Raw genomic sequence first — 55,573 nt, forward strand, 5'->3', positions numbered from 1 at the left:
TACCGGCCTGTCACGCCGGGGGTCGCGGGTTCGAGTCCCGTCCGCTGCGCCATATCTGTTTCAAGGACCACTGAACGCCTTGAAACACCGAAAGCAACCGCTGGTTGTTTCGGAATCGATAGCAAAGACCCTGGTCGAAAGACCGGGGTTTTTTGTGTCTGAAATTTGGCTGTCCCTCTCTTTTTCTCCCGCCCAATCCTGAAGCCAACACAATTCCCCTGTGGGAGCGAGTCTGCTCGCGCAAGCGGTGCTTGAGTCGAGATTGGTTTGGCTGACACAACGCCTAGCGAGCAGGCTCGCTCCCACAAGAGGTTATCGGGTTGCCCGGTTATCTGCTGCGGTGCCGCGTCGCATTGATTTTTTGATTCTTTGGTCAAATTTTTGTAACTGGTTGTTTGCTGCGAGCGCAGAAACCTATAAAGTTAACCTTTCGGTCAGCTTTGCACTGTCATCACAGCCCTTTGCTTCGCCAGAAAGGGCTTCTGCACGACTCGAGATTCCCAGTAGATAACCAAAAGGGTGGATCCATAACCACCCAGAGGATGATCCATGTCCAACCGTGAAATATCCCGGCGCTCGTTCCTTCAGGGCGGGCTGGTGGCGGGGGTGAGCGTCACGCTCACGCCGCTCAGCAGCCAGGCGCTGGCTGCCTTGATGGAAAACAGCGTGACCGTGCCGTCCGAGCAGTGGCTCGGCAACAACGGCAAGGCACGCCAGCGTAACGACGCCTTGTCCAAGGTCTGCGGCAGCAAAGTGTTCGCCCGCGACATCCGTTCCAAGGACATGCCGGGCTGGCCCCAGCAGCAAGGCCACGCCATGCTGCTCAAGACCATCAAGGCCGACCGCATCTACGACGGCTACGACCTGTCGTGGCTCGGTGCCGATTTGCAGCCTGACCGCATCGTCACCGCTGCCGACCTGGACAAGGACGGTATCGTATTCCCGGAAGAGCACGCTCCCGATCCGCTGCTGCCGCCAGGCAAGGTGCCGATGTTCATCGGTCACCCGGTGGCGATCCTGATCTGGAACGACTTCGAGCGTTTCCGCCAGGCCAAGAACAAACTCAAATTCAATGACAAAGCGATTCGTTACGGCGCCCAGGTGCCGTTCTACGAAGGCGATCCCTACGGCAGTTTCCGCTACGTGCGCGTTGGCGGTCCGACTTCGGCGGACGAAGACGAGTTCGCCAGCCTGAAGGATTCGATCCTGTTCCCGATGCTGAAAAACCGTCGCCCGGTGTGGAATTCCCAGCCGAACCTGCACGGCAATCTGACCGAGCGCGGGCTGTTCTACGCCGAGCGCATGAAGCAGCAGATCGACGCTCCGGCGGACAACTGGCTGGTCTTCGACGAGCGCTACAAGACTCCGTCGATCGAGCCGGCTGCCATGGAGCCGGACAACGGCAACGGCTGGTACGATCCGGCGACCAAGACCCTGCACTTCGTCGTGGCCACCCAGTGTCCACTGGAAGCCGCGACCGAAACCGCGAAGATGATCGGCCCGTCGCGCTTTGGCCTGGCCAACCTGAATATGCACCCGGGCTACACCGTGGGTTACGGCTCCAAGGACCACAACATTTTCGTCTACTACGCCGCGTTGGCCGCGTTGTACGGCGCCGGTGTGCCGGTGCGCCTGGCCAACGATCGCTACGAGCAGTTCCAGAGCGGCATCAAGCGTCACCCGTTCGATATTCGCTATCAATTGGCAGTGGACAAGACCGATCACAGCTTCAAGATTTTCCGCGCCGAAATGAGCGTCGACGGTGGCGGTCGCATCAACTACAGCCCCTCGGTGGCGGCGGTGGGTGCCACGGCGGCACAGTCGATCTATTACATGCCGCAGAACGACCTGCAGGTCACTGCCTATCATTCCCGTGCGGTCGAGGCGGGTTCGATGCGTGGCTACGGCACTCTGCAGAGCATGGCGGCCACGGAAATGATGGTCGATGAAGTCGCCAATCGCCTCGGTGTCGATGCGATCGATCTGCGCCGCAAGAACGCGCTGCGCTCGGGGATGAAAAACACCCAGGGTGCGATTCCGGCGGGTGCCCTGCGCCTGCACGAGATTCTCGACAAGGCCTCGCTGCACGAAGTCTGGAAAAACCGCGACGCGATCAAGCAGCAGCGCGAAGCGGCGGATCCGGACAACTGGTACGGCGTGGGTTTTGCCATCTGCCAGAAAGACTTCGGCACCGGTTCCGAAGCGCCGATGGCCAGCATCGAATTCACCGCCGAAGGGCGCATTTCCCTGCGGCATATCGGGATCGAGATCGGTACCGGCATGTCCACATCGCAAGCACTGGTGGTCGCCGACTTCCTCGGCAGCCCGGCGCACGATGTGAAAACCGGCGAAACCGAATGGCAGGAAATGCAACTGGTCACCGCCGGCAACCCGTACATCATGAGTCAGGCCGAGCAGGACAACTTCCTGCGCAACCCGCGCTGGGTCGGCAAACTGGCTTCGGCCTCGTCGGCGACCAACTCCGCCTATTACTTCAGTCACGCCACCCGGGAAGCAGCGCGCGTGCTGTTCAACCACGGTCTGTGGCCGGCGGCGCTGGAGATCTGGCGCCAGGGCCCGTACGGCGGCCAGGCCAACCCGTACGTGGTGCGTCGCGAAGATGCGCATTGGGTCGACGGCAAACTGACGGCCAACGGCATGCAGCCGCTGAGTTTCGAAGAGCTGGCCAAGCGTGCGCACGAGCGCGGCCTGGTCACCGGCGCCACCGTGCACGGCTTCAATCGCTGGAGCTGGGCCGAGGCTGAGTACAGCATCGACGGCGTGCGTGAGCGTCTGCCGCTCGATGGCCTGGCGGTGAAGTACGGCGACGGCGCGCCGAAGGCGAAAAAAGCCCAGATGAGCAGCGCCGGGTTCCATCTGCTCGATCGGCAGAACGTTGCCTATCCGGTGGTGCAGCTCAACAACGCCGCCGTGACCTACTACAGCCCGGTCGCGACGCTGGTGGAGTTGAAGGTCAACAAGGGTTCGGCAGAAGTCGAAGTGCTCAACCACCACTCGTGGCTCGAGTGCGGTCGGGTGCTGGTCGAGGAACTGGTGCGCGGTCAGCTCGAAGGCGGGATCGCCATGGGCATCGGCCATGCGCTGATGGAAGAGATGCCGCTGTACGAGGGTGGGCCGGGGGAGGGTGACTGGAACTTCAACCGTTACCGCCTGCCGATGGCGCGCCACGTCGCGGTGTGGAAGCAGACGGCGGAGATCCTGCCGCCGTTGTCGCCAAGCGATCCGTCCAAGGGCATCGCCGAAGTGGTGATGATCCCGGTGGTCGGTGCCATCGGTAACGCCGTGGCACACGCCATCGGTAAACGTGTTCGCGACCTGCCAATCACTGCTGCGCGCATCAAGGAGGCCCTCAATGGCTAACCGTCCGCTTCAACTGACCCTCAACGGTCAATCCGTCGGCCCGGTGGACATCCCTGATGACCTGCCGATGATCGACTACCTGCACGAATACAAGAACCTCACCGGTTCGCGCCTGGGTTGCGGCCAGGGCATCTGCCACGCCTGCGTGGTGATCGTCGACAACCCGGACGGCACCAGCGAAGAAGTGCGCACCTGCATCACCGGCGCGCATTACTTCGAAGGTAAAAAGGTCCGCACCATCGAAGGCCATGCCCAGCGTGACGAGCAGGGTCAGGTCACCGAGCTGAACCCGATCCAGCAACGCTTCGTCGACGAATTCGCCTTCCAGTGCAGCTACTGCGCGCCGGGCTTCGTCAACGCGGCGACCGTACTGGTCGAGAAGCTGCAACGCCAGCCCATCGTCAAAAGCCAGCTGGAGCGGGTCATCGAGGACAGCCTTGGCCATCACATCTGCCGGTGCACCGGGTACGTGCGTTACTACAACGCCACCCGCAACGTGTTGACCGATCTCGGCCTGGTCAAGGAGGGCTGAACATGAAGTTTTTTCTGACCCGCCTGACCCTGGCGGCCGGCCTTGCTGCGCCGCTGTTGATGGCGCACGCGGACGATCAGGTCAAGCGCGGCGAATACCTCGCTCGCGCCGCTGACTGCATGGCCTGTCATACCGCACCGGGTGGCGCGCCGTATGCCGGCGGGCTGCCGATTGTGTCGCCGTTCGGCACGATCTACGGCACCAACATCACCCCGAGCAAAGAGCACGGTATCGGCTTGTACAGCGATGACGAGTTCTTCGCCGCGCTGACCCAGGGCAAGCGTCGAGATGGCGCCAACCTGTATCCGGCGATGCCGTACACCTCGTATCACCTGGCGCCGCGGGAAGATTCGGATGCCATCCACGCCTATCTGAAGACCGTCGAGCCCATCGAGCGCGCCGCGCCGGTCACCAGCCTGAGCTTCCCGTTCAACGTGCGTCTGGGCCTGACGGGCTGGAACATGCTCTACGGCAGGGACGTCAAGCTGGACGCTGGTGACGGCAAAAGCGAGGCCTGGAAGCGCGGCCAGTACATGGTCGAGGTGCTCGGCCATTGCGGTGAGTGCCACACGCCACGTGGTCTGCCGGGCGCCATGCAGATGGACAAGCGTCTGACGGGCGGGGTGCTCAACGGTTACCTGGCGCCGAGCCTGCTCGCCACCGATCTGGCGGCGCGAGGCTGGAACCAGCAGGACCTGAGCACGTTCCTCAAGCACGGCATGAGCGCCCAGGGCACCATGTTCAACGAGATGTTCCCGGTGTTCCACAACAGCACTCAGGGCCTGAACGATCAGGATCTGGCGGCGATGGCGACGTACCTGCTGGGCGACAAGCCGCCAGCGGCGAAAGAGCTGGCTGAAGTGGCGGTGGACACACTCGGCGCGAGCGCCCAACGCGGCCGTCAGGAATATTTGAACGTCTGCGCCGGTTGCCATGCTGCCGGTGGCGAAGGCAAGCCGCACATCGCCGTGGCCATGCGCGGCAATACCACGCTGCGCCTGGAGGATCCGCGCAATCTGGTGCGGGTGATCGAAGACGGCATCGGCGAACAGAAATTCGCCGGGTTCGAGCACATGCAGCCCATGCCGGGTTTCGCCGACAAACTCAGCGCTGAGCAGCTGACCGATCTGCTGAACTACCTGCGCCAGGGCTGGGGCGGTCAGTCCGCCGAGCTGGCGGTCAGCGACGTGCAGAAACTGCAGGCCGACGCACCGTCCATCGAGCACAAGGCGCACTGACCATGCAGCATCTCGATCTGCAAGTGGTGCGCCGGGCACTGGCGTGGTCGGTGGCGGGGCAGCGCATCTGGCTCTGCACCGTGCTGACCACCTATGGCTCGGCGCCGCGCGCGCCGGGTTCGTTGCTGGCGGTGAACGACGATGGGCAGTGGATCGGGTCGTTGTCCGGCGGTTGTGTCGAGGAAGACTTCCTCGAGCGGGTAGCCGAAGGGGCGTTTTTCGATGCGGTCAACGTGGTGCGCTACGGCGAGGGCGACGATCCGCGTTCGCGGGTCAGCCTGCCCTGTGGCGGCATTCTCGATGTGCTGGTAGAGAAACTTGACGCTGGCTGCGACGTGCAGGCGCATTTGCGTGAACTCGAATCGGCGCTGCTGGGGCAGCGTCGGTTGATTCGTGAGGTGGCACTGGCGACCGGTGTGCGCAGCCTGTTTGCCGATCGTGAGCAGGGTGCGCGCATCGAGCGCGAGATCGATCGTGTGCGAATCCGTGTCGGTGCCGCCCAGCGTTTGTTGCTCGCAGGTTATTCCAGCGTGGCGCAGGCGTGCGCCGAGTTCGCGGTCGGTCTCGGCTTCGAAGTGATTCTCTGCGACCCGCGTGATGAAGTGCTCGAAGGTGTGGTGCTCGATGGCGTAGAGATTCGCCGGCAATTGCCCTCGGTGTTTATCGCCGACGGCGGTTGTCACCGCGATACCGCGGTAGTGGCGTTGACCCACGATCCTCGGATCGACGACCTGGCGATGATGGAAGCGGTGCGCACCGAGGCGTTTTACATCGGCGTCATGGGTTCGCAGCAAACCTCGCAAAAACGCTTCGAGCGTTTGCGTCGGATCGGCGGCCTGGGGGAGGCTGAACTGGCGCGTATTCATGCGCCGATCGGCTTGAATCTGGGCAGCAAGACACCTGCGGAAATCGCCTTGGCGGTGCTGGCGGATATCCTGCGGATACGTAGCGGAATTGCTCGCGATCAGCTCTGAGCAGGTTCGTGGTACAAGAAAAAGGGCCGCTGTGCGCCGGCCCTTTTTTTACATCCCGAATTTGTCGCGCAAGCCGTAATACCAGGCGCCCAGTGCGGCAAACGGTGTGCGCAGCAACTGCCCGCCGGGGAACGGGTAGTGCGGCAGGTCGGCAAACGCATCGAAACGTTCGGCCTGACCGCGCAGCGCCTCGGCCAGCACCTTGCCGGCCAGGTGCGTGTACGTCACGCCGTGACCGCTGCAGCCTTGGGAGTAATAGATGTTGTCGCCGAGGCGGCCCACCTGCGGCAGGCGCGACAGGGTCAGCAGGAAATTGCCGGTCCAGGCGTAATCAATCTTAACGTCCTTGAGCTGCGGGAACGCCTTGAGCATTTTCGGCCGGATGATCGCTTCGATGTTGGCCGGATCCCGTGCGCCGTAGACCACGCCGCCGCCGAAAATCAGACGTTTGTCGGCGGTCAGGCGGTAGTAGTCGAGCAGGTAGTTACAGTCTTCGACGCAGTAATCCTGGGGCAACAAGTTGTGCGCCAGCTCATCGCCGAGAGGCTCGGTGGTGATCACCTGGGTGCCGCAGGGCATCGATTTGGCGGCCAGTTCCGGCACCAGATTGCCCAGATAAGCGTTGCCGGCGACGATGATGAACTTGGCCCTGACCTTGCCCTGCGGCGTATGCACGACCGGATTGGCGCCGCGTTCGATACGCACGGCTGGCGACTGCTCATAAATGGTGCCGCCCAGGGATTCCACGGCAGCGGCTTCGCCCAGCGCCAGGTTCAGCGGGTGGATGTGGCCGCCGCTCATGTCGAGCATGCCGCCGACGTATTGATCGCAGGCCACCACCTCGCGGATGCGGCGCTGGTCGAGCAGTTCCAGCTGGGTGTGGCCGAAGCGCTCCCACAGGCGCTTCTGCGACTCCAGGTGGCCCATCTGCTTGGCCGAGAGGGCCGCGAAAACGCCGCCGTCCTTGAGGTCGCACTGGATGTTGTAGCGGCTGACACGCTCGCGGATGATCCGCCCGCCCTCGAAGGCCATCTGCCCGAGCAGTTGGGCCTGTTTCGGGCCGACAGTGCGTTCGATCACATCAATGTCGCGGCTATAGCTGTTGACGATCTGCCCGCCATTGCGCCCGGAAGCGCCGAAACCGACCTTGGCCGCTTCCAGCACGGTCACGCGAAAACCGTTCTCCAGCAGGAACAGGGCCGAGGAGAGTCCCGTGTAACCCGCGCCAATCACACAGACATCCGTCTCCACATCATCCTGCAAGGCCGGACGTGGCGGTGCGGCATTGGCCGACGCAGCGTAATAGGATTCTGGGTAAAGGGTGTTCGCCATCCTGCAGCCTCTGTTTAATATATTTTACGAGTGCGTCGATCCTACCCGAGTTGAAAATCCTCCGCCAGCCGCCGGAAAATCTTCTTTGTCGGGGCGAAATTAAATATTTTGCATATTCATAGGGTTAGGTGAAAAAAAGGTGTTGACACCCCTCCGGAATTCCGTAGAATGCCGCCTCACAGCAGGCACGTAGCTCAGTTGGTTAGAGCACCACCTTGACATGGTGGGGGTCGTTGGTTCGAGTCCAATCGCGCCTACCAAACAAAATCCGCTCTGCTGGGCGGTCTGGAAGGGCTCACCGAAAGGTGGGCCCTTTTTTGTTGTCTACGATTTGCAAAGAGCTTGCAGACCCCCGTTTTGTAATCTGGACCTCTCTCGATCCGGTTCACTCGTCGGCCCGCCACGAAAACGTTTGCGAGCTAACCCTTTGATTTTTCGCGATGGAATGCCGCATTCATCAGCAGCCATGAAAAATGTGTGGATAATGAACGGGTTACGATTTTTTTTAACCAACCGGTTATCGAAAATACGTTGTTACGCAGGCAATAGTTGAGTATTATCCGCCCCGCGTTCACCACCACGGTTTATGCATTTTTAAATCCCAAGCTTCCATCAGCTGCTTGGGATTTTTTTTGCCTGCGATTTGGCTCTTCCCGGGCCGCTGTCCGTCCATTCCTTTCTCGACTCCCCGCGTGCACAGGCGTGTGCAGGCGAATCCGGGCTTTTTCGACTACTACTGTCTGGCCGATTCCAACTCTGCCTGACGGGAGTTCATCAATGCTGGTTCATTGGTTTCTTGCAGCGATTCATCTATTGGCATTCGCCCTCGGCTTCTGGGCTGTGCTGACCCGTGGGAGCGCCTTCAGCCACTTGGCGAGCGGTACGGGGGAGATCAAGCGAATACTGCTTGCCGATAATCTGTGGGGTATTTCTGCACTGGTGTTGCTCATCACCGGCGGCATGCGAGCCTTTGGTGGCTATGAAAAGGGCTCCGACTATTACCTGCAGCAACCGCTGTTCCATCTGAAGATGACGTTGCTGGTGCTGATCCTGCTGCTGGAGTTGGCGCCGATGGTGACGCTGATCAAATGGCGTGTGGCCCAGGCGCGTGGTAACGCGCTCGACACAAGGCGCGCAAAGGTGTTCGCACGCATCAGTCACGCCGAGGCGCTGCTGTTGATGCTGATGGTCGTAGCGGCCACCGGCATGGCGCGTGGCGTGACGTTCGCTTAAGACGGCGCGATTCCCAGCTGCTTATCGGAAACGTCCGACAGTCAGGCCCTGGAATCATGGTTAGTATCGCTGGCGATTGAAGGTTGTGGCAGGAGGGAGAAGGTATGTCGTGCGCCGTGACCAGGGGGAGGGGAGGTGGCAATACGGCGCTGGAATCTTTAGCCAGTCATTACACGGGGGTGAACGAACTGGCTACTGACTGCGATAGAGCTCAGGGGGTTTGTGGCTTGTCCGGAGCGGTCAGGCCAGCCTGAATGCGCTGGTAGATTTCTTCGCGGTGGACGGCAACGTTCTTTGGCGCGTTGATACCGATGCGCACTTGTTGGCCGCTGACGCCGAGAATGGTGATCGTAATGTCGTCACCAATGTTTATGCTTTCACCGACTTTGCGGGTGAGTATCAGCATGGTCTTCTCCTTGATTGCTTTGTAGGGCACCTGATTCAGACAGTGCAGAGGTCGGTGGTACGTATAGATTAGTGCGAAGTCTCACTATTTGGGTGCCTCTTTCTGACGCACAGAAGCGGCATTAATTCCCAGGGCGTAACTATACAGAGGCTGCAATCATCAATCTCGTTGTTTTGTGCCCATTTTGTTGGGTTCCGAAGGTATGGGTGAATGTTAAGATCGCCGCTTTCGAAATTCAGAGGGAAGCGTTGTGCGCAAATTGGTCTGGATAGTCGCGGCACTGGTCTTGGCAGGATGTGGTGAGAGCAAGAACGTGGATCCACAAAAGTCGAAACCGCAAGCGGTTACGGCCCCGGCTGTAGCCTCTGCTGCACAGTGGGATCTTGAAGTGCGCGGCGAAACCACTCAGGCGGTCAGCGACCTGAGCGGCTGGTTGATCGAGCATGCGTTCATCCCCAATGTCGTCAAGGACGGCAGTGGCAATACCCGCATCCTGATCGGTCCTTTCAACTCGAAGGCTGATGTAGAAGCGCGGCAGGTTGAGTTGCAGGCGGCGCTGGTCAAGGCGAAGAAACAGAACATCGAATCATTGGTGATCGAGCGTCCCGCCGGCCAGTAAGCGATCCATTCGGCGGAGCTGACTAAAGGGGAGTGGAGGTCACTCGTTTCCAGGGAGTTACCGACTTTCCACAAGGAGCTCCGCATGGCCTCCGCCAATCCCTACAAATTGTTCGACGTTGTCCTGCGCCACAAGCGGCAACTGAGCCCGCATTTGATGCGGGTAACGCTCGCTGCTCCCGCGGTGGCCGAAATGGCCACCTGGGCGCCGGATCAACGGGTCAAACTGTTTTTCCCTGGTGAAAATGGCTCACCGTCACGGCTTGCTCAAAGTGAGGGCTGGTACAGCCGTTTTCGCGCCATGCTGGCAGATCGGCGCCCGGCAATGCGCACCTACACGATTCGCCATCTGCGCGCGGCTCAGGGTGAGGTGGACATCGATTTTGTCCTGCATGGCGAAACCGGTCCGGCGTCGCGCTGGGCCCTGCGTGCGCAGCCGGGCGAGTCGATGCAGATTCTGGCACCCGACAGCCGCTTTTCAGCCATAGAGGCCGGTGGCTTCGAATGGAAGCCGCCGCAACATCTCACCGAGGTTCTGCTCGTCGCGGATTCGACGGCGTTGCCGGCGGCAATGGGAATTCTCGATGAGCTCGCGGCACGGGCCGAGCCGCCACGGGTGCAGGCCTTTTTTGAAGTCGACAGCGCGCAGGACATGCTGGCATTGCCGGACTGGCCAGGGTTGAGCGTGCGGTGGCTGATTCGCCAGGAGGCGGGCGCTACAGTTGCCGGCACGCTGATGGTGGAGGCGGTTCGCCAAGCGATTCTTCCGATCGATGTTTCCGCCGTCGGGCCAGCGGCCGAGCTGGCCGATGTCGATATCGACAAGGATATTCTCTGGGAAATAGCGGGCGGCGCTACGCAGGGATTCTATGGTTGGATCGCGGGTGAGTCCGCGGCGGTGATGAGCTTGCGCAAATACCTGATCAAGGAGCGCGGCATCCCGCGGGAATCGCTGAATCTGATGGGTTACTGGCGCTACAACAAGTCTGGCAGCTAGGTACAAAAAAGGCCTCGAGCGTGATGCTCGAGGCCTTTTTTGTACGCGGGCAATCAGCCGCAGGCTTTCAGGTTCACCGGGCCGACAAACTCGTTGCCGCGTCCCATTACGCACGCCACGCTTTGATTGCGCTGGCGCTCCCAGTCCTGAACCGGGTAGGTCTTGTCCCAGGCTTCATACAGCTGTCGATCCTGTTTCGACAGGCGCAGGCCGTATTGCTTGCTCATGTAAAAGTAGGTGCGGGCGATCATGCCGCGAATCGAAGGGCGGGGCATGACCTTCTTTGCCTTGAAGTCGACCTGGGTCAGGCACGAGCCGTATTGGCCCTTTTCCACCGGCAACCAGCCGTAGCTGAAGTTGCTACGGTCGCCATTGACCTCACCGATGCTCGGGACCAGGTTGTGCAGGTCGGCTTCGGCTTTCTGGTAGGAAGGGTCGTAGCGCGTGCAATTCTTGCGACCACCGTTCTGCCAGCACTGACGTTGATGGCCGAACTCCCACGCCGGAACAATGTGCTCCCATTCGATGCGGGAAGCACGCTTGGCGTTCTTGCGCGGTACATAGCCGCAGGCAGCCAGGTCAACCCGGTTGCCGGTGTATTTGCAGCCGCAGTAAAACTCGGTGGATTGCGGGGCGTATAACTTCCAGGCGACCTTCTTGGCTTCGCTGAACGTGCGGGGCGCGCCTGCCTGGGCACCGATGGAAATGAACAGCAACAGCAAAGCAAAACAGCGGACACTCATTGAATCAATCTTCCTTTGGTACAACCCAGAAAATCTGCACGCCACCATCGTCGCGGTAAGCGAGCGTGACGTTGTCGTTCTCGTCGATTTCTTCCAGCAAACGCTCCCACTCATCCACCGGCTCGTCGGCCAGACGGAAGATCAGTGCGGCTTTGGCTTTTTGTGCGGTGGGGGAATTGATGATTTTCTGAACGCGCATACCCATGCGTTCGTAGGTGTCAGGAGCATCAGCAGAAGTGGCCACGAGGTTATCCTTATTAAGCTGTACGTGCATACAGTATTTAACTGTAGGCATTTTCGCAACTGCTTAAAATTCAAGAAGATCCTCTGACAGCGGTTTTCCGTTTTTAATAGGCCGCGCGTCAAATTTTTCTGCGGGGGAAAGGGGAAAAGTCTTTAGGTGGCTGCACCACCCGCAGTGCCGGCGAGTGGTGAGCAAAGGCCCGATCCGGAGAGGATCGGGCGAGGGCGAATCAGTATTCCCAGAACATCCGCTGCAACTCTTTGCTGTCGTTGGTTTTGGTCAGGGCGACCATGGCCAGGATGCGCGCTTTCTGTGGGTTCAGATCGTGGGCAACGACCCAGTCGTATTTGTCGTCAGGCTGCTCGGCGTTGCGCAGCACGAAGCCGCCGGCATTCACGTGCGACGAACGAATGATCTGCACGCCGTCCTTGCGCAGGGCTTGCAGGGCGGGCACCACGCGGGAAGACACCGAGCCGTTGCCCGTGCCCGCATGAATGATCGCCTTGGCGCCGGACTGTGCCAGGGCCTTGTAGGCTGTGTCGCTGACGTTGCCGTAGGAATAGGCGATTTCTACATCAGGAAGACTCTTGATGTTCTTGATGTCGAATTCCGAATCCATGGTGTGGCGCTTGGCTGGCAGGCGGAACCAGTAGGATTTGCCTTCGACCACCATGCCCAGTGGGCCCCAGGCACTCTTGAAGGCCTCGGTCTTGATGTTGATCATCTTGCTGACATCGCGACCGGACTGGATTTCATCGTTCATGGTGACCAGTACGCCTTTGCCGCGCGCTTCTTTGCTGCTGGCGACGGCAACCGCGTTGTACAGGTTGAGCATGCCATCCGCCGACATGGCGGTGCCTGGACGCATGGAGCCGACGACGATGATCGGCTTGTCGGTTTTCTCGACCAGGTTCAGGAAGTAGGCGGTCTCTTCCAGAGTGTCGGTGCCGTGGGTGATGACGATACCGTCGACGTCCTGGCTGTCGGCCAGTTCGGAAACCCGGCGGCCCAGTTGCAGCAGGTTGTCGTTGGTGATGCTTTCCGAGGCGATCTGCATGACTTGTTCGCCACGCACATTGGCCAGTTTGCTCAATTCGGGAATGCCGGCGATCAATTGCTCGACGCCCACTTTGGCGGCTTGATAGGTGGCGCTGTTGGCGGCGCTGGCACCGGCGCCGGCAATGGTGCCGCCCGTGGCAAGTACCACGACATTGGCCAGCTTGGCCTGGGTTTCGACTTCTTTCGCCTGCAGGGCAGAGGGCAGGAGCAGCAGGAGGGCCAGAGCGCCCGGAACCAAAGTATTAAAAGCAGATTTCATTATTTTTCTCTTCTAGTAGTGAGACGGTGCTGATGCAGGTTCATCTAGATGCGCCCCTGGCCGATCTGAATGCCGGGGGTGCGGAGGAGGGAGCAGGATCTGTACCAGCCATACTCTGCGCTACGGAAATGTTTAACCTCATGATTTACATCAAGATTTATTTGGTCGCAGCGATTTGCTCGGCGACGTGTATCCGGGTTTCCGAACAGCGGCGGTTTTCTCGTTCGGCTCTCCGAAAAGGACTACGAGGTTTGTCTGGCATGCAGGCTTGCCGGTTTGCGCATCTCTGCTAAAGAAACCGTCGTTTTGGCCGATGCGCATTGACTAGGGATCTAATTTTCAGGAGTTCATATGTCGTTGACTGTCGGTTTCCCAAATCCCGGCGCTGTCACCATCGGTGGCAAATCCACGGCGACTGTCGATGCGCTGAGCGAGGCGGGCGCTGAAGCCTCCAGCAAGGCGCTGGGCAAGGATGGCGATAGCAATCAGGTCAGAACCGGCGGTGCGGCGCCGGAAGAAAGCAAGACCGAGAGCGAAAGCGGCGGCAATCAGAGCCTCACGGTCAAGCTGCTGCTAAAACGCATGCAGGAACTGCAGAAGCAGTTGAAGGAGCAGCAGCAACAACTCGCCGCCGCCCAGGCGGCAAGCTACTCGACCCCGGAAGCCAAGGCCACCGCGGTCATGGCCATTCAGGGGCAGATTGCCGATACCAATGCCGCGCTGGCCACGGTGGCGGGCGCTTTGGTCAAGGAGTTGGCCAAGGGCACCGGGAGCGGCGGCGTGATCAATACCACCGCGTGAAGGGCAGGGCGATCAGTGAATCGCCCTACAACACGAGGCGATTTTCAGACGTTGACAAATGTCGGCAGGATTCGCATAGTTCGATCTACGCAAACGTTTGCGCGGCTTTCTCGGCGGATCGTTCTTCCGTGGAAAGCAACGCAGCTTATGCCAGTGCAAGCGTTGCTCACAATAATCATAAGATCGGAGTGAACCCATGAAGCTGCCATTCGCTGGACGTCTTCTCGCTGTCGCCATGCTGGCTGCCGCATCCGCCGCACTGCCCGTTTCTTCGGCCTTCGCCGAATCTCCTGAAAAACCCAAAGTCGCCCTGGTCATGAAATCCCTGGCCAACGAATTCTTCCTGACCATGGAAGATGGCGCCAAGGCCTACCAGAAAGAACACGCCGCTGACTTCGACCTTATTTCCAACGGGATCAAGGACGAAACCGATACTGCCGGGCAAACGCGCATCGTCGAGCAAATGATTCTGGCGAAGGTCAATGCGCTGGTCATCGCACCGTCGGACTCCAAGGCCATGGTGCCGGTGATCAAGAAAGCCGTCGATGCCGGTATCACCGTAATCAACATCGATAACCAGCTCGATCCTGCCGTGATCAAAAGCAAGAACATCAGCGTGCCATTCGTAGGTCCGGACAACCGCAAGGGTGCCCGCCTGGTCGGCGAGTACCTGGCCAAGCAACTGAAGGCCGGTGACGAAGTCGGCATCATTGAAGGCGTCTCGACGACGACCAACGCCCAACAGCGTACCGCTGGTTTCAAGGATGCGATGGAAGCGGCGCAGATCAAAGTGGTGTCCCTGCAGTCCGGTGACTGGGAAATCGACAAGGGCAACAAGGTTGCCGCGTCGATCCTCAGCGAATACCCGGATGTCAAAGCGCTGCTGGCCGGCAACGACAGCATGGCGGTGGGCGCTGTTTCCGCCGTCCGTGCCGCTGGCAAGGCCGGCCAGGTGAAAGTGGTCGGCTACGACAATATCAACGCCATCAAGCCGATGCTCAAGGACGGACGTGTCCTGGCAACCGCAGACCAGTTCGCCGCCAAGCAGGCGGTGTTCGGTATCGAGACCGCGCTGAAAATCATCAAGGGCGAGAAAGTCGACAGCGGTGCCAACGGCGTCATCGAAACGCCGGTCGAGCTGGTCACCCAATAGTCTTCTGGCAACACAACGGCGCTCGCCCGTCCGGGCGGGCGCATGGAGAGTTTTTATGTCAGTTTCCGCCCCGAACGCTGTCCTCTCGGTCAGCGGTATCGGCAAGACGTATGCGCAGCCCGTGCTTACCGGCATCGATCTGACGCTGATGCGCGGTGAAGTGCTGGCGCTGACCGGCGAGAATGGCGCCGGTAAAAGCACGTTGTCGAAGATCATTGGCGGGCTGGTCACGCCTACTACCGGCCAGATGCAATTCCACGGCAAGGAATATCGCCCAGGCAGCCGGACCCAGGCCGAAGAGCTTGGCGTGCGCATGGTCATGCAGGAACTCAATCTGTTGCCGACGCTGTCGGTGGCGGAAAACCTGTTTCTCGACAACCTGCCGAGCAATGGCGGCTGGATCAGCCGCAAACAATTACGCAAAGCGGCCATCGAGGCCATGGCCCAGGTCGGGCTCGACGCCATCGATCCGGATACCCTGGTCGGTGAGCTGGGCATCGGTCATCAACAGATGGTCGAGATCGCCCGTAACCTGATCGGCGATTGTCATGTGCTCATTCTCGACGAACCGACGGCGATGCTCACGGCTCGCGAGGTGGAAATGCTCTTCGAGCAGATCACTCGCCTGCAGGCTCGCGGTGTTTCGATCATCTACATCTCCCATCGCCTCGAAGAACTGGCGCGTGTCGCCCAGCGCATTGCCGTGCTGCGTGACGGCAACTTGGTCTGCGTCGAGCCGATGGCCAATTACAACAGCGAGCAACTGGTGACCTTGATGGTCGGCCGCGAGCTGGGTGAACACATTGACATGGGGCCGCGCAAGATCGGTGCGCCAGCGTTAACGGTCAAGGGGCTGAGCCGTTCCGACAAGGTGCGCGACGTCTCGTTCGAAGTGCGTGCCGGTGAGATCTTCGGTATATCCGGACTGATCGGGGCAGGGCGAACGGAGTTGCTGCGCCTGATTTTCGGTGCCGATACTGCCGACAGCGGCACCGTGGCGCTGGGCTCGCCCGCACAAGTCGTGAGCATCCGCTCGCCGGTCGATGCCGTGCGCAACGGCATTGCCTTGATTACCGAGGACCGCAAGGGCGAAGGCTTGCTGCTCAGCCAGTCGATCAGCGCCAATATCGCCTTGGGCAACATGCCGGAAATATCCAGTGGCGGTTTCGTCAACAATGGCCACGAGATGTCGCTGGCGCAACGGCAGATCGACGCCATGCGCATCCGCAGTTCCAGCCCGACCCAACTGGTGTCCGAGCTTTCCGGCGGCAACCAGCAGAAGGTGGTAATCGGTCGCTGGCTCGAACGCGACTGCTCGGTGCTGCTGTTCGATGAGCCGACCCGGGGCATCGATGTCGGCGCCAAGTTCGATATCTATGCCTTGCTGGGCGAACTCACTCGTCAGGGCAAGGCGCTGGTGGTGGTGTCCAGCGATCTGCGTGAGCTGATGCTGATTTGCGACCGCATCGGCGTGCTGTCGGCCGGGCGGCTGATCGATACGTTCGAGCGCGACAGCTGGACCCAGGATGATTTGCTTGCCGCCGCGTTCGCCGGCTACCAAAAACGTGATGCGCTGCTCAACGAAGCAGCGCCTAGGGATCTCCCATGAAAACTGCAACTTCCGCCGGCAAACGTAGTGGCAACTTTTTCGGCATGGGCACCTATCTGGGCCTGGCCGGGGCCTTGCTGGCGATGGTCGCGCTGTTCTCGGTGATGAGCAGCCACTTTCTGTCCTATAACACCTTCAGCACACTGGCCAACCAGATCCCCGATCTGATGGTGCTCGCCGTGGGCATGACCTTCGTGCTGATTATCGGCGGCATCGACCTGTCGGTGGGCTCGGTCCTGGCGCTCGCCGCCTCGACCGTCAGCGTGGCCATTCTCGGCTGGGGCTGGAGCGTCCTGCCGGCCGCGCTGCTGGGCATGGCCGTGGCAGCACTGGCGGGCACGGTGACAGGTTCGATCACGGTCGCCTGGCGCATTCCGTCGTTTATCGTTTCGCTTGGCGTGCTGGAGATGGCGCGCGGTCTGGCCTATCAGATGACCGGTTCGCGCACGGCCTATATCGGCGATTCATTCGCCTGGTTGTCCAATCCGATCGCGTTCGGCATTTCGCCGTCGTTCATCATCGCCCTGCTGGTGATCATCATTGCTCAGGCAGTACTGACCCGCACGGTATTTGGCCGCTACCTGATCGGTATCGGTACCAACGAAGAAGCGGTACGGCTGGCGGGCATCAACCCCAAACCCTACAAGATTCTGGTGTTCAGCCTGATGGGGCTGCTGGCGGGGATTGCTGCGCTGTTCCAGATTTCCCGGCTGGAGGCGGCTGATCCGAACGCGGGTTCCGGGCTTGAACTGCAAGTCATCGCTGCCGTGGTGATTGGTGGCACCAGCCTGATGGGCGGCCGTGGTTCGGTCATCAGTACGTTCTTCGGGGTGTTGATCATTTCCGTGCTGGCCGCTGGCCTGGCGCAGATCGGCGCGACCGAACCGACCAAGCGCATCATCACCGGTGCGGTGATTGTCATCGCCGTGGTGCTGGATACCTATCGCAGCCAGCGCGCAAGTCGGCGGGGCTAACAGATGGCAACGATCAAGGATGTGGCAGCGCTCGCGGGGATTTCCTACACGACCGTCTCGCATGTGGTGAACAAGACTCGCCCGGTCAGCCAGGAAGTGCGACTGAAGGTCGAGGCCGCCATCAAAAGCCTCGACTATGTGCCAAGTGCGGTGGCGCGTTCGCTGAAAGCCAAGACCACTGCGACCATTGGCTTATTGGTGCCGAACAGCCTCAACCCGTATTTTGCCGAGTTGGCACGTGGCATCGAGGATTACTGCGAGCGTAACGGCTACTGCGTGATCCTCTGTAACTCTGACGACAATCCGGATAAACAGCGCAGCTATTTGCGTGTGCTGCTGGAGAAACGCATCGACGGCCTGATCGTCGCCTCCGCCGGTGGCGATATCGGACTCGCGCAAGGGCTGGCCGGGGTGAAAACGCCGATGGTCATTGTCGACCGCGGGCTGGATGGCGTGGATGCCGATCTGGTGCGCATCGATCATGAATATGGCGCCTACCTGGCGACCAGGCATCTGCTGGAACTGGGGCATCGCGACATCGCCACCATCGGTGGTCCGTCGAGTACCAGTGTGGCGCAAATGCGTCAGGCCGGTTTTTGCCGGGCGTTGAAAGAGGCGGGCATCACGGTGCGCCCCGAGCGCATGCTGGAAAGCGATTTCACCAGCACCGGTGGTTACAACGCGGCAGCCATTCTGCTTGAAAGCGATCCGCCCAGTGCGATCTTTGCCGGTAACGACATGATCGGTATCGGTGTGCTGCGCGCGGCGGCCGAGCGCAATATGCGCGTGCCGAGCGAGCTGTCGGTGATCGGCTTCGACGATATCCAGATGAGTCGCTACGTGTACCCGGCGCTGACCACCGTTGGCCAGTCGATCCTGCAGTTGGGAGAAATGGCTGCCGAAGTGTTGCTGCGAAGGATTGCTACCCCGAGTCTGGTCACCGATCAACGGATCGTGACCCCGAGTATTGTCTTGCGCGAATCGACTGCGCCGCTGTCCGGCGTATTCACCGAGTACCGCTGAAACCGAATTGACGAGTAGTGATGTATGCCAGCAAATGTAGTGGTAATAGGCAGCCTGAACATGGATCTGGTCACCCGGGCGCCACGGCTGCCCAAGGGCGGTGAAACGCTGATCGGTCATTCCTTTGCCACCGTGTCCGGCGGCAAGGGCGCCAATCAGGCAGTCGCTGCTGCGCGCCTGGGTGCGCAGGTGGCAATGGTCGGCTGTGTTGGCAACGATGACTACGGTGTGCAATTGCGCGACGCATTGCTGGCCGAGCAGATCGATTGTCAGGCGGTGAGCACGGTCGAAGATTCCAGTGGTGTGGCGCTGATCGTGGTCGATGACAACAGCCAGAATGCCATTGTGATCGTCGCCGGCGCCAACGGTGCAATGACCCCGGCAGTGATCGACCGCTTTGATGCGGTGCTGCAAGCGGCCGACGTGATTATCTGCCAGCTCGAGATTCCCGATGCGACGGTGGGGCATGCGCTCAAGCGTGCGCGTGCGCTGGGCAAGACGGTGATCCTCAATCCGGCGCCGGCCAGTCGTCCGCTGCCGGCGGACTGGTACGCGGCCATCGACTACCTGATTCCCAACGAGAGCGAAGCGGCCGCATTGACTGGCCTGTCGGTGGATTCGCTGGACAGCGCGGAAGCTGCGGCCAGCCGTCTGATGGCAATGGGCGCCGGTAAAGTGATCGTTACCTTGGGCGCCCAAGGCTCGTTGTTCGCCGACGGCAGCCGTTTCGAACATTTTCCAGCGCCTACCGTCAAGGCTGTCGATACCACGGCTGCCGGCGACACCTTCGTCGGCGGTTTTGCGGCAGCATTGGCCTCGGGGAAAACCGAGGCCGAGGCGATCCGCTTCGGCCAGGTTGCCGCGGCGCTGTCCGTTACCCGTGCCGGTGCCCAGCCGTCCATTCCCACCCTGTCCGATGTAGAAGGTTTCAAGACCCCATGAAAAAGACGCCTTTGCTCAACGTCGCGCTTTCGCGACTCATTGCCTCTCTCGGCCACGGCGACATGGTGGTGATCGGCGACGCCGGCCTGCCGGTGCCGCCGGGCGTTGAATTGATCGATCTGGCGCTGACCCAAGGGATTCCGGATTTCGCCAGCACACTGAAGGTCGTGCTCAGCGAAATGCAAGTGGAAAGCCATGCGCTCGCCAAGGAAATCTTCGACAAGCAACCAACCGCACTGACGGCCCTTGAAGCGTTGAACGAAGAGGGTGCGCTCGGGCGGCGAGATCTGCTCAGTCACGAGCAATTCAAGGTTCTCAGCCGCCAGGCGCGGGCAGTTGTCCGCACGGGCGAATGTCAACCGTACTGCAATATCGTTCTGGTGGCCGGGGTCACGTTTTAAACGGGGCCTGGGCCCTGACATCCACAAAGCACAAGGAATGCGCCATGCACCGCTATGCTCAGAAACTGCACCAATTGATCCGGAGTCTGCTGCTTTTGTCACTGATTACTGCCAGCGGCGCTCAGGCTGCTGAAAAGATCGACCTGATTATCGACACCGATCCGGGCGCCGACGATGTGGTTGCCTTGCTGTTTGCTCTGGCGTCACCGGACGAATTGAACATTCGCGCGCTGACCACCGTGGCGGGCAACGTGCGCCTCGACAAGACCTCGCGTAACGCGCGTCTGGCGCGCGAGTGGGCAGGGCGCGAGGAGGTGCCGGTCTACGCCGGTGCACCGAAACCACTGATGCGCACGCCGATCTACGCCGAGAACATCCATGGCAAGGAAGGCCTGTCGGGTGTCGCTGTGCATGAGCCGAAAAAGGGCCTGGCCGAAGGTAATGCGGTCAACTACCTGATCGACACCCTGAAAAAAGCCAAGCCGCACAGCGTCACCATCGCCATGCTCGGCCCGCAGACCAATCTGGCGCTGGCGCTGATCCAGGAGCCGGAGATCGTCCAGGGCATCAAGGAAGTGGTGGTCATGGGGGGCGCGCACTTCAATGGCGGCAATATCACCCCGGTGGCGGAGTTCAACCTGTATGCCGATCCGCAAGCGGCGGAGGTGGTGCTCAAGAGTGGCGTCAAGCTGACCTACCTGCCGCTGGACGTGACCCACAAGATCCTCACCAGTGATGCGCGCCTGAAGCAGATTGCGGCACTCAACAACAATGCCAGCAAGATTGTCGGCGACATTCTCAATGAGTACATCAAGGGCGACATGGAGCACTACGGCATCCCAGGCGGGCCAGTGCACGACGCCACCGTGGTGGCCTACCTGCTCAAGCCCGAGCTGTTTAGCGGGCGTGCGGTGAACGTGGTGGTGGACAGCCGCGAAGGTCCTACATTCGGCCAGACCATCGTCGACTGGTATGACGGCCTCAAGGCGCCGAAGAATGCTTTCTGGGTGGAAAATGGCGACGCCCAGGGCTTCTTCGATCTGCTGACCGAACGCCTGAAGCGCCTGAAGTAAGTCTCAAGCCCGCAGGCGCCAGCTTGCGGGCTCGCTATTCCCTCTCGGTGTCCGACGCGCCCTTGTAGTCGCCAGGATACTTCTCCAACACCTGGGCAATGAACGACTGTGCGCCTTGGGTGCCGAGTGTCTTGACCAGCAGGTCGATGCTGATCAGCGCCAGTTCCTCCGGGCTGCCCGGGCTGTAGGAGCTATGACCTTGCGGCCAGAGTGCCTTGATATCGGCGGTGATGCTAACGGTAGTCATGATGGCGCTCGAGAGCCGGGAATCGAAGTCTTGAGTTAACCATTTTGCCGGGCGTTTGGCACTGCGACTTAGGCATGAATGCAAGGCTATGCGACACTTGGTCTTTTCCGGCTGAACCCAGGATTGTGTTGTGCAGATCGATTTGAATGCTCCCGACGGCCTTACCCTTGAAAATGTACGCAAGCTGCTGGCTTCGGCCAGTGATGACGTGCATACCCAGCTGCGGGTGACCAAAGGCGGGATCGCTTACATTTCTTCCGGCGTCACCGGCGGCCAGGACATCGACGGCCTGCTGTTTCGCCTGGAAACCTGGGCGAAAGGCTCGGGCTATGTGGGCAATGTCGCGGCCAGCGATGAAGTCTGGGTCATGCAGATATTCAACGCGCTCAAAGAGAACTGGCCGAATCCGCCATACGATTACATCGACGTCTACTGAGCATTCATATTCAGTGACGATTCTCTGGTGAGGCTTGGGCCGCGGCTCAGGCAAACTCGCCGTTTTTCTGATCGTGGGGCAGGGGGCGCACGCCAAGCGTGAAACCAAACGCCGGATTGGCGGTCGCACGATCTCAGCTCAACTATTCAAAGAAGGAGGCTTCATGTCTTGGAAGCTCGCGTCACTGGGTACTCTCATGGCTATGGCCATGCTGGCCGGTTGCAACTCGACCGCCAGCAAAACGGCAAGCGATCCCGTGGCGACCGAAGCCGCTCATGGCCGCTGCGAGGCACAGGCGGCGGAATTCGCCATCGGCAAAAAGGCTTCTCCAGAGCTGCTGGATCAAGCGCGAGTCAAGGCGGGGGCGCAGAATGCCCGGTTCCTCAAGCCTGATGACATGATCACCCTGGAATATCGCTCCGACCGGCTCAACCTGAACACCGATAACAATCTGGTGGTCACGCGCGTCAACTGTGGCTGAGCCCAGGCTGCTTTTGCTGCAGGCATAAAAAACCCCGTCACATGGACGGGGTTTTTTTAGCGCGCCGAGAAATTACTCTGGGCGAACTTGTGCAGCTTGCATACCCTTTTGGCCTTTCTCAGCCACGAAAGAGACGGTCTGGCCTTCTTTCAGGCTTTTGAAACCGTCGGATTCGATAGCTTTGAAGTGTACGAACAGGTCGTCACCGCCACCTTGAGGAGTGATGAAGCCGAAGCCTTTTTCATCGTTGAACCATTTAACGGTGCCGGTTTGGCGATTAGACATGGTGTATCTCCAAGAAACATATATTTTCAGTAGTACTGTGCTGCTCAGGCCAACTGGGCACACCGGGGTATCATAGTCGAAATGTTCGATTTGGTAGCCCCCCGGACGTGCTGTTTGCTTTCATATTGCCGATATTTCAGTTGCTGATATGGCTGCAAGCCCCGGATTCAGCGGCTTTTAGCCGAAAAAACAGGGCGTAAAAAAAGCTATAAAAGCTGCGTAAATTATCGGATTCAAGGGCATTTTGGCGGTTTTTTACCGGTCCCGTGCTCTGGAATTCGTTGATTGGACTTTACTTCTGCACCCGGCAAACGGAGATTTCCTTCAGTGCGCGCTGGCCCAGTTCACCGCTCGGTGGAGTGTTCTTGTCCATCAGTTGCGCGATCTCCTGGGTGGTGAACTTCTTCTCCAGAACGTCGGCACCGCACGCGCAGTGTTTTTTTGCTTCGGCCGGGTTGACGCTCTGGCTGGCAGCCTTGGTGCAGTCACCCATGTACTGTTCCTTGACGCCCGCAGGCCATGCCGCCTGGGCGCTCAATGGCAGCAGCATTACCAGTGGGGCAGCGAGAGCAAAAAGTCGAAAAAGGCGCATGTCTGAAACTCCTGGGGTTGATTGTCGGCGGCGATTCTCAGCCTATTTGAGGTGGATCGTACATCTCAAGTTCATCGAGCTGGGTGAAAATGCGCAAATGACGGCTGGCGCAATTCCTTGGCATGGATGACCGTTCATCTGTGCTAGCATGCCTGGCTCGTATTCCTGCAGGCGTCGGATGACCTTCAGTCCCGACCGCGGCAGCGTATGAAAACCTTTTGATTTGAATCCCAGTCACTCTGGTTCGGTTTTCCGGTTGGCCGCAAGGCTCCTGCCGCTGTAAGGCAGGCGTTCGTCATTGAATGGCCTGGATCGGATCTTGTACTGGCTCATCCCAACCCACGTGACCTTTGGTAGGGGTCACCACTAGGAGAGGAGGCGCCATGCCAACTATTACTCTTCCCGACGGCAGTCAACGTTCATTCGATCACCCGGTTTCCGTAGCCGAGGTCGCCGCCTCCATTGGTGCCGGTCTGGCCAAGGCCACCGTGGCCGGCAAGGTCAACGGCAAGCTGGTCGACGCCTGCGACATCATCGACAGCGACGCGACGCTGCAAATCATCACGCCAAAGGATGAAGAGGGGCTGGAGATCATTCGCCACTCTTGCGCGCACCTGGTTGGCCACGCGGTCAAACAGCTGTACCCGAGCGCCAAGATGGTCATCGGTCCGGTCATCGACGAAGGTTTCTACTACGACATCGCCTTTGAGCGTCCTTTCACTCCGGACGACATGGCGGCCATCGAACAGCGCATGCATCAGCTGATCGACAAAGATTACGACGTCATCAAGAAAGTCACTCCGCGCGCCGAAGTGATCGAAGTGTTCAAGGCCCGTGGCGAAGACTACAAGCTGCGCCTGGTCGAGGACATGCCGAACGAACAGGCCATGGGCCTGTACTACCACGAAGAATACGTCGACATGTGCCGCGGTCCGCACGTGCCGAACACGCGCTTCCTGAAATCCTTCAAGCTGACCAAGCTGTCCGGCGCCTACTGGCGCGGTGACGCCAAGAACGAGCAACTGCAGCGCGTCTACGGCACAGCCTGGGCTGACAAGAAACAACTGGCAGCGTACATCCAGCGCATCGAAGAAGCGGAAAAGCGCGATCACCGCAAGATCGGCAAGCGCCTGGGCCTGTTCCACACCCAGGAAGAAGCGCCGGGCATGGTGTTCTGGCACCCGAACGGCTGGACCCTGTATCAGGTGCTTGAGCAGTACATGCGCAAGGTGCAGCGTGACAACGGCTACCTCGAGATCAAGACCCCGCAAGTGGTTGATCGCAGTCTGTGGGAGAAATCCGGGCACTGGGCCAACTACGCCGACAACATGTTCACTACCGAGTCGGAAAGCCGCGATTACGCCATCAAGCCGATGAACTGCCCGTGCCACGTGCAGGTGTTCAACCAGGGCCTGAAGAGCTACCGCGAGCTGCCGATGCGCCTGGCCGAGTTCGGTGCCTGCCACCGTAACGAGCCGTCGGGTGCGTTGCACGGCATCATGCGTGTGCGTGCGTTCACTCAGGACGACGCCCACATTTTCTGCACCGAAGAGCAGATGCAGGCCGAATCCGCTGCGTTCATCAAGCTGACCATGGACGTTTACCGCGACTTCGGCTTCACCGATGTCGAGATGAAACTGTCCACTCGTCCGGAAAAACGCGTGGGTTCCGACGAGCTGTGGGATCGCGCCGAAGCGGCATTGGCCGCAGCCCTTGACAGTGCGGGCCTGCCGTACGATCTGCAGCCGGGCGAGGGTGCGTTCTACGGTCCGAAAATCGAGTTCTCGCTGAAAGATTGCCTCGGTCGCGTCTGGCAGTGTGGTACCTTGCAGCTCGATTTCAACCTGCCTGTGCGTCTCGGCGCCGAATATGTCTCCGAAGACAACAGCCGCAAGCACCCTGTGATGTTGCACCGGGCGATCCTCGGTTCCTTCGAGCGTTTCGTCGGGATTCTGATTGAGCACTACGAAGGGGCATTCCCTGCGTGGCTGGCGCCGACCCAGGCGGTGATCATGAATATCACTGATAAACAGGCGGATTTCGTCGCCCAGGTCGAAAAAACTCTCAACGAAAGCGGATTTCGTGCCAAGTCCGACTTGAGAAATGAAAAGATCGGCTTTAAAATCCGCGAGCATACTTTGCTCAAGGTTCCCTATCTTTTGGTTATCGGAGATAAGGAAGTCGAGATGCAGACTGTCGCTGTGCGTACTCGTGAAGGTGCTGACCTGGGCTCGATGCCCGTCGCCCAGTTCGCTGAGTTTCTCGCGCAAGCGGTTTCCCGGCGTGGTCGCCCAGATTCGGAGTAATTATTATTAAGCGTGAAATGAGACAAGATAAACGAGCTGCACCGAAAGCCCCGATCAACGAGAATATCTCGGCACGCGAGGTTCGGTTAATTGGCGCTGATGGCGAGCAGATTGGCATCGTCTCGATTGATGAAGCGCTTCGTATTGCTGAAGAAGCAAAGCTTGATCTGGTAGAAATCTCTGCTGACGCAGTCCCACCGGTTTGCCGGGTGATGGACTACGGCAAATCGATCTTCGAGAAGAAGAAGCAGATTGCAGCAGCGAAGAAAAACCAGAAGCAGATTCAGGTAAAAGAAATCAAGTTTCGTCCAGGGACGGAGGAAGGGGATTACCAGGTAAAACTGCGCAACCTGGTACGTTTCCTGAGTGACGGGGACAGGGCCAAGGTATCCTTGCGATTCCGCGGCCGTGAGATGGCCCACCAGGAGCTGGGGATGGAACTCCTCAAGCGGGTTGAAGCTGACCTGCTCGAGTACGGTTCGGTCGAACAGCATCCTAAGATGGAAGGACGCCAGCTGATCATGGTCATCGCCCCGAAAAAGAAGAAGTAATCAACAGGGCACGGCAGGCCTTCTGATTATGTTTATCAACTGAATGCGGAGTATCCGAACATGCCAAAGATGAAAACCAAAAGTGGTGCTGCTAAGCGGTTTCTGAAAACTGCTAACGGTATCAAGCACAAGCACGCTTTCAAGAGCCACATCCTGACCAAAATGTCGACCAAGCGTAAGCGTCAACTGCGCGGTAGCAGCTTGCTGCATCCGTCTGACGTGGCAAAAGTCGAGCGCATGCTGCGCCTTCGTTAATTTTTGGATCAAGAATAGAGGAAGTAACTCATGGCTCGTGTAAAGCGTGGCGTCATTGCCCGTAAACGTCACAAAAAAATTCTGAAACTTGCTAAAGGCTACTACGGCGCACGCTCCCGCGTATTCCGTGTTGCCAAGCAAGCGGTAATCAAGGCAGGCCAATACGCCTACCGTGACCGTCGTCAGAAAAAACGTCAGTTCCGCGCTCTGTGGATCGCTCGTATCAACGCTGGTGCTCGTGTTAACGGTCTGTCCTACAGCCGTTTCATCGCTGGCCTGAAGAAAGCGTCCATCGAGATCGACCGTAAGGTTCTGGCTGATCTGGCAGTGAACGAAAAAGCGGCGTTTGCTGCGATTGTCGAGAAAGCTAAAGCCACCTTGGCTTAAGTACCCCCGACAGTCACCCGGCCTCACCTCTGTGGGGCCAGGTGTTAAACGTCATAAATAGGGGAAGAGCCTTCAAGCTCTTCCCCTATTTTGTATCTGGAGTCTGTACATGGAAAACCTGGATGCGCTGGTCTCTCAAGCTCTAGAGGCTGTGCAAAGCGCTGAAGACATCAATGCCCTGGAGCAAATCCGGGTTCAATACCTTGGCAAGAAGGGTGAGTTGACTCAGGTGATGAAGACCCTGGGGAATTTGCCGGCAGAAGAGCGTCCGCAAGTCGGCGCCCTGATCAACGTTGCCAAGGAACGTGTAACAGGCGTTCTCAATGCGCGCATGGCTCTGTTTGAAGAAGCCGAACTGGCTGCCAAACTGTCTGCCGAATCCATTGATGTGACCCTGCCTGGCCGTGGCCAGGTGTCTGGCGGCCTGCATCCGGTCACCCGCACTCTGGAGCGTGTCGAACAGTTCTTCACCCGCATCGGCTACGGCATCGCCGAAGGTCCGGAGGTCGAAGACGACTATCACAACTTCGAGGCGCTCAACATCCCAGGCCACCACCCGGCCCGGTCGATGCACGACACCTTCTATTTCAATGCGAACATGCTGCTGCGCACCCATACCTCGCCGGTACAGGTTCGCACCATGGAGTCCAAGCAGCCACCGATCCGCATCGTCTGCCCAGGCCGTGTGTATCGCAGCGACTCCGATATCACCCACTCGCCGATGTTCCACCAGGTCGAAGGCCTGCTGGTCGATCGCGACATCAATTTCGCCGACCTCAAAGGCACCATCGAAGAATTCCTGCGGGTGTTCTTCGAAAAAGAACTGGCCGTGCGTTTCCGTCCTTCGTATTTCCCGTTCACCGAGCCTTCTGCTGAAGTCGACATGGAATGCGTGATGTGCAGCGGTAAAGGCTGCCGCGTCTGCAAGCAGACCGGCTGGCTGGAAGTGATGGGCTGCGGCATGGTTCACCCGAACGTGTTGCGTATGTCCGGGATCGATCCGGAAGAGTTCTCGGGCTTTGCCTTCGGCATGGGCGTTGAGCGTCTGGCCATGCTGCGTTACGGCGTGAACGACTTGCGTCTGTTCTTCGACAACGACTTGCGGTTCCTCGCGCAATTTCGCTAGTCGTAACGAATTCTTAGGAGAGCAGGATGAAATTCAGTGAACAATGGCTGCGTGGCTGGGTTAGCCCGCAGGTAGATCGCGATGAGCTGGTTGCTCGTCTGTCGATGGCCGGTCTTGAGGTCGATAGCGTCACGCCGGCCGCCGGTGTATTCAGCGGCGTGGTGGTGGGCGAGGTGCTGAGCACCGAGCAGCATCCAGACGCCGACAAGCTGCGTGTGTGCCAGGTCAGCAATGGTGCGGAAACCTTCCAGGTCGTGTGCGGAGCGCCTAACGTGCGTCCGGGCCTGAAGATCCCGTTCGCCATGATCGGCGCCGAGCTGCCGGGCGACTTCAAAATCAAGAAGGCCAAGCTGCGCGGCGTCGAGTCCAACGGCATGCTGTGCTCGCAGGCCGAACTGCAGGTCGGTGAAGGCAACGACGGTTTGATGGAGCTGCCGGCCGACGCGCCGGTGGGCAAGGATTTCCGCGCTTATCTGCAGCTGGACGACGTCAGCATCGAAGTCGACCTGACGCCGAACCGTGGCGACTGCCTGTCGCTGGCCGGTCTGGCGCGTGAAGTCGGCGCGCTGTACGACACTCCGGTTACACGTCCGGTCGTGGCTGCAGTTCCGGCCGTTCACGACGAAGTGCGTTCGGTTGAAGTCGTGGCCGCCGCCGCGTGCCCGCGCTACCTCGGTCGGGTGATCCGCAATGTCGACCTGTCCAGGCCTACGCCGTTGTGGATGGTCGAGCGTCTGCGTCGCGCCGACGTGCGCAGCATCGATGCCGCCGTCGACATCACCAACTACGTGATGCTCGAACTGGGTCAGCCGTTGCACGCCTTCGATCTCGCCGAAATCAATGGCGGCATCCGTGTGCGCATGGCGGAAGAGGGCGAGAAGCTGGTCTTGCTCGACGGTCAGGAAGTCAGCCTGCGTAGCGATACGCTGGTCATTGCCGACCACACCCGCGCTCTGGCCATTGCCGGGGTAATGGGTGGCGAGCACAGCGGTGTATCCGCGACCACGCGCGACGTGTTCCTGGAAAGCGCGTTCTTCGATCAGATCGCTGTGGCAGGCAAGGCTCGCTCCTATGGCCTGCACACCGACGCTTCGCACCGTTACGAGCGTGGCGTGGACTGGCAACTGGCCCGTGAAGCCATGGAGCGCGCCACTGGCCTGCTGCTGGAAATCACCGGTGGTGAAGCGGGTCCGATCATCGAAACGGTCAGCGAGCAGCATCTGCCGTCGATCGCGCCGATCACCCTGCGTGCGCAACGCATCACCCAGATGCTGGGCATGGAAATGGACGCGGCCGAAGTCGAGCGTCTGCTCGGCGCCCTGGGTCTGAACATTTCCGCCGATGGCGCAGGGCAATGGCGTGTTGAAGTGCCAAGCCATCGCTTCGATATCAGCCTGGAAGTCGACCTGATCGAAGAGCTGGCCCGTCTGTACGGCTACAACCGTCTGCCGGTCCGCTACCCGCAAGCCCGCCTGGCCCCGCAGGCCAAGGCTGAGGCGCGCAGCGATCTGCCGGAACTGCGGCGTCTGCTGGTGGCCCGTGGTTACCAGGAAGCGATCACTTACAGCTTCATCGATCCGAAGCAGTTCGAACTGTTCAATCCGGGCGTCGAACCGTTGCTGCTGGCCAACCCGATCTCCAACGATATGGCGGCCATGCGCTCGTCGCTGTGGCCAGGCCTGGTCAAGGCGCTGCAGCACAACCTGAACCGTCAGCAGGATCGCGTTCGCTTGTTCGAAAGCGGTCTGCGTTTTATCGGCCAGCTGGAGGGCTTGAAGCAGGAGCCGATGCTCGCTGGTGTGGTATGCGGTAGCCGTCTGCCCGAAGGCTGGGCACAAGGTCGCGATACCGTCGACTTCTTCGACGTCAAGGCTGATGTGGAAGCGGTGCTGGGCTTTGCTGGTGCGCTGGATCAGTTCACTTTCGCACCGGGCAAGCACCCGGCGCTGCACCCGGGGCAAACCGCGCGCATCGAGCGAGAAGGGCGTGAAGTCGGCTTCATCGGCGCGATCCACCCTGAGCTGTCGAAAGCCTTGGGCCTCGACCGTCCGGTCTTCGTGTTCGAGCTGGTTCTGGCCGAAGTCGCGTTGGGTAAAATGCCTGAATTCCGCGAGTTGTCGCGCTTTCCTGAAGTGCGTCGTGACCTTGCCCTGATTGCGCATAAAGAGGTCGCCGCCTCGGCTGTGTTGGACGTAATTCGTGAAAATGCAGGCGAATGGCTCACGGATCTCAGGCTGTTTGACGTGTATCAGGGTAAAGGTATTGATCCTGATAGAAAAAGCCTCGCAGTTGGCTTGACCTGGCAGCATCCATCGCGCACTCTTAATGACGATGAGGTGAATTCGACGACGCAAAATATCCTCACCTCGCTCGAACAAAGGTTGAACGCCACGTTAAGGAAGTGACGTATGGGGGCTTTGACGAAAGCTGAGATGGCGGAACGTCTGTATGAAGAGCTGGGCCTGAACAAGCGGGAAGCCAAGGAATTGGTTGAACTGTTTTTCGAGGAAATCAGGCACGCTCTTGAAGACAACGAGCAGGTCAAGTTGTCCGGTTTCGGCAATTTCGACCTTCGGGACAAACGCCAGCGGCCTGGCCGCAACCCGAAAACGGGGGAAGAAATCCCGATCACGGCTCGCCGTGTGGTCACCTTTCGTCCAGGGCAGAAGTTGAAAGCCCGAGTTGAGGCTTATGCTGGAACCAAGTCATAACGACGAACTACCCGTCATCCCGGGCAAACGCTACTTCACCATCGGTGAAGTCAGCGAGCTGTGTGCGGTAAAGCCACACGTGCTGCGCTACTGGGAGCAGGAGTTTCCTCAGCTCAACCCCGTCAAACGCCGCGGAAACCGCCGGTATTATCAGCGCCAGGATGTGCTGATGATCCGGCAGATCCGCGCGCTCCTTTACGATCAAGGATTCACCATCGGCGGTGCGCGTCTGCGCCTGTCCGGTGATGAAGCCAAAGACGACACCACCCAATACAAACAGATGATCCGCCAGATGATTGCTGAACTGGAGGATGTGCTGGTGGTACTCAAGAAATAAAAAGCTGCGTTTGAATACTTCCAGTTTTCAAACGCTTGCGATATATTCTTGAGCGTTCTTCGAGATGAAGAACCGGTTTCAAACCAGTCGGGGCGTAGCGCAGTCCGGTAGCGCACTAGCATGGGGTGCTAGGGGTCGAGTGTTCGAATCACTCCGTCCCGACCATATAATTCAATGACTTAGGCCAATGTTCAACGCATTGGCCTTTTTCATGCCTGTTACTTTTGCACGGTTAGGTCATGCCCTTGATCCGAGCCAACCTCCCAACGAACAGCCGTCATGCCGCTCGCCTGCGAAATGCCAACAAGGCGGCAAACTGCTGGCCCCCAAGTCTGCCCAACCTCGGCAAACTCGCCTTTTTTCAAAAGGTTAGGCTGGCTATATGCGGACGATTGTCATAACCGTAGCAACCCTGTCCCTGGCTGTTTTTGCGTTGGATGCCCAGGCTCGCGAACTGACCCAGCGTCATCGTTTTGCCTGTACGTGGGGGGCTGATATCGCGGCGGGAGCGCAGCAGTCGAAGCTCTCGGGGATTTCCCTGTACGGCGCGCGCAAGCGTCTGCAGGCGCGCAAGTTCCAGCAACCGTGGATGCGCATGACGGCCATGGGCATCACCGAACAGACTTACAACAGCGCTTCACGGCTTAAACCCGCGGCGGTCAAGCAGACCTATTACGAACAATGTGTGCGTCACGAGTTGGCGCAACGTTGAACGCCAAAAGCCCAACCTGAGCAAGGTTGGGCTTTTTCATTGCGCTCGGCAAAAAGGCGTTACTTGTCGCTTTCGCAATTGACCATCCACGCCACGCCGAACCGATCCACCAGCATGCCAAAGCGCGCGGCCCAGAAGGTCGCTTCCAGCGGCATGTCGATGCGCCCGTCTGTGGCCAGGGCGTTGAACACGCGTTCGGCCTCGGCAATGCTGTCGACGTTGAGGGAAATCGAGCAGCCGCTCATGCCTTGGGTTGGCCGGTCGGGCGTGGTGTCGGAGGCCATGAGCATCTGATCGCCCACCTTCAGGCACGTGTGCATGATCAGGTGATGGTGTTCTTTCGGTACGTGTTCGGCGGCGGGGGACTCGCCGAAGGTCATCATTGCCTCAAGTTTGCCTTGCAGGCATTGCTGATAAAAAGTGAAGGCGGCGCGGCACTCGCCGTTGAAGATCAGGTACGGGTTGATTTTCATGATGTGGCTCCCGACTAGGCAGTGAGACGTCGCGCGGCCGGGTGTGCCGAAGCGCCGTCATGGATTGACTCCATCAGCAAAGCGTTGGAGCACGGGATTGCCAGCCGAGACTGCAAATAATTTGCTCGGGATGACCGGTGGTCAGGTAGGTGAACGCGTTGCCTCAGGATTCGCGCGCGCTGTGCGATGCCGCAGAACCCGCGACCCGAGCGGCAGGTTTGCTTTGCATCAGCGCGTCGATCGCCTTGCGATAGTTTTGCCCGCCGAGCGCCATGCTGTTGTTGTGCGTGCCGCCGGGGACCAGCAACAGGCGTTTCGGTTGTTGCGCGGCGGCAAACAGCTGCTCGCTGAAACGTGGCGGGACAAATGCGTCGGCCAGACCATGCACCACCAGCAGCGGCATGTGAATGTCGGCGATCTTGTCGATGGAATCGAATTTCTGCGACAACAGCCATTGCACCGGCAATGACGTGTTGGCGACGGCGGCGGCAACGTCCGCCAGTGACGTGAACGTTGACTCGATCACCAAGCCACGAACCGGCAGCGGCGTGTGATGGTTCACCGCGTTCTGCCCGAGTTCGGCAGCCAGATCGATGGCGACCGCACCCCCGAGAGAGTGGCCGTAGATCAGGCGCTTGGCCGGGTCGGGTTGCAGCTGCTTGAAGCGTTCCCAGGCCACCCGCGCATCCTCGTACACCGTACGCTCCGAAGGCAGGTCGCCGTGGCTCTGGCCGAAGCCACGATAGTCGATGGCCAATACCGAATAACCGGCAGCGCGCAGTTGCTCGATGCGAAACAGCTGCCCGGTGAGGTTCCAGCGCACACCGTGCAGGTAAAGGATCGCCGGCGCGTTGGCGCGCTCCGCCGGCCACCACCAGGCGTGGATGTTCTGCCCGGCCTTGAAGCTCTTGGGTTGCAGCTCAAGCTCCTGCACGCTGTCGGGCAGGCCGTGATACCAGCCCGCCGTGCCCGGTTCGATGCGAAACAGCAATTTGCGCTCGGTATGTTCCAGCACCGCGCAACTGGCCGGCAGACCGATGATCAGCGCGGCCATGCAGGCAAACGCCAGGCGGCGGCGCCGAAGACGGGTCATCAAAGCGAGGAACATTAAACGTTTCACCCATGCGCGGACAAAGAACGCTTTTTACCAGATGCGCCGGCTCACGAGGGACAAATTCGACCATCGCCAGCCGGCAACGATTACAAAATGCTGCAACGCCTCAAGCGATGGTCAGCACGATCTTGCCGATATGGTCACCGGCTTCCATATGGGCGTGGGCCTTGGCTGCCTCGGCCAGCGGGTAAACCTTGTCGATGAGCGGCAGGCAGCGACCGCCGGCCAGCGCTGGCCAGACCTGCTCACGCAGTTGCGCGGCGATGGCGGCTTTCTCCGGGCCGGTGCGTGCGCGCAGCAGCGAGCCGGTCACCACCGCGCGTTTGCCGAGGATCGCCAGCAGATCGACGTCGTTGGCGCGCGCACCGCCGAGAAACCCGAGCATCACCAGCCGACCGTCCATGGCCAGGGCACTGACGTTGCCGTTGAGGTACGAGCCACCCATGATGTCGAGAATCACATTCACACCCTGGCCGGCAGTTTTTTCGCCGATCACGGAGGCAAAGTCTTGCTCGCGATAGTTGATCGGCTGGCCACCGAGCTTTTCGATCGCCGCGCATTTGTCGGCGCTGCCGGCGGTGGCGAAGGCTTCGATGCCGAATTCGCGGCACAACATCAACGCGGTGGTGCCGATGCCGCTGGTACCGCCGTGGATCAGCACCCGCTGGCCACGCTGGGCGCCACCCAGGCCGAACAGATTGGCCCAGACCGTGAAGAAGGTTTCCGGGATCGCTGCCGCCTGAATCCAGTCCAGCCCTTCGGGGATTGGCAGGGTCTGGCCGGCCGGCACTGCGCAATACCCGGCATAACCGCCACCATTGGTCAGCGCACACACCCGATCGCCGACGGCAAACGTGCTGACACCGGCGCCAACGGCGACCACTTCGCCTGCGATTTCCAGGCCCGGTATCGGGTTCATCCCGGGTTTCATCGGGTACTTGCCGGCACGTTGCAGAGCGTCCGGGCGATTGATCCCGGCGGCGTGCACGCGCACCAGCACTTCGCCTTCGGCCGCCACTGGCAGCGCTACGCGCTTGGGCTGCAGGACCTCCGGGCCACCGGGTTCAGTGATTTCGATACGGGTCATTTCAGTGGGCAGATTCATGTCGACTCCTGTTAGGCAAAAGGTCTGTAGATGGGAGCGCGGGCGAGGCGCAATGATTCCCCTCAATTCGCGCAGCAGCGCCGCTCGCGAGCAGAGGGCAGCAGGCGCATGGCCGGCTCCAGCAGCAGCGCCACGACAATCGCGCCGCCGGCAATCAGGAACAGCACGGCGTGTTGTCCGCCACTGGCATTGAACAGCGCCGAATAAGCGAAGCCGGCCAGTGCCTGAAACGAGGCGAACGACACGGTGGCGCGGCTCCAGGCCACCTGCTGGCGATGGTGTTGTGGCACCAGTTCGTGCACTCGGGCCAATGCCAGGGGCACGATGCCCGGCGGGAAGGAGCCGAGGATCAGCGCCAGCAGCGCCAGCGCGATGAATGAATGGGACAGTGCCAGCAAGCCGAGGGTAATGGCTTGCACCACCAGCACCAGGCGTATGCCCTTGCGGGCACCGAGATGATCGGCAAGAAAACCATAGCTCACCGGGCCGACAATCGCCCCCAGGCCATACATGATCCAGATCAGTGCCCCGACATGCGCCCCGGCACCGAGCCCGCGGGCCACGTAATCCACCAGGAACACCATGGCCGGCACCAGCCCTGCAGCCATGAACGCGTACTGCGCAAACAGCAGGTAGACGCCGGGCGGCGTAGGTTCGGCAGGCGCCGAATCCGTGCCGTTGGCCGCCACATGCGCCAGATCCGCCGGCCAGCCGAACCAGCTCAACCCGGTCAACAACAAGGACAACGCTCCCAGGCCAAGCCAGGTGGCCTGCAATCCCAGGCTCAGCAGCGGCGGCACAATCGTGCCCGAGCCGGCGATGCCCAGGCCGATGCCAAGGAAAATCGCACCACTGGCCAGGCCTCGGCGTGCGACTGGCACATGCGGCAGCACGGTTGCGGCGACCAGCACCATGATGGCGCCGCCGGCGATCCCCGACAGCAGTCGCCAGCCGAAGTACCAGCTCACCGACACCGGGAAGGCGCAGGCGAAAAACGCCACGGTGACCGCCAGCATCATCAGGCGCAGCGCATTTTTGTTGCTCAGCCGCCGCGCCAGCGGCCGGCCGAGCAGGGCACCGATCAGGTAGCCGACCAGATTGGCGGCGCCGAGGTAGACCACGTCATGGGTGGAAAACCATTGCGCTTGAATCAATGCCGGGATCAACGGCGTATAGGCAAAACGCGCCAGGCCGATGCTGACCAGGCTGGCACACAGCCCGGCGAAGATCGGCATCCAGATGCCGGGGCTCCTGGCGTCGAGCGGGGGAGACGAAGAACGCATAGCGGCGATTCCTGAGGAAGGTTTATGGCGTCCAGCATATCGGCTATCGTTGCTGCACTTGTGCAGCGATTTCACTCGTCAGCGCTGCGAATTTGCATCAATGGAGGCACCATGAACTGGGATGATGCGCGGGTCTTTCTGGCTGTCTGCCGTGAGTCGACGCTGCGCGGCGCCGCGCGAGTGCTGGGGGTGGATCAGGCCACGGTCGGGCGGCGCCTCACGGCGTTGGAAAAGTCGCTGAGTGCCACGCTGTTCCTGCGCACCTCCGAGGGCTATGCGCTGACGGCGGTGGGTGAGGCGGCGCTGAAGGCGGTGGAAAAAATGGAGCACTCGGCGCTGGAACTGCAACGGCAGATTCAAGGCCTGGATGATCGCCTGACCGGCAATGTGCGGGTCAGCACCACCGATTCGCTGGCCATCGACTTCTTGATCCCGGCGATGGCGCGGCTGCACGAGCGGCACCCGGACGTCAGGGTGCAACTGGACGCCTCCACGCAAATCCTCAGTCTGGCCAAGCGCGAGGCCGACATCGCCGTGCGCAATGCCCGTCCGGACAATCCCGACCTGATCGCCCGGCGTATCGCACGTTGGCCGGTCGGCCTGTTCGCCGCGCAGGCGTATGTCGACAGCCACGGTGTGCCGGCGCCGGGGAGCGCGTTCGAAGGGCACGACCTGGTGGTCTACCAGCCGTACTTGCAGAGCAACAAAGACCTGACGCTGGTCTGCGAGCCGCTGAATCGCGGGCGCATCGTCGCCAGCCTGAGTTCCAGCCTGCTGGTGCGGCGCTCGATTGCCGCCGGCCTCGGTGTCGGCGAAATCCCGGTGTACATGGGCGAGCGCGACGGTCTGGTCAGGCTCTGGCCAGAGCGCACGCGACCGCTGCCATATGAAGTCTGGCTGGTGACCCATGCGGATCTGCGCCACACGGCACGCGTCAGGGCCGTGATCGAGCAAATTGTTGAAGCATTCGCTCTGCAAAACGAATAGCCCGCCAGTGGCGGCTTCTGCTCCAGCGCCAGAATGAAAAACGGCCTTCAATGAAGGCCGTTTTTTGTGGGCGATAAACACCGTGCCTCACGGCATTTGCGGCAGCTCCTGCGGCCGCAGGTCGAACACCAGCACCTCGGCGTCGACGCCGTTGCTCAAGGTCAGGGCCTGTTCCTCGCGAACCCGTACGCCGTCACCTTCCTGCAATTGCACGCCGTTGAGTTCGACGCTGCCGCGAGCCACGTGCACGTAGGCATAACGGTCGGTGGCAAGCGTCAGCGTGGCGCTTTCCTTGCCGTCGAACAACCCGGCATAGACGCGGGCATCCTGGCGGACGGTCAGCGAACCGTCACTGCCGTCCGGGGAAATGATCAGTTGCAGGCGACCGCGTTTGGCCTGCGCACTGAAGTGCTCCTGCTGGTAGCGCGGCTTGGCGCCACTGACGTCCGGCACGATCCAGATCTGCAGGAAGTGCACCGGTTTGCTCGACGAGTGATTGAACTCGCTGTGAGCCACGCCGCTGCCGGCACTCATCAGTTGCACGTCGCCGGGACGGATCACCGAGCCGGTACCCAGGGTGTCTTTATGCTCCAGCGCACCTTCGAGCACGTAAGAGAAAATCTCCATGTCCCGATGCGGGTGCTGGCCGAAGCCTTTGCCGGCGGCGACGCGGTCATCGTTGATCACCAGCAGGTCGGAAAAACCCTGCTCCCGCGGGTCGCGATAGCTGGCAAAGGAAAAGGTGTGGAACGACTTCAACCAGCCATGATTGGCGAGGCCACGATCGGAGGCTTTGCGAAGGGTCAGCATGATGAAATCTCCTTTCAGGACGTGAATTCGTCCGAGTGAGGAGAAGGTTACTGGTTACCCTGCGGTGCAATAAGTAGATGGAAATTGAAATACTGTCTCTTTTAAGTTGACAGTTGTGTGTGGTGGTTCACGCATTCTGTTTCGCACCAGACGTTTTCCCCGGCCATAATGCGGCCACGAATAAACGTTCATCGATCTCAGTGATGTCTCCCCATGAAAACCGTGGCTATGGTGTTGTTTCCCGAGTTCCTCCTGCTCGACATGGCGGGGCCGCTCGAAGTGTTTTCGGTGGCCAACCGCTACCTGAAACCACAGGATCACTATCAGTTGTCGACCCTCGGCACCGAGCGTGGCCCCTTGCGCGCGTCCAACGGCGTGGTGGTGCAGACCGACCGCCACATCGAGGATGTCGCGGAGCGTTTTGACCTGTTGCTGGTGCCAGGAGGCCCCGGGGCCTATAACGAAAGACACCCGTCGTTGCTCGCCTGGCTGCCGGGGGCGGTCGAGCGCGCCGAGCGCTATGGCTCGATCTGCACCGGTGCGTTCGTGCTCGGGCACGCCGGGTTACTCGACGGCTTTCGCGTGACCACCCACTGGAACTACACAGAACGCCTGATCAAGGGCTTTCCCAAGGCGCAGGTCGCGACCGATCAGATCTATGTCGAAGATCGCAATCTGATCACTTCCGGCGGCGTCACCGCCGGTATAGACCTGGCGCTTGCCGTGGTGGCGCGCGACTACGGCAAGAAACTCGCCCAGGATGTGGCCAAAGTGTTGCTGGTGGTGATGAAGCGCCAGGGTGGGCAGGCGCAGTTCAGCCCGCTGATGGCGGCGGTGTCGACGCAGGAAACCGCCATCACTCGCGTGCAGAACCACGTGCTGGAGCACCTCGACGAAGCCTTCAGCGTCGAGCGCATGGCCGGTCTGGCGAACATGAGTGCGCGGCACTTTGCGCGGTTGTTCGCCCGCGAGGTCAACATGACGCCCATGGAGTTTCTGCAGAACGCCCGTATCGACCGCGCACGCAACCTGCTGGAAACCACTGACCTGCCGTTGAAAACCGTGGCCTATAAAAGCGGCTTCGGCAGCGTGCGGCACATGCGCTTTCTGTTCGGCGAAAAACTCGGGCTGACCCCGGCGCAGTACCGCGAACAGTTCAGCTAGAGCGCTTCTGTCCGTCATGGGCACCCCGATGTCCGTGCTGCACCCCGTGTGAGGCTTGTACCGTCATCGAGGGCTGCCAAGATAACGGTCATGAACAGCCTCAACAATTCGCATGCAGCGTCGGTCCTGCGTTTCGGCCCGTACGCGTTCCATTTGCGCCAGCGGCTGATCCTCGACGGGGATCGCCAACTGCGTATGGGCGGCCGCGCGCTGGACATTCTCCAGGTGCTGGTCGAACGTGCCGGTCGAGTGGTCAGCAAGGAGCAATTGATCGCGCTGGTATGGCCGACGTCGGTGGTCGAAGAAATCAACCTGCGCGTGCATATCGCTGCACTGCGGCGTGCCCTGGGCGATGGCGAGAACGGCCAGCGCTACATCGTCAACGTGCCGCAGCGCGGCTACAGCTTCGTCGCCCCGGTGCACTGCGACAGCGCGGCGCAAGTGGTGTTCGAGAGCCTGCAGGCGCCACAGCACAACCTGCCGGCGCGGCTGACGCCGGTGACCGGTCGTGATTCGCTGGTCGGTGGCCTGGTGCGGCAATTGCCGCTGAGCCGGCTGATGACGATCACCGGCCCGGCCGGTGTCGGCAAGTCCACCGTGGCCCTGCGCGCCGCCGAACTGCTGCTGCAGCATTTCACCGATGGCGTGTGGCTGCTCGATCTGTCGCTGCTCGACGCCGATACCGCATTGCTGGCGCAGGTGCTGCACACCCTCGACAGCGATCTGCCCGGATTGCGCACTCGCCATGCCTTGCTGGTGCTCGACAACTGCGAACACCTGGGCGAGGCCTGCCGGTCGCTGCTCGAACAGCTGTTCCAGGCCGCGCCGCGCCTGTCGATCCTCGCCACCAGCCGCGAAGCGTTGCAGGTCAGCCTGGAAACCGTGCAGCCATTGCCGCCCCTGACGACTCCCGGAGCCGCGGCGTTGAACAGCGTCGAGGAAGCCATGGGCTATTCGGCGGTGCAGCTGTTCGTCAGCCGCGCCCGTGCCCGGCAGCACGGTTTCAGCCTGCGCCAGCAGGATCTCAAAGCGCTACGCGATATCTGCCGACGATTGGACGGCCTGCCCCTGGCGATCGAACTGGCCGCCGCGCAAATCGATGCGCTGGCAATCGTCGGGGTGCAGGCGCAACTGGATAACTGCCTGCAACTGCTGAGTCACGGGCGCCGCACGGCGGTTTCCCGGCACCAGTCGATGAAAGCCGCGCTGGACTGGAGTTACCAACGACTGAGCGACAGCGAGCAGCAAGTGCTGCAACGGCTGTCGGTGTTCAAGATGGCGTTCACTCTGGACGCGGCGATTGGCGTGATCAGTTGCGCGCAGTTGCCGGCATCGACCTTGGTGGCAGTCATCGAACGGCTGGCGCACAAATCGTTGCTGATGGTGGAGCGGGGCGGTTCGCGGGTGCGTTACCGCATGCTCAACACCACGCGGCGCTATGCCCGCGAGCAATTGGAGCAGAGTGGCGAACTGAGCGACTTCGAACGCCGCCATGCGCGTTACATCGGCCGCGCCCAGCGCACCTCAGGCCTGCAATTGGCGGTGTAACTCGTCGAGCAGCGTCTGCACCTTGCGCAGATCCGGAGTGGCATAGCCTTCGCTGAAGCGCTGGTAGATCGGCGACAGTAGTTGCAGCGCTTCGCGGTAGCGCGACTGGCGTTGCCACAGTTGCGCCAGTGACGTGGCGCTGCGCAGCTCCCAGGCGAGCGCGCCCTGGCGGCGGGCGATGTCCAGGGCCTGCTGCAAGACGCACTCGGCCTCGGCACTGCCGCCGTCAACCCTCAACAAACCTTCGGCCCGCGCGCGCAGGATTTCCGCGGTACTCCAGCCTGCCGCGCCGCTGTTCGCCCGCTCGAGCAGATCGGCGTCGATGTAAGCGCTGTCGAGCGTCACCATGATTTCCCTGACCAGCCCGCTGTTGTCCGAGGGCACCGACGTCGCGGCCCCGGCATCGATGACCTGCGCATAGTGCCGGCCCCAGGTATAGAACAGCAGCACCGAATGTTTTTGCGCCTGTTCCAGCAACAGTCGCAGCAGCGCGCGGGCGTTGGCGTGGTCGCCGTTGTAATGGGCGATCAGGCAACTGGCCAGCGCCAGGGTGTAGCAGATCGACGTGCCGTGGTTGATCTGCACCGCGATGTCCAGTGCCTGCCGCGCGGTGCGCCACGCTTGCTCGGGCAGGCCTTGCAGCCACAGCACCCGGGCGAGAACCGTCAGTGCAGCGACACTCTGATCGTACTGCACGCCGAAACCGTGGGTGAACCGGTTGAGGTGGCCGCTGTGGGCCATGCGCTGGATCACCTGCTCGGCATGGACTCGCGCCTGCTGCTGATCGCCGGCGTAGTGCAGCGCCAGGACGCGCAGACGATGGGTGCTCAGTGACAACTGCGGGTCGCCGTGCAGGCCGAGGCGATCGAACTGCTCGCTCTGCTCCAGCGCCATGCGGTAATCGCCGCGGCTGAGATTGACCGCCATGTGTCCGGACACCGCCCGCAGTTGCCCGGCCATATCGTCATGCTGTTGCGCCAGCAACCGGGCGCTGGTGAAGGCTTCGATGGTTTCCGGGGTGCCGCCCCAGGTGTGGTAGCAGGCGCTGCCCAGTGCCAGTTTCAGGGCGATTGCCAGACGTGGGCAGGGCTCGGCGCAGGCCTGCAGCAGGTCCAGCGCCTGACGCACGTAGCCGCCGTATTCCTTGAGCAGCGACAACTCTTGCCATAACGGCGCGGAAGTGGCGGCCAGACGCACGCCCAGATCCCGCGAGCCGTCGCCGTGCAGCGACCAGTCCAGCGCTGCGCGCAAGTCTTCCAGGCCGCGGCTGTAGCGCTCGATCCACAGCCCGGTGGCGGTGGTTTCCCAATCGCTCTGCGCCTGGTGCATCAGCGCCAGGCATCGCTCGGCGTGGCGTTCCCGGGTCGCGTCGAGCTCGGCGGCGTGGTCGAGTTTTTCCAGCGCATAACGGCGGGTGGTGTCGAGCAGGCGATAGAACACTTCTTCATCGCCGACTTCGACGTTGAGCAGCGACTTGGCCACCAGTTGGGTCATCGAGGCGAACACTTCGCCGGGCTCGATGTGCTGGCCGACGATCACGGCCGCGGCTGACTCCAGGGTGAAGCCGCCGCGAAACACGCCGAGGCGACGCAGGCAGGTCTGTTCGCAGCTGTTGAGCAGGTTGAAGCTCCAGTCCAGCGTGGCGCGCAGGGTTTCATGGCGGCCGAGGCTGCTTGGGTTGCCCGCCGGCAAGCGACCTTGCAACTGCGTGAGCAAACCCTCCAGGCCCAGCCCACCGACCTGGGCAGCGGCCAGTTCCAGGGCCAGCGGAATACCGTCGAGGCGCCGGCAGATCTCCACGGCCAGCGGCAGTCCGGCGTCGCTCAATTCGAAGTTTTCCTGCGCGGCCATCGCCCGTTCGACGAACAGCTGCAAGGCCGAGAAGCCCATCGCCTGTTCACGGTCGAGCACGGCAATCGGCGGCGGGCAGTCGAGGGATTCCAGGCGCTGCACGAACTCGCCTTCGGCACGCAGGCTCTCGCGGCTGGTGGCGAGGATGTGCACCTGCGGCGCGCCGCGCAGAATGCTTTCGCCGAGCAGCGCCACGGCGTCGATCAGGTGTTCGCAGTTGTCGATCACCAGCAGCATTTGCCGCTCGCGCAGACTGTTGACCAGGCACGCCAGCGGTTCGCCGTCGTGCAGGGACAGGTCGAGCAGGCTGGCCAGGTGCGAGCAGATCAGTCGCGAGTCGTTGAGCGGCGCCAGGTCGAGCAGGCGGATGCCGTCGCGGTAGCGGCCGATCAGTTGTTCGGCGACGCGCAGGGCGACGGTGGTCTTGCCGATGCCGCCGGGGCCGACCAGGGTGATGCAGCGCTGGCGCGGCAGTTGCGTCATCAGGCTGTCGACCAGCGGCTGGCGGCCGATCATCCGCGTGCGCCGCAGCGGCAGGTTGTGCCGCCCGGCGTGGGCGGCCGGAGGATGCTCCAGCGCGTGTAACACGATCGGCGCGACAAAACTGTAGCCGCGTTGCGCCACGGTGACGATGTAGCGCTGCCCGGCCTGGCCATCGCCCAGCGCCTTGCGCAGCGCCGCCATGTGCACGCGCAGGTTGATGTCTTCGACGACGCTGTCCGGCCAGACGCCGGCGATCAATTGCTGCTTGCTGACTACTTCGCCGGCGTGGGCCAGCAGGATCAGCAGAATATCCATGGCGCGCCGGCCCAGGCGCAACGGCTGCTCGCCTTCGAGCACCAGACGCTGTCCGGGGTGGATCCGATAGGGGCCGAAACCGATGGCCTGATCCGGGGAAAGACTCAACCGCTCACTCCTGCACTGCTGTTCATATGATCCTGCCCGTGTCACGCGAAGCCTGTGTGACGGGCAGGGCGGATCAGCTCTCCAGAGGCACGCAAGCCGTCTAATCCGCAGTATCGCCACATATTCCCGATGATCGGCCAGCAGCGCAATGCGCGCGGCTTCGCTTGTTTGTAGCGCAGATTGCCGGGTAATGCCGCAAGTCCTGCATTTACAGGATGAAAGTCACTTCGCAGACGGCGCAGGCGAAGAAAAATTAACAACGATTAACTCGTCCCGCATCGGCTCTACGCCCAAAACTCCGGGTAATGGAATGCATACGTCCGGAGGACGCTGCGATGAGCAAGGTAGTGGTGGTCTATCACAGTGGCTACGGGCACACCCGGGTCATGGCCGAGGCCGTGGCCCAAGGCGTGGAGCGCCACTTGGGCAGCGCCTGCCGGCTGATCGCGGTGGAGGATGTGGCAGCGCACTGGGACGAATTGCACCGCGCCGACGCGATCATTTTTGGCGCCCCGACCTACATGGGCAGCGCTTCGGCGGCGTTCAAGCAATTCATGGAGGCCACGGCGGCGTTCTACCTGGCCAAACCGTGGCGCGACAAACTCGCCGCGGGCTTCACCAACTCCGGCAGCCTGTGTGGCGACAAACTCAATACGCTGCTGCAGATGGCAGTGTTCGCCGCGCAGCATTCGATGATCTGGGTGGGGCTCGACCTGCTGCCGGCGCGTTCGACCGGTGGCTCTTTCGAGGGGCAGATGAACCGCCTCGGCAGTTCAATGGGGGCCATGGCGCAATCTTCGCTCGAGCAGCCACCGCAGTTTGCCCCGCCCCTGGAGGATCGCTGCACAGCCGCGCATCTGGGCGAGCGCGTGGCGCGTCTGGCGCAGCGCATGGCGCGCGACTGAACACAGCGTCTATACGGCTTTGCGCACCATCCGGCAGCGCCAGGCGAACGGATTGATCCCCTCGCTGCGGGTAAAGATGTGGCAGAAGTGCGCCTGGTCGCAGAAGCCACACTCCAGGCTGATCTGCGTCAGGCTCAGGTCGGTGTGCTGGATCAGCAGCTTGGCCCGGGCAATTCGCTGGGTACGAATCCAGTCCTGCGGCGATTGCCCGGTGCTGCACTTGAATGCGCGGGAGAAGTGACTGCGCGACAGCGCGCAGGCGCGGGCCAGTTCAGTGACTTCCAGGCTCTCGCCGAGGCGTTCGAGAATCAGTTGTTTCGCCAGCCGTTCGCGCTGCGGGCTGAGGCCGCCGGTGCTGGTCTTGAGCGGTTCGCTGACGACGGTTTGCTGTAAGTGAGCCATGGCCAAAATCCGTGTCGGGGGGAACGCACGGTCAGCGCCTTCCCTCAGGTCAATAAAACAACACTGCGCAGAGCATTCATTGTTGGACGGGCACCCTGGGCTGACGAGTTAAACGTTGTTAATTCCGGCGCCGGGCGCTGAACTCAGCACATCGCTGCAAGTCCGCGGCGGGTGGATCGGGCAGGATGGCGAGGCTGAGGGCGGACCATTGGGGGCCGCAGGATTCGGCTAGAACGAGGGAACAGGCATGAAGGCTTGGTGTAACGGCGTCATCGGGCTGGCGCTCATGGCCGCCATCAGCGGTGCGATGGCGCAGGCCCCGCAGGTCGGCACACAGGCGCCGGGCTACTTCCGCCTGGCGCTGGGCGATTACGAGGTGACGGCGTTGTTCGATGGCTACAACGACCTGTCGCCGAAACTGTTGCAGGGCATGAGCCAGAGTCAGATCCGCGCGCTGCTGGCGCGGCGCTCGATTGAAACCCCTGGCGTGCAGACCGCGTTCAACGCGTTTCTGGTCAACACCGGCAAGCAACTGATTCTGGTCGACACCGGCGCCGGGCAATGCATCGGTGCCACCGCCGGCCAGCTCGTGGCGAACATGCAGGCGGCCGGTTACCAGCCGGAGCAGGTCGACAGCATTTTGCTCACCCACCTGCACCTGGATCACGTCTGCGGGTTGGTCGATGCGCAGCACCAGCCGTTGTTCAACAACGCCACGGTGTATGCGGCGCAGGCCGAAGCGGCCTATTGGCTCGATCCGCAGGCGCTGGCCAAGGCACCGGCCGCGGGCAAAGCATTCTTCAAGATCGCCCAGGACTCGACCGCACCTTACGTCGCGGCCGGACGCTTCAAGACGTTCGCCCCCGGCCAGTCGCCGCTGCCTGGCGTGGTCGAGGCCACCCTCGAAGCCGGGCATACACCGGGCAGCACCACGTACCGCTTCACCTCGCAGAACCAGAGCATCGTGTTCATGGGCGACCTGGTGCACAACCTGGCGGTGCAGTTCGAGCACCCGCAGGTGTCGATCAGTTTCGACGTCAACAGCCAGCAGGCGATCCGCAGCCGCGCCGCCGTCTTCAGCGCGACGGCGGCGAGCAAGACCTGGGTCACGGCCGCGCACCTGCCGTTCCCCGGCATCGGCCACATCACTGCAGTCGACAAGCACTTCCAGTGGGTGCCGGTGGAATACGGTCCGTACAAACGCGCGGCCAAAGTACCGTTGATCGAGTAAAGTGCCTAACGCCCGCCACAGGCAAACCGGCTGACTCAAACAAGGAATGCATGCCCATGAACCGTAACGATCTGCGCCGCGTCGACATGAACCTGCTGGTGATTTTCGAAGCGCTGATGTTCGAAAAGAACCTGACCCGCGTCGCTGAAAAACTGTTCATGGGCCAGCCGGCGGTCAGTGCCGCGCTGGGGCGTTTGCGCGATCTGTTCGATGACCCGTTGCTGCTGCGCAACGGTCGCGGCATGGAGCCGACCGCCCGCGCGCTGGCGATCCTGCAGGAGCTGCAACCGGCCATGGACGTGATTTCCGGAGCGGTCAGCCGCGCCAAGGAATTCGACCCGGCCACCAGTTGCGACGTGTTCCGTATCGGCCTGTCGGACGATGCCGAGTTCGGTCTGTTCCCGCCGTTGCTGCGCCAGTTGCAGGAGGAGGCGCCGGGCATCGTCGTGGTGGTGCGCCGCGCCAACTACCTGTTGATGCCGACGTTGCTGGCCTCCGGGGAGATCTCCGTCGGCGTCAGCTACACCACTGACCTGCCGGCCAACGCCAAGCGTAAAAAACTGCGCGACATCCCTTGCAAGGTCCTGCGTGGCGACGACCGTCCGGGGCCGCTGACCCTCGACGAATACTGCGCGCGACCGCATGCGATGGTGTCGTTCTCCGGCGACCTGAGCGGCAACATCGACGTCGACCTGGCCAAGGTCGGCCGCTCGCGCCGCGTGGTGCTCGGCGTGCCGCAATTCAGCGGTTTGCGCGCGTTGCTGGCCGGCACCGAAATGATCGCCACCGTGCCGGACTACGCCGCTTGCGCGCTGGTCGAAGGTTGCGCGCTGCGCGCCGAAGACCCGCCGTTCCCCATCGATGCCGCGCAACTGTCGATGGCATGGAGCGGAGTGCACGACAACGACCCGGCGGAGAAGTGGCTGCGCTCGCGGATCAGCCAGTTCATGTCGGTTTCGCTGGATATTCCGCCGGCGTAAGGCGACAGGCGCGGTCAGGCGCGTGATGGCGTCTGGTCCGTTGATGGCCGTGGTGCGTGGGCGAGCATTACTACGCGCAAGCTCGCGCCTACAGGTGATCTGTGGTGCTTTCGCGCTGATGTTTAAAGCTGTTTAGAGTTATTTCCAGAAAGCCACACGACCTTGCGCCATTGCCTACGCGTACGCCAGAATCCGCCGGCTTGTGTGCCTGGGGGGCGGGTTTTATCGTTTGCCGGTCGCTGACGAATCAGCGATCGGGTCTCGCAGCCCGTGAATCTCTAGACGCACAACATCCTCCATGCCTGTCATGGCGGCTGTACGTGGGAGACCTTCGGGTCTGCCGGTTCTAGAGTCCCGGTCTGCGACCCGCGTATAGCTGCCACCCCTTCGTATCGCAGCGAGAGTGGCGGCTCAATGACTCTGGAGCCTCACCATGATCAAACCCACACCCAATCCGCCAGAAGACGACGCGACGTCACCCTACGAATCCGCCAACTCGCGAAAATTCCACGAAGCCGCCGAGCGCGCCCTCGATCACTACCTCAAGCCGTCCACCCCCACCGATCCGCCACGCGACCCCGGCACGATGTACCTCATCGATCCGAACACCGGCAGCGAAGAAGTGCTGGCCAACGTCTGCGAAACCCTGGCCTCGGCCAAGGCCATCGCCCATGAATTCGCCGGCCTGCTGCCCACCCCGGAGCGCACTGCGCTGCTGGGTATTGCACAGCTGATCATGCTCAGTGAACTGGGCGTGAATCGGGTGCTGGATAACTTTGAGGTGGCGGCGTACTCGACTCCCTGAAGCCTGCCATTGCACCGCTGCCACTCGTCGCTACTGTCAGAGTTGACAGTAGCGACCCCGCCGCCAATTGGCGTTCGATAGCGCAAACCCGCCGTGTCTTCCGACAGATTCGGGTGACCTTGTGAAGGAGCGCTTGCATGAAATCCCAAGACCCCCAGTTCAGTTTTTTCTCCACGTTGCGCGGCGTTGCAATTACCAACCCGGGCGTTGCACCCGCCGAGGGGATCGAGTTCGGCGTCGACGGGCCGGCCGGGGATTCGCTGGAGGTCACCGACAATGGCAGCGTCATCAGTCCGGCCAACAGCAAATTCAACAGCAGCGGCCGGTATCTGCAAAGCAGGGAGAACCTGACGCTCGGCGGGCATACCTACGGCGTGCGCCGCAATGCCAGCCTGCCGCTGACCGATCACTGGAGGCTGACCGTAAATGCGAGCGGCCCGCTGAGCATTGATCAGCGGCCCATGCGTCTGGATGGGGTGATGGTCAGGAGTTACCTCTGCATCTACCCCAATGGAATCGACGCTGTCGGAAATACCGAAGTACGAACAGCCTCCGGCGGCCAGCCTCCCTATACCTACAGTTCCAACAGCGGTATTGCCGTCGTGGATGCCAACGGCAAGGTCACGGGGATGGGCAACGGCTCGGCCACGATCACGGTCACCGACGCTCTGGGCGTCCAGGTCGAATACATTGTGTTGATTACCAACGTTTACGGCATGTGGGCGTATCACACGGGCTACCCGTTTACTTATGCCAATTACCAGACTCATCAAAATAAGGTGGGCTACATCGGCCTGACGCCTGCCCTTCGCGCGGTCCTGCAGCGTTGCTATCGGCAGCCGTGGTTTGAGTTGAGCTCTGTATACCCCACTGCCTGGACGGGTGCCGTGGCGGGGGAGGTCTTCAACTATCCCTCCGGCAGCTTCTCCACGGCTGACCTGAATTCAAGTCAAAGTTACGGCCTGGGCTTTTACCTGTATCCCGCCGTCATCAATGGCGCTTCGCTTCTATCCGATGGCAAGGACGACGCAATGGTCATCGCGCCACCGCCGAGCCAGGCCGGGTTGGGATTCGATGTCACCCGTCCAGTGCTCCTCCCGGTGATTGCCGACCAGTCCGGCAGTGGCGCGCTGGCCATGACCACCCAGAACCCGCAGATCGAGATCGTCACCAGTCACCCCGGGGGGACCGAGATTAAATCCGGCGACAGCACGACCTCCAAGGCAATCGAAATGGTCGGCAGCGGCACGCCGTACGCGCTCTACGTGATCACCGACAACGGCGATATGGTGGCCAGTGGCGAATACAACGGCAGCGGCCGGTTCATCAATCGTTTCGACAATCTGCAAATCCGCGAGCACCTTTATGAGCTGCGCGCGAACGCCAGCCTGCCGCCGACGTCCGTGTGGAAAGTGATTGTGCTGTCGGCTGATGGGCTGAGCATCGACTCGCTCAAGGGGCTGGTCAGTGGTGTGGAGATAGGCGAGGGCAGCAGCACCAGCGAATTGCTGTTTGCGCTGACCGGGCATGCTCGCGCGAATGCGACCGTTGACCTCTACGACAATGGAACTCGGGTGGCAGGGCCTATTGCAGTAGGGCCAACCGGCGAGTGGAGCTATAACACCGGACAACAGGCACAGGGGGCTCACAGTTATACGGTACGAGGCAATTATGATTCAGGCCCTGAGTCCACGCCGCCACGGACGCTGACGATCGCCTCGTTTTTGACCATCGACACCTCATTGCTTGTGCTCAATGGCGTGATGCTTCGCACCGGTTACTCTCCGAATCTCAATGGCGTCGATGCGCCGGGTAACACCGCTGTACGAAGACCTACCGGGGGTGTTGAACCGTATATCTTCAGGTCATCTGCTGCGCAGATTGCCAGTGTGGACAACATGGGAAAGGTGACGGGCATGAATAATGGTACAGCCACCATTACGGTCTCCGATCAAACGGGGGCCAATGTCAGCTATGACGTCATTGTGTCGAATGTTTATGACCTAACGATCTTTCACTTCGTCGATATGCCCTACCCCAGATATGCGCAATTTCTGCTTCAAAATAATTGGATCGGAATGACGCCGCAGATTCGTGAAGTATTGGGGCGTTGTTTTAACCATCCGTATTTCACATGGACTGTACAACCGAATCCACGCGGCAACATCGCCTGGACAGGACCGACTAGCGGGAACTATGGCGAGGCGTACAGCATCACTACGCATTCTTTTTCCTGGACGGATCAGATCGTCAATCATCCTCTGAATGGATTGGGCTTTTTCTTGAAAAAATAACGTGCACTGCCACTCGTCGCTACTGTCAGAGTTGACAGTAGCGACCCCTCCGCCAATTGGCGTTCGATAGCGCAAATCCGCTGTGTCTTCCGGCAGAACCGGGTGACCTTGTGAAGGAGCGCTCACCATGAACCCCAAGTCCTCAGCCATTCGTTTCTGCACAAGCCATCCGGGCGGAACGCCCATTGAGTATGGCGGTGTCACGACAGCCACTGCTGTCGAGCTTGGCGCTTTCGGTGCCGACGGTGCGCCCTACGCGCTGTTCCATAATGGCATTTTCAAGCGCAAGGACACCTTCAACAGCAGTGGCGCATTCGTTGAGCGTTTCCCCAACCTGGCGCCCGGACCGCACCAGTTCGAGCTGCGCGAGGATGAGAACGGGCCGACGATTTCCGATTGGCGGCTGACGGTGCAAGCCATGCTCAACCCGCCGCAGATCGACGAGGCCGAGGCCAACAACAGCGTCCTCGACGTCGCCGCGCTGGGCAGCCGTGACGCCAACCTGCGCGCGTTGACCTGGCCGGGCATCGACGTCGGGCAACAGGTCTGGCTGACGCTGACCGGGCAGAAGGCCGATGGCAGTGTGCACAGCCTCAAGTTCTGGATCGGTGGCACGCACAAGGTCAACGCCACGTGGATCAGCCAGGGCTACTGGATCAAACCGCTGAGCAACGCCTTTCTGGCAGAGCTGGGCCCGGGCACCACGCTGACGCTGCTGTTCAAGGTGTCGATGGACAAAAGCGGCGAGGAGAGCACGGCCACGGTGTTCCCGGAGCAGGTCTACACCATCAGGGCGGCGGGCCCGGCGCTGGTTATCGACACGTCGACGATGCAGCTCGATGGTTTGGCAGTGTTTTCGCCCTATGGCTGGGCCGACAGCGGTGTGGATTTTGTCGGCAATACCCAGGTTCGGCGCCCCTCCACCGGCACCGAGCCGTACACCTTCGCATCGGAAAACACTGCGATTGCGGCGGTCGACTCAACAGGCAAGGTCTCCGGCAGAGCCAACGGCAGTACGCGCATCAACGTCACGGATGCGACCGGGGCCACGGCCAGCTATCCGGTCACCGTCAGCCAGGTGTTCGAGCTGGTGCACAACGGTGCGACGGTTTCGGTCGGCGCCGCCGTCACCTGGGCCGCCTCCATCGGCGGGGCGCCGCTGACGGCGGCGATCTGGAACGTCATGGTGCGCAAGTATCCCAATTACCCGAGTTACTGCCCGCTGTTCTACAGCGTCAGCAACATCATCAGTTGGGCGAAGGGATGGGGCTGGTGGTCCTGTCAGCCGCAGGGCAGCGGCCAGGAAATCGCCGGTTATGCGCAGAGCAGCCACGGCGGCAGTCAGGGCCCCGGGCTCTATGCCCAGGTGGGAGCCAGCGCCGCGACCGCGATGTGTGTGCGGCCGCTGAATGGATGAGCGTTGCCTGGCAATAAATGACGCACTGAACGCGGTTTGCCTGATCCTCGAATCCGAGCCTGCCACTCGTCGCTACTGTCAGAGTTGACAGTAGCGACGCCTCACGCGGTTGATGTTCGATAGCACTTATACCCGCTGCACCTTCAGGCAGAACCGGGTGACCCTTCCGAAGGAGCGCTTGCCATGACCACCCAGAACCCGCAAATCGAGATCGTCACCAGTCACCCCGGGGGGACCGTGATTAAATCCGGCGACACCACGACCTCCAAGGCAATCGAAATGGTCGGCAGCGGCACGCCGCACGCGCTCTACGTGATCACCGACAACGGCGAGGAGGTGGCCAGTGGCGAATACAACGGCAGTGGCCGGTTCATCAATCGTTTCGACAATCTGGAAATCCGTGAGCACCTCTATGAGCTGCGTGAGAATGCCAGCCTGCCGCCGACGTCAGTGTGGAAAGTTTACGTAGCAGCGGCCGGCGGACCGCTCGGGCCAATTCCGGTGAGCCCTACGCCCTATGGAATCTGCTTGAGTCCTGATGGAAATCGAGCCTTTGTCTGCGGATTCAACTCGGTGCAGGTGATCGATACGACATCCTCCACATTGATTGATCAAATCCCGGTTCCGCTGAAGGAAGTTTCCTGGGAAATGGCCATCAGTCCGGATGGTGCGCGAGGCTATGTCTGCAGTGCTGCGGGTGCACTCACGGTGATCGATCTAGTGAATTCCAGATACATCACCGATATACCTTTGCAGTCCCTCTTGATCGGCATCGTGTTGAGTGCGGATGGTGCGAAAGCGTTTGTCACGACTTGGGGCGGCAATACTGTAGTGGTCGTTGATACGGCAAGTCTGCAAGCGATCAAAACCATTGCGGTGGGTCGAAATCCCCGGGGGATCGATATCAGTCCGGATGGCACACAGATTTACGTTGCCAATTGGAATAACGGAGGTTTTGACGGCTCGATCTCGGTCATCGATATCCGCACACTTGCAGTTACCAAAACATTCGCCCTGCGAATCCCGGCCTATGGTGTTGCGGTCACTCCGGATGGCCGTAGCCTCTACGTCTGCGGTGCCGATGGTACGCAAGGAGCGGTCGTGCAGATCGATGCGAACAGCGGTCAGTTGCTCAGGGATATTCCTGTACTGGGTAACCCAAGAGGAGTAATCGTCAATCATGGCGGTACCCAGGTCTTGTGCTGCAACGAGTCACCGCAGATGGTATCGGTGATCGACACCGCGTCGGGAACCGTCAGCAAACTGATACCGGTAGGTAAATCCCCTTTGGAGATCAAAATCAGCGCGGATGACTCTCGCGCCTTTGTCGTCTGCGCCAATGATCCTTCAGTCTTCGTCATCTCACTACTTCCAGGTGCGTCCGGTATCGACGCAAGTGACCTACAAGCTTCGGGCATTTTGAATGCCAGCCCCCAACCCAGGACGCCGCTGCCGGGCGATGCTTATTGATTGTCTGAGACACCGTGGGGGATCGCTCACGATCCTGTGGGGAGCGGCATGCCGGTTGTATCTGTTTAAGGGTGTTTAAGGTTGCTTCCGGTAACCCACGCGTCCTTGCGCCATTGCCTACGCGTACGCCAGAATCCGCCGGCTTGTGTGCCTTGGGGCCGGGTTTTATCGTTGCCGGGTCGCTGACGAATCAGCGATCGGGTTTCGCAGCCCGGCTCAATCAAGGCGTCCAACGTGCCGTTTGCTTTCAGCTCTGCTTGCTGATCGCGTTATGGCGGTTGTGCGCGGGACACCTTCGGGTGTGCCGGGTTCCTTGATTCCCGGTCTGCGAACCTGCGTACAGCTGCCACCTGATTTCGTTTCGCAGCGAACCGTGGCAGCTCCGCCAATCAAGGAGCCTCACCATGATCAAACCCACACCCAACCCGCCAGTAGACGACGCGACGTCCCCGTACGAATCCGCCAACTCGCGAAAATTCCACGAGGCCGCCGAGCGCGCCCTCGATCATTACCTCAAGCCGTCCACCCCCGCCGATTCGCCACGCAAACCCGGCACGATGTACCTCATCGATCCGAACACCGGCAGCGAAGAAGTGCTGGCCAACGTCTGCGAAACCCTGGCCTCGGCCAAGGCCATCGCCCATGAATTCGCCGGCCTGCTGCCCACCCCCGGAGCGCACCGCGCTGCTGGGCATTGCACAGCTGATCATGCTCAGTGAATTGGGCGTCAACCGGGTGCTGGATAATTTTGAAGTGGCGGCGTACTCGACGCCCTGAAGCCTGCCATTGCAGGCGCTCCTGCGCCATCAAGAGAGCACACCCATCCAATTTCCCCTTGCTCAATCGTTGCACCATGCCTGCAACGATTGATCAAGGGTGAGGCCATGCACGCGGCACAACGCAATGAATGGGCGCAAGACCTCGGCTTGCTGTTCCTGCGGGTTAGCGGCGGGCTGTTTCTGCTGGGCGTTCACGGCTTGCCCAAGCTGCTGGATTTCAGCGCGCAGCTGCAATTGATCGAAGACCCGTTTCATCTCGGCGCGCGCCTGACCCTGAGCCTGGCGATCTTCGCCGAAGTCCTCTGTCCACTGCTGATCGTCGCCGGCGTACTGGTGAGATTGGCCTGCTTGCCTATTCTGTTTGTGCTGCTGGTGGCGCTGCTGATCGTGCATCCGCAATGGAGTGTGGCCGAAGGGCAGTTCGGCTGGTTGCTGTTGATCCTGTTTACCACTGTGTTCATCGCCGGGCCGGGACGGCTCGCGCTCAATGTTCGTCTGCCCGGAGTGTTGCGTTATGCCTGAAGTCCAGTCCCCGAAAGTGCCGGGATCCGATGAGATCGTGACGCTGATCGTCAAGCACCGGGTCAAGGCCGGTTTCGAAGCGCCGTATGAAGCGTGGTTGCGCAACATTGTCAGCGTGGCCGGGCGCGAGGAAGGGCACCTGGGCGTGGACGTGATGCGCAGCAAGCATGGCGGGCTCGACCTGTTCACCTGCGTGCTGCGGTTTTGCTCGACGGCGGCGATGCAGCGCTGGCTCGATTCGCCGCAGCGGCAGACGCTGATCGACGAAGCGGCGCCGATGCTCGCCGATGGCGACCAGACCGAGGTCGCGGCAATCAATGAATTCTGGTTTGCGCCGCTGACCGATGCCGCTTCGCCTCCGCCGCGCTGGAAGCAGGCCGTGGTGTCGTTGCTGGTAATCCTGCCGCACACCTTGCTGGTGCCGTTGATCTGGGGGCCGCTGCTGCAGCTCAACGCGTTTCTTTCCAATTACCTGGTCGCCACTTTCCTCATCACCCTGACCATCGTGCTGTCGGTGGTGTACGTGTGCATGCCGGCGGCGACCCGCCTGTTCGCGCCGTGGCTGGCCGCCAGCCAGCCGCGCGAGCACCTCGAATCCAACGCCAACCCGCCGCGCTGAGCCGGCGGGCCTGGGCTTCGTTTCACTTATCTCGAAGGAACTGCGATGAACGCCGATCTGATTCTGTTCAATGGCCAATTTCATACGGTAGACCGCGAAAAACCCCTCGCCAGCGCCGTGGCGATCAAGGACGGCCGCTTCGTCGCCGTCGGTAACGATACGCAAGCCATGGCCCATCGCGGGGCCGGCACCCAGGTGGTCGACCTCAAGGGGCGCTGCGTGATCCCCGGGCTCAACGACTCGCACCTGCACCTGATCCGCGGTGGCCTGAACTACAACCTCGAACTGCGCTGGGAAGGCGTGCCGTCGCTGGCCGATGCCCTGCGCATGCTCAAGGAGCAGGCCGACCGCACGCCAACCCCGCAATGGGTGCGCGTGGTCGGCGGCTGGAACGAATTCCAGTTCGCCGAAAAACGCATGCCGACCCTCGAAGAGCTCAACCAGGCTGCGCCGGACACGCCGGTGTTCGTTCTGCACCTGTACGACCGCGCCTTGCTCAACCGCGCCGCGTTGCGCGTGGCCGGTTACACCCGCGACACGCCGAACCCGCCGGGCGGCGAGATCGTCCGCGATGCCAACGGCAACCCGACCGGCATGCTGGTGGCGCGGCCGAACGCGATGATTCTCTACTCGACGCTGGCCAAGGGGCCGAAGCTGCCGCTGGAATACCAGGTCAACTCGACCCGCCAGTTCATGCGTGAACTCAATCGCCTCGGCCTGACCAGCGCCATCGACGCCGGCGGTGGTTTCCAGAACTACCCGGACGACTACCAGGTCATCGAGCAACTGGCCAAGGATGAGCAACTGACCATCCGCATCGCCTACAACCTGTTCACCCAGAAGCCGAAAGAAGAACTGACCGATTTCCAGAACTGGACCGGCAGCGTCAAGTTGCATCAGGGCGACGACTTCCTGCGCCACAACGGCGCCGGCGAGATGCTGGTGTTTTCGGCGGCGGACTTCGAAGACTTCCTCGAACCGCGTCCGGACCTGCCGCAGAGCATGGAACAGGAGCTGGAGCCGGTGGTGCGCCACCTGGTCGAGCAGCGCTGGCCGTTCCGTCTGCACGCGACGTACAACGAGTCGATCAGCCGCATGCTCGACGTGTTCGAGAAGGTCAACCGTGACATTCCGTTCAACGGTCTGCCGTGGTTCTTCGACCACGCCGAAACCATCACCCCGCAGAACATCGAGCGGGTGAAAGCGCTGGGCGGCGGCATTGCGATCCAGGATCGCATGGCGTTCCAGGGCGAATATTTTGTCGACCGCTACGGCAAGCAGGCCGCCGAAGCCACGCCGCCGATCAAGCGCATGCTCGCCGAAGGCGTGCCGGTTGGCGCCGGCACCGACGCGACCCGGGTGTCCAGCTACAACCCGTGGACGTCGCTGTACTGGATGGTCAGCGGCCGCACCGTCGGTGGCCTGGCGTTGTACGAAGAAGGCTTGCCGCGTACCACCGCGCTGGAACTGTTCACCCACGGCAGCGCCTG

Annotated in this window: 54 protein-coding genes, 2 tRNA genes and 1 pseudogene (1 of these 57 cut by a window edge); 42 read left to right on the top strand and 15 right to left on the bottom strand. The window is 61.0% G+C overall.

What is annotated here, in order from left to right; translation table 11 throughout:
- The first annotated feature begins 549 nt into the window (after positions 1-549).
- The 4 genes from QRN70_RS21920 to QRN70_RS21935 are packed head-to-tail and all read left to right on the top strand — an operon-like array spanning position 550 to position 6,125.
- Positions 550-3,381 carry a xanthine dehydrogenase family protein molybdopterin-binding subunit gene (locus tag QRN70_RS21920; protein ID WP_285419987.1) on the top strand — a complete coding sequence of 944 codons (2,832 nt, stop codon included), beginning with the start codon at positions 550-552 and terminating at the stop codon, positions 3,379-3,381.
- Positions 3,374-3,913, top strand: coding sequence for a (2Fe-2S)-binding protein (locus QRN70_RS21925; RefSeq protein ID WP_285419988.1), 540 nt, complete (start codon positions 3,374-3,376; stop codon positions 3,911-3,913). Before QRN70_RS21920 ends, QRN70_RS21925 begins: the two co-directional genes overlap by 8 nt.
- A gap of 2 nt (positions 3,914-3,915) precedes the next feature.
- A complete protein-coding gene (locus QRN70_RS21930; RefSeq protein WP_285419989.1) occupies positions 3,916-5,151 on the top strand; it encodes a c-type cytochrome in 1,236 nt (411 codons plus the stop codon).
- Between the two features lie 2 nt (positions 5,152-5,153).
- A complete protein-coding gene (locus QRN70_RS21935) occupies positions 5,154-6,125 on the top strand; it encodes an XdhC family protein (protein WP_285419990.1) in 972 nt (323 codons plus the stop codon).
- Between the two features lie 48 nt (positions 6,126-6,173).
- On the opposite strand, the gene QRN70_RS21940 is transcribed toward QRN70_RS21935, so the two are convergent.
- Entirely contained in the window at positions 6,174-7,457 is a 1,284-nt protein-coding gene (locus QRN70_RS21940; protein WP_285419991.1) for an NAD(P)/FAD-dependent oxidoreductase, read from the bottom strand.
- 183 nt (positions 7,458-7,640) lie between these two features.
- Between QRN70_RS21940 and QRN70_RS21945 the strand changes: the two genes are divergently transcribed.
- Positions 7,641-7,717: transfer RNA gene (locus QRN70_RS21945), tRNA-Val, on the top strand.
- A gap of 517 nt (positions 7,718-8,234) precedes the next feature.
- The gene (locus QRN70_RS21950; RefSeq protein ID WP_285419992.1) at positions 8,235-8,690 is read left to right on the top strand and encodes a DUF2214 family protein; all 456 of its coding nucleotides are present in this window, start codon (positions 8,235-8,237) and stop codon (positions 8,688-8,690) included.
- Positions 8,691-8,901: 211 nt separating this feature from the next.
- On the opposite strand, the gene csrA is transcribed toward QRN70_RS21950, so the two are convergent.
- Positions 8,902-9,096, bottom strand: a complete 195-nt coding sequence (gene csrA, locus QRN70_RS21955) for a carbon storage regulator CsrA (protein ID WP_003179932.1) — start codon at positions 9,094-9,096, stop codon at positions 8,902-8,904.
- 250 nt (positions 9,097-9,346) lie between these two features.
- Between csrA and QRN70_RS21960 the strand changes: the two genes are divergently transcribed.
- Positions 9,347-9,715, top strand: a complete 369-nt coding sequence (locus QRN70_RS21960; RefSeq protein ID WP_285419993.1) for an SPOR domain-containing protein — start codon at positions 9,347-9,349, stop codon at positions 9,713-9,715.
- A gap of 84 nt (positions 9,716-9,799) precedes the next feature.
- On the top strand, positions 9,800-10,711 hold the full coding sequence (locus tag QRN70_RS21965; RefSeq protein ID WP_285419994.1) for a siderophore-interacting protein: 912 nt from the start codon (positions 9,800-9,802) through the stop codon (positions 10,709-10,711).
- 53 nt (positions 10,712-10,764) lie between these two features.
- On the opposite strand, the gene QRN70_RS21970 is transcribed toward QRN70_RS21965, so the two are convergent.
- The 3 genes from QRN70_RS21970 to QRN70_RS21980 all read right to left on the bottom strand — a co-directional run bounded on the left by QRN70_RS21970 (position 10,765) and on the right by QRN70_RS21980 (position 13,016).
- Positions 10,765-11,454: an endonuclease gene (locus QRN70_RS21970; protein WP_285419995.1), complete on the bottom strand. Its 690-nt coding sequence runs from the start codon at positions 11,452-11,454 to the stop codon at positions 10,765-10,767.
- A gap of 4 nt (positions 11,455-11,458) precedes the next feature.
- Entirely contained in the window at positions 11,459-11,749 is a 291-nt protein-coding gene (locus QRN70_RS21975) for a DUF1654 domain-containing protein (protein ID WP_285419996.1), read from the bottom strand.
- A 178-nt stretch (positions 11,750-11,927) separates the two neighbouring features.
- A complete protein-coding gene (locus QRN70_RS21980; RefSeq protein ID WP_285419997.1) occupies positions 11,928-13,016 on the bottom strand; it encodes an asparaginase in 1,089 nt (362 codons plus the stop codon).
- A 351-nt stretch (positions 13,017-13,367) separates the two neighbouring features.
- Here QRN70_RS21980 and QRN70_RS21985 point away from each other — a divergent pair, with 351 nt between their 5' ends.
- The 8 genes from QRN70_RS21985 (at position 13,368) to QRN70_RS22020 (ending at position 20,992) form a co-directional block, all read left to right on the top strand.
- Positions 13,368-13,817, top strand: a complete 450-nt coding sequence (locus QRN70_RS21985; protein WP_285419998.1) for a hypothetical protein — start codon at positions 13,368-13,370, stop codon at positions 13,815-13,817.
- 196 nt (positions 13,818-14,013) lie between these two features.
- Positions 14,014-14,970 carry a sugar ABC transporter substrate-binding protein gene (locus QRN70_RS21990; protein ID WP_285419999.1) on the top strand — a complete coding sequence of 319 codons (957 nt, stop codon included), beginning with the start codon at positions 14,014-14,016 and terminating at the stop codon, positions 14,968-14,970.
- Between the two features lie 55 nt (positions 14,971-15,025).
- Positions 15,026-16,579, top strand: a complete 1,554-nt coding sequence (locus tag QRN70_RS21995; RefSeq protein WP_285420000.1) for a sugar ABC transporter ATP-binding protein — start codon at positions 15,026-15,028, stop codon at positions 16,577-16,579.
- Positions 16,576-17,553 (top strand): ABC transporter permease, encoded by a 978-nt coding sequence (locus QRN70_RS22000; protein WP_285420001.1) that lies wholly within the window; start codon positions 16,576-16,578, stop codon positions 17,551-17,553. The genes QRN70_RS21995 and QRN70_RS22000 overlap by 4 nt, the downstream gene beginning before the upstream one ends.
- A gap of 3 nt (positions 17,554-17,556) precedes the next feature.
- On the top strand, positions 17,557-18,576 hold the full coding sequence (locus tag QRN70_RS22005) for a LacI family DNA-binding transcriptional regulator (protein WP_285420002.1): 1,020 nt from the start codon (positions 17,557-17,559) through the stop codon (positions 18,574-18,576).
- A gap of 24 nt (positions 18,577-18,600) precedes the next feature.
- Positions 18,601-19,518 (top strand): ribokinase, encoded by a 918-nt coding sequence (gene rbsK, locus QRN70_RS22010; protein WP_285420003.1) that lies wholly within the window; start codon positions 18,601-18,603, stop codon positions 19,516-19,518.
- Positions 19,515-19,919, top strand: coding sequence for a D-ribose pyranase (gene rbsD / locus QRN70_RS22015; protein WP_285420004.1), 405 nt, complete (start codon positions 19,515-19,517; stop codon positions 19,917-19,919). Before rbsK ends, rbsD begins: the two co-directional genes overlap by 4 nt.
- Before the next feature lie 44 nt (positions 19,920-19,963).
- Positions 19,964-20,992, top strand: coding sequence for a nucleoside hydrolase (locus QRN70_RS22020; protein WP_285420005.1), 1,029 nt, complete (start codon positions 19,964-19,966; stop codon positions 20,990-20,992).
- Positions 20,993-21,026: 34 nt separating this feature from the next.
- Here the strand turns inward: QRN70_RS22020 and QRN70_RS22025 are convergent, their stop codons facing one another.
- The gene (locus QRN70_RS22025) at positions 21,027-21,239 is read right to left on the bottom strand and encodes a hypothetical protein (protein WP_285420006.1); all 213 of its coding nucleotides are present in this window, start codon (positions 21,237-21,239) and stop codon (positions 21,027-21,029) included.
- Positions 21,240-21,369: 130 nt separating this feature from the next.
- Between QRN70_RS22025 and QRN70_RS22030 the strand changes: the two genes are divergently transcribed.
- The gene (locus tag QRN70_RS22030; protein ID WP_285420007.1) at positions 21,370-21,675 is read left to right on the top strand and encodes a hypothetical protein; all 306 of its coding nucleotides are present in this window, start codon (positions 21,370-21,372) and stop codon (positions 21,673-21,675) included.
- 163 nt (positions 21,676-21,838) lie between these two features.
- Positions 21,839-22,156 carry an I78 family peptidase inhibitor gene (locus QRN70_RS22035; protein WP_285420008.1) on the top strand — a complete coding sequence of 106 codons (318 nt, stop codon included), beginning with the start codon at positions 21,839-21,841 and terminating at the stop codon, positions 22,154-22,156.
- 72 nt (positions 22,157-22,228) lie between these two features.
- Here QRN70_RS22035 and QRN70_RS22040 read toward each other — a convergent pair whose 3' ends face one another.
- Together QRN70_RS22040 and QRN70_RS22045 are read right to left on the bottom strand one after the other, a co-directional pair.
- Positions 22,229-22,441, bottom strand: a complete 213-nt coding sequence (locus QRN70_RS22040) for a cold-shock protein (RefSeq protein WP_003179963.1) — start codon at positions 22,439-22,441, stop codon at positions 22,229-22,231.
- A 292-nt stretch (positions 22,442-22,733) separates the two neighbouring features.
- The gene (locus QRN70_RS22045) at positions 22,734-23,033 is read right to left on the bottom strand and encodes a hypothetical protein (RefSeq protein ID WP_285420009.1); all 300 of its coding nucleotides are present in this window, start codon (positions 23,031-23,033) and stop codon (positions 22,734-22,736) included.
- A gap of 383 nt (positions 23,034-23,416) precedes the next feature.
- Here QRN70_RS22045 and thrS point away from each other — a divergent pair, with 383 nt between their 5' ends.
- The 10 genes from thrS (at position 23,417) to QRN70_RS22095 (ending at position 31,418) form a co-directional block, all read left to right on the top strand.
- On the top strand, positions 23,417-25,339 hold the full coding sequence (gene thrS, locus QRN70_RS22050; RefSeq protein ID WP_285420010.1) for a threonine--tRNA ligase: 1,923 nt from the start codon (positions 23,417-23,419) through the stop codon (positions 25,337-25,339).
- Positions 25,339-25,890 (top strand): translation initiation factor IF-3, encoded by a 552-nt coding sequence (infC, locus tag QRN70_RS22055; RefSeq protein ID WP_170929410.1) that lies wholly within the window; start codon positions 25,339-25,341, stop codon positions 25,888-25,890. Before thrS ends, infC begins: the two co-directional genes overlap by 1 nt.
- A gap of 60 nt (positions 25,891-25,950) precedes the next feature.
- On the top strand, positions 25,951-26,145 hold the full coding sequence (gene rpmI / locus QRN70_RS22060; protein ID WP_002553160.1) for a 50S ribosomal protein L35: 195 nt from the start codon (positions 25,951-25,953) through the stop codon (positions 26,143-26,145).
- A gap of 30 nt (positions 26,146-26,175) precedes the next feature.
- Positions 26,176-26,532 (top strand): 50S ribosomal protein L20, encoded by a 357-nt coding sequence (gene rplT, locus QRN70_RS22065; protein WP_002553161.1) that lies wholly within the window; start codon positions 26,176-26,178, stop codon positions 26,530-26,532.
- Positions 26,533-26,641: 109 nt separating this feature from the next.
- The gene (gene pheS, locus QRN70_RS22070; RefSeq protein WP_285420011.1) at positions 26,642-27,658 is read left to right on the top strand and encodes a phenylalanine--tRNA ligase subunit alpha; all 1,017 of its coding nucleotides are present in this window, start codon (positions 26,642-26,644) and stop codon (positions 27,656-27,658) included.
- Positions 27,659-27,684: 26 nt separating this feature from the next.
- Entirely contained in the window at positions 27,685-30,063 is a 2,379-nt protein-coding gene (gene pheT, locus QRN70_RS22075; protein WP_285420012.1) for a phenylalanine--tRNA ligase subunit beta, read from the top strand.
- A 3-nt stretch (positions 30,064-30,066) separates the two neighbouring features.
- Positions 30,067-30,369, top strand: coding sequence for an integration host factor subunit alpha (gene ihfA / locus QRN70_RS22080; RefSeq protein WP_002553164.1), 303 nt, complete (start codon positions 30,067-30,069; stop codon positions 30,367-30,369).
- Positions 30,350-30,706 carry a MerR family transcriptional regulator gene (locus QRN70_RS22085; protein WP_003179985.1) on the top strand — a complete coding sequence of 119 codons (357 nt, stop codon included), beginning with the start codon at positions 30,350-30,352 and terminating at the stop codon, positions 30,704-30,706. The genes ihfA and QRN70_RS22085 overlap by 20 nt, the downstream gene beginning before the upstream one ends.
- A gap of 88 nt (positions 30,707-30,794) precedes the next feature.
- Positions 30,795-30,871, top strand: a tRNA-Pro gene (locus QRN70_RS22090).
- A 217-nt stretch (positions 30,872-31,088) separates the two neighbouring features.
- Positions 31,089-31,418 carry a hypothetical protein gene (locus QRN70_RS22095; protein ID WP_285420013.1) on the top strand — a complete coding sequence of 110 codons (330 nt, stop codon included), beginning with the start codon at positions 31,089-31,091 and terminating at the stop codon, positions 31,416-31,418.
- A gap of 59 nt (positions 31,419-31,477) precedes the next feature.
- Here the strand turns inward: QRN70_RS22095 and QRN70_RS22100 are convergent, their stop codons facing one another.
- From QRN70_RS22100 to QRN70_RS22115, 4 genes are all read right to left on the bottom strand, one after another.
- Positions 31,478-31,891 carry a VOC family protein gene (locus QRN70_RS22100; protein WP_285420014.1) on the bottom strand — a complete coding sequence of 138 codons (414 nt, stop codon included), beginning with the start codon at positions 31,889-31,891 and terminating at the stop codon, positions 31,478-31,480.
- Positions 31,892-32,054: 163 nt separating this feature from the next.
- Entirely contained in the window at positions 32,055-32,999 is a 945-nt protein-coding gene (locus tag QRN70_RS22105) for an alpha/beta hydrolase (protein ID WP_285420015.1), read from the bottom strand.
- Between the two features lie 112 nt (positions 33,000-33,111).
- Positions 33,112-34,110, bottom strand: a complete 999-nt coding sequence (locus QRN70_RS22110; protein ID WP_285420016.1) for an NAD(P)H-quinone oxidoreductase — start codon at positions 34,108-34,110, stop codon at positions 33,112-33,114.
- Between the two features lie 62 nt (positions 34,111-34,172).
- Positions 34,173-35,393, bottom strand: coding sequence for a YbfB/YjiJ family MFS transporter (locus QRN70_RS22115; protein ID WP_285420017.1), 1,221 nt, complete (start codon positions 35,391-35,393; stop codon positions 34,173-34,175).
- A gap of 111 nt (positions 35,394-35,504) precedes the next feature.
- Between QRN70_RS22115 and QRN70_RS22120 the strand changes: the two genes are divergently transcribed.
- A complete protein-coding gene (locus QRN70_RS22120; RefSeq protein WP_285420018.1) occupies positions 35,505-36,380 on the top strand; it encodes a LysR family transcriptional regulator in 876 nt (291 codons plus the stop codon).
- A gap of 87 nt (positions 36,381-36,467) precedes the next feature.
- On the opposite strand, the gene QRN70_RS22125 is transcribed toward QRN70_RS22120, so the two are convergent.
- A complete protein-coding gene (locus QRN70_RS22125) occupies positions 36,468-37,190 on the bottom strand; it encodes a pirin family protein (RefSeq protein WP_285420019.1) in 723 nt (240 codons plus the stop codon).
- Between the two features lie 213 nt (positions 37,191-37,403).
- Here QRN70_RS22125 and QRN70_RS22130 point away from each other — a divergent pair, with 213 nt between their 5' ends.
- The gene (locus QRN70_RS22130) at positions 37,404-38,354 is read left to right on the top strand and encodes a GlxA family transcriptional regulator (RefSeq protein ID WP_285420020.1); all 951 of its coding nucleotides are present in this window, start codon (positions 37,404-37,406) and stop codon (positions 38,352-38,354) included.
- Between the two features lie 90 nt (positions 38,355-38,444).
- On the top strand, positions 38,445-39,902 hold the full coding sequence (locus QRN70_RS22135) for an ATP-binding protein (RefSeq protein WP_285420021.1): 1,458 nt from the start codon (positions 38,445-38,447) through the stop codon (positions 39,900-39,902).
- Here the strand turns inward: QRN70_RS22135 and QRN70_RS22140 are convergent.
- Positions 39,879-42,659, bottom strand: coding sequence for an ATP-binding protein (locus QRN70_RS22140; RefSeq protein WP_285420022.1), 2,781 nt, complete (start codon positions 42,657-42,659; stop codon positions 39,879-39,881). The genes QRN70_RS22135 and QRN70_RS22140 overlap by 24 nt on opposite strands.
- A 335-nt stretch (positions 42,660-42,994) precedes the next feature.
- On the opposite strand from QRN70_RS22140, the gene QRN70_RS22145 reads away from it, so the two are divergent.
- Positions 42,995-43,564, top strand: a complete 570-nt coding sequence (locus tag QRN70_RS22145; RefSeq protein ID WP_285420023.1) for a flavodoxin family protein — start codon at positions 42,995-42,997, stop codon at positions 43,562-43,564.
- Positions 43,565-43,573: 9 nt separating this feature from the next.
- On the opposite strand, the gene QRN70_RS22150 is transcribed toward QRN70_RS22145, so the two are convergent.
- Complete coding sequence (locus QRN70_RS22150) at positions 43,574-43,966, bottom strand: helix-turn-helix domain-containing protein (protein WP_285420024.1); 393 nt, start codon at positions 43,964-43,966, stop codon at positions 43,574-43,576.
- A gap of 247 nt (positions 43,967-44,213) precedes the next feature.
- Here QRN70_RS22150 and QRN70_RS22155 point away from each other — a divergent pair, with 247 nt between their 5' ends.
- The 10 genes and pseudogenes from QRN70_RS22155 to QRN70_RS22200 all read left to right on the top strand — a co-directional run.
- On the top strand, positions 44,214-45,197 hold the full coding sequence (locus QRN70_RS22155; RefSeq protein ID WP_285420025.1) for an MBL fold metallo-hydrolase: 984 nt from the start codon (positions 44,214-44,216) through the stop codon (positions 45,195-45,197).
- A 56-nt stretch (positions 45,198-45,253) separates the two neighbouring features.
- Entirely contained in the window at positions 45,254-46,177 is a 924-nt protein-coding gene (locus QRN70_RS22160) for a LysR family transcriptional regulator (RefSeq protein ID WP_285420026.1), read from the top strand.
- A 433-nt stretch (positions 46,178-46,610) separates the two neighbouring features.
- The gene (locus tag QRN70_RS22165) at positions 46,611-46,982 is read left to right on the top strand and encodes a DUF6124 family protein (protein ID WP_285420027.1); all 372 of its coding nucleotides are present in this window, start codon (positions 46,611-46,613) and stop codon (positions 46,980-46,982) included.
- A 137-nt stretch (positions 46,983-47,119) separates the two neighbouring features.
- On the top strand, positions 47,120-49,276 hold the full coding sequence (locus QRN70_RS22170; RefSeq protein WP_285420028.1) for an immunoglobulin-like domain-containing protein: 2,157 nt from the start codon (positions 47,120-47,122) through the stop codon (positions 49,274-49,276).
- 127 nt (positions 49,277-49,403) lie between these two features.
- Positions 49,404-50,693 carry an immunoglobulin-like domain-containing protein gene (locus QRN70_RS22175; RefSeq protein ID WP_285420029.1) on the top strand — a complete coding sequence of 430 codons (1,290 nt, stop codon included), beginning with the start codon at positions 49,404-49,406 and terminating at the stop codon, positions 50,691-50,693.
- A 183-nt stretch (positions 50,694-50,876) separates the two neighbouring features.
- Positions 50,877-52,163 (top strand): YncE family protein, encoded by a 1,287-nt coding sequence (locus QRN70_RS22180; protein WP_285420030.1) that lies wholly within the window; start codon positions 50,877-50,879, stop codon positions 52,161-52,163.
- Between the two features lie 404 nt (positions 52,164-52,567).
- Positions 52,568-52,940, top strand: a pseudogene (locus tag QRN70_RS22185) (DUF6124 family protein).
- A 107-nt stretch (positions 52,941-53,047) separates the two neighbouring features.
- Positions 53,048-53,464 (top strand): DoxX family protein, encoded by a 417-nt coding sequence (locus QRN70_RS22190; RefSeq protein ID WP_285420031.1) that lies wholly within the window; start codon positions 53,048-53,050, stop codon positions 53,462-53,464.
- On the top strand, positions 53,457-54,083 hold the full coding sequence (locus QRN70_RS22195; RefSeq protein ID WP_285420032.1) for an antibiotic biosynthesis monooxygenase: 627 nt from the start codon (positions 53,457-53,459) through the stop codon (positions 54,081-54,083). Before QRN70_RS22190 ends, QRN70_RS22195 begins: the two co-directional genes overlap by 8 nt.
- 45 nt (positions 54,084-54,128) lie before the next feature.
- Positions 54,129-55,573: the 5' portion of an amidohydrolase gene (locus QRN70_RS22200; RefSeq protein WP_285420033.1), read on the top strand. The gene runs 394 nt beyond the window's last position; 1,445 of the gene's 1,839 nt are visible here — the first part of the coding sequence; its start codon is at positions 54,129-54,131; its stop codon lies off the right edge, out of view.

Source organism: Pseudomonas sp. efr-133-TYG-5 (assembly GCF_030209175.1).
In the GTDB taxonomy this organism is placed as follows: Bacteria; Pseudomonadota; Gammaproteobacteria; order Pseudomonadales; family Pseudomonadaceae; genus Aquipseudomonas.

Excerpts from the sequence above, each read along its gene's own strand:
- QRN70_RS21935 (WP_285419990.1), top strand. The coding sequence starts at position 5,154 with ATGCAGCATCTCGATCTGCAAGTGGTGCGCCGGGCACTGGCGTGGTCG.
- rplT (WP_002553161.1), top strand. The coding sequence starts at position 26,176 with ATGGCTCGTGTAAAGCGTGGCGTCATTGCCCGTAAACGTCACAAAAAA.
- QRN70_RS21925 (WP_285419988.1), top strand. The coding sequence starts at position 3,374 with ATGGCTAACCGTCCGCTTCAACTGACCCTCAACGGTCAATCCGTCGGC.
- QRN70_RS21950 (WP_285419992.1), top strand. The coding sequence starts at position 8,235 with ATGCTGGTTCATTGGTTTCTTGCAGCGATTCATCTATTGGCATTCGCC.
- QRN70_RS22170 (WP_285420028.1), top strand. The coding sequence starts at position 47,120 with ATGAAATCCCAAGACCCCCAGTTCAGTTTTTTCTCCACGTTGCGCGGC.
- QRN70_RS22020 (WP_285420005.1), top strand. The coding sequence starts at position 19,964 with ATGCACCGCTATGCTCAGAAACTGCACCAATTGATCCGGAGTCTGCTG.
- QRN70_RS22000 (WP_285420001.1), top strand. The coding sequence starts at position 16,576 with ATGAAAACTGCAACTTCCGCCGGCAAACGTAGTGGCAACTTTTTCGGC.
- QRN70_RS21965 (WP_285419994.1), top strand. The coding sequence starts at position 9,800 with ATGGCCTCCGCCAATCCCTACAAATTGTTCGACGTTGTCCTGCGCCAC.
- rpmI (WP_002553160.1), top strand. The coding sequence starts at position 25,951 with ATGCCAAAGATGAAAACCAAAAGTGGTGCTGCTAAGCGGTTTCTGAAA.
- QRN70_RS21920 (WP_285419987.1), top strand. The coding sequence starts at position 550 with ATGTCCAACCGTGAAATATCCCGGCGCTCGTTCCTTCAGGGCGGGCTG.
- thrS (WP_285420010.1), top strand. The coding sequence starts at position 23,417 with ATGCCAACTATTACTCTTCCCGACGGCAGTCAACGTTCATTCGATCAC.
- QRN70_RS22025 (WP_285420006.1), bottom strand. The coding sequence starts at position 21,239 with ATGACTACCGTTAGCATCACCGCCGATATCAAGGCACTCTGGCCGCAA.
- csrA (WP_003179932.1), bottom strand. The coding sequence starts at position 9,096 with ATGCTGATACTCACCCGCAAAGTCGGTGAAAGCATAAACATTGGTGAC.
- QRN70_RS22115 (WP_285420017.1), bottom strand. The coding sequence starts at position 35,393 with ATGCGTTCTTCGTCTCCCCCGCTCGACGCCAGGAGCCCCGGCATCTGG.
- QRN70_RS22150 (WP_285420024.1), bottom strand. The coding sequence starts at position 43,966 with ATGGCTCACTTACAGCAAACCGTCGTCAGCGAACCGCTCAAGACCAGC.
- QRN70_RS22180 (WP_285420030.1), top strand. The coding sequence starts at position 50,877 with ATGACCACCCAGAACCCGCAAATCGAGATCGTCACCAGTCACCCCGGG.
- QRN70_RS22145 (WP_285420023.1), top strand. The coding sequence starts at position 42,995 with ATGAGCAAGGTAGTGGTGGTCTATCACAGTGGCTACGGGCACACCCGG.
- QRN70_RS22005 (WP_285420002.1), top strand. The coding sequence starts at position 17,557 with ATGGCAACGATCAAGGATGTGGCAGCGCTCGCGGGGATTTCCTACACG.
- pheS (WP_285420011.1), top strand. The coding sequence starts at position 26,642 with ATGGAAAACCTGGATGCGCTGGTCTCTCAAGCTCTAGAGGCTGTGCAA.
- QRN70_RS22040 (WP_003179963.1), bottom strand. The coding sequence starts at position 22,441 with ATGTCTAATCGCCAAACCGGCACCGTTAAATGGTTCAACGATGAAAAA.
- QRN70_RS22095 (WP_285420013.1), top strand. The coding sequence starts at position 31,089 with ATGCGGACGATTGTCATAACCGTAGCAACCCTGTCCCTGGCTGTTTTT.
- QRN70_RS22155 (WP_285420025.1), top strand. The coding sequence starts at position 44,214 with ATGAAGGCTTGGTGTAACGGCGTCATCGGGCTGGCGCTCATGGCCGCC.
- QRN70_RS21940 (WP_285419991.1), bottom strand. The coding sequence starts at position 7,457 with ATGGCGAACACCCTTTACCCAGAATCCTATTACGCTGCGTCGGCCAAT.
- QRN70_RS22045 (WP_285420009.1), bottom strand. The coding sequence starts at position 23,033 with ATGCGCCTTTTTCGACTTTTTGCTCTCGCTGCCCCACTGGTAATGCTG.
- pheT (WP_285420012.1), top strand. The coding sequence starts at position 27,685 with ATGAAATTCAGTGAACAATGGCTGCGTGGCTGGGTTAGCCCGCAGGTA.
- QRN70_RS22100 (WP_285420014.1), bottom strand. The coding sequence starts at position 31,891 with ATGAAAATCAACCCGTACCTGATCTTCAACGGCGAGTGCCGCGCCGCC.
- QRN70_RS21985 (WP_285419998.1), top strand. The coding sequence starts at position 13,368 with ATGTCGTTGACTGTCGGTTTCCCAAATCCCGGCGCTGTCACCATCGGT.
- QRN70_RS21980 (WP_285419997.1), bottom strand. The coding sequence starts at position 13,016 with ATGAAATCTGCTTTTAATACTTTGGTTCCGGGCGCTCTGGCCCTCCTG.
- rbsK (WP_285420003.1), top strand. The coding sequence starts at position 18,601 with ATGCCAGCAAATGTAGTGGTAATAGGCAGCCTGAACATGGATCTGGTC.
- QRN70_RS21930 (WP_285419989.1), top strand. The coding sequence starts at position 3,916 with ATGAAGTTTTTTCTGACCCGCCTGACCCTGGCGGCCGGCCTTGCTGCG.
- QRN70_RS22035 (WP_285420008.1), top strand. The coding sequence starts at position 21,839 with ATGTCTTGGAAGCTCGCGTCACTGGGTACTCTCATGGCTATGGCCATG.
- QRN70_RS22125 (WP_285420019.1), bottom strand. The coding sequence starts at position 37,190 with ATGCTGACCCTTCGCAAAGCCTCCGATCGTGGCCTCGCCAATCATGGC.
- QRN70_RS22120 (WP_285420018.1), top strand. The coding sequence starts at position 35,505 with ATGAACTGGGATGATGCGCGGGTCTTTCTGGCTGTCTGCCGTGAGTCG.
- QRN70_RS21970 (WP_285419995.1), bottom strand. The coding sequence starts at position 11,454 with ATGAGTGTCCGCTGTTTTGCTTTGCTGTTGCTGTTCATTTCCATCGGT.
- QRN70_RS22110 (WP_285420016.1), bottom strand. The coding sequence starts at position 34,110 with ATGAATCTGCCCACTGAAATGACCCGTATCGAAATCACTGAACCCGGT.
- QRN70_RS22175 (WP_285420029.1), top strand. The coding sequence starts at position 49,404 with ATGAACCCCAAGTCCTCAGCCATTCGTTTCTGCACAAGCCATCCGGGC.
- QRN70_RS22135 (WP_285420021.1), top strand. The coding sequence starts at position 38,445 with ATGAACAGCCTCAACAATTCGCATGCAGCGTCGGTCCTGCGTTTCGGC.
- QRN70_RS22085 (WP_003179985.1), top strand. The coding sequence starts at position 30,350 with ATGCTGGAACCAAGTCATAACGACGAACTACCCGTCATCCCGGGCAAA.
- QRN70_RS21990 (WP_285419999.1), top strand. The coding sequence starts at position 14,014 with ATGAAGCTGCCATTCGCTGGACGTCTTCTCGCTGTCGCCATGCTGGCT.
- ihfA (WP_002553164.1), top strand. The coding sequence starts at position 30,067 with ATGGGGGCTTTGACGAAAGCTGAGATGGCGGAACGTCTGTATGAAGAG.
- QRN70_RS22195 (WP_285420032.1), top strand. The coding sequence starts at position 53,457 with ATGCCTGAAGTCCAGTCCCCGAAAGTGCCGGGATCCGATGAGATCGTG.
- rbsD (WP_285420004.1), top strand. The coding sequence starts at position 19,515 with ATGAAAAAGACGCCTTTGCTCAACGTCGCGCTTTCGCGACTCATTGCC.
- QRN70_RS22130 (WP_285420020.1), top strand. The coding sequence starts at position 37,404 with ATGAAAACCGTGGCTATGGTGTTGTTTCCCGAGTTCCTCCTGCTCGAC.
- QRN70_RS22160 (WP_285420026.1), top strand. The coding sequence starts at position 45,254 with ATGAACCGTAACGATCTGCGCCGCGTCGACATGAACCTGCTGGTGATT.
- QRN70_RS22190 (WP_285420031.1), top strand. The coding sequence starts at position 53,048 with ATGCACGCGGCACAACGCAATGAATGGGCGCAAGACCTCGGCTTGCTG.
- QRN70_RS22105 (WP_285420015.1), bottom strand. The coding sequence starts at position 32,999 with ATGTTCCTCGCTTTGATGACCCGTCTTCGGCGCCGCCGCCTGGCGTTT.
- QRN70_RS21975 (WP_285419996.1), bottom strand. The coding sequence starts at position 11,749 with ATGCCTACAGTTAAATACTGTATGCACGTACAGCTTAATAAGGATAAC.
- QRN70_RS22165 (WP_285420027.1), top strand. The coding sequence starts at position 46,611 with ATGATCAAACCCACACCCAATCCGCCAGAAGACGACGCGACGTCACCC.
- QRN70_RS21995 (WP_285420000.1), top strand. The coding sequence starts at position 15,026 with ATGTCAGTTTCCGCCCCGAACGCTGTCCTCTCGGTCAGCGGTATCGGC.